We start from the raw sequence: 57,671 nt of genomic DNA on the forward strand, positions 1-57,671 counted from the left end.
ACGCTGTACCACCGCTGGATCCAGTCACGGCTCCAGCAGTGCGCGGCAGCGTCGACACATTCGCAAACCGAGCAAAGGTGAGACATGGAAATTGCAATGATTGGACTGGGGCGCATGGGCGCCAACATGGCCGAGCGGCTGCACCGCGGCGGCCACCGCGTGATCGGCGTGGACCCCGGTGAAGCGGCCCGAGCCAGTGCCGCCGCGCGCGGCTTCGACGTGAGTGCAACGGCGGCCGAAGCGCTGGCGAAGCTGTCGGTGCCGCGCGTGGTCTGGCTGATGGTGCCCGCCGGTGAGGTGGTCGACCAGACCCTGGCGTCGCTGTCGCCGCACCTGTCCGAAGGTGACGTGGTGATCGACGGCGGCAACTCGTATTACAAGGATTCGATGCGCCGCGCCACGCAGCTGCTGGAAGAAGACGTGACCTACCTCGACTGCGGCACCAGCGGCGGGGTGTGGGGCCTGCAGGAAGGCTACAGCCTGATGATCGGTGGCGATGCGGCGGCCGTCGAGCGCGTCGGTGCGATCTTCCGCACCCTGGCCCCGGCCGAGGATCGCGGCTGGGTCCACGCGGGGCCGAGCGGAGCCGGGCATTTCTGCAAGATGGTCCACAACGGCATCGAGTACGGAATGATGCAGGCCTATGCCGAAGGCTTCGCGCTGATGCAGCGCAAGACCGAATTCAACCTTGACCTGGGCCAGGTCGCGGCGGCCTGGCAGCACGGCAGCGTGGTGCGGTCCTGGCTGCTGGACCTGAGTGCCGACGCCTTGTCCCGCAACCCGCAGCTGGACGGTATCGCGCCGTTCGTGCCCGATTCCGGCGAAGGCCGCTGGACGGTGGCTGAAGCGATCGACCTGGACGTCTCCGCCCCGGTGATCACCCTGTCGCTGCTGGAGCGGCTGCGCTCACGCGAAAAGAATTCCTTCAGCGACCGCATGCTCTCCGCACTGCGCAACCAGTTCGGCGGCCACGCGATGGTCAAGGAATAACCTTACCGAAGATCCACGCGCCGGCCGCTGCCGGCGCTTTCGCGGCCTGCTTCCAGCAGCCGCATCAGTTGCAATGCTTCTTCAGTACTGACTGGCGCTTCGCCCTCGCCGAGCATCGCATCGCGGAACGCGGCGTAGAACCGGCGATAGTCGCCGACGGCATTGTCCACGGTCTGCCGATGTACCTTTCCTTCGGCATCCACCTGCACCAGCAGCCCATGCTGCGGATCCAGGCCCCAGCCCGGCGCGCCGGGGGCGATGCCCTGGCGCAGCTGGTCTTCCTGCACATCCAGGCCTTCCTTGAGGTAGCTGCCGGTGCTGCCGTGCACGGCAAACCGTGGCGCCGACGCGGCCACCAGTGAACCGGCGTGCACGATCGCGCGCATCGCGGGGTAATGCAGCACCGCATGGAAATAATCATCACTGCGCGCGCCGTCGCGCTGCGCGGTGATGTCGGCACTGATCGCTTCGGGCCAGCCGAACAGCTGCAGCATCTGGTCCAGCAGGTGCGGGCCCAAATCCATCCACAATCCGCTGCCGGGTGCATCGCTCTCGCGCCAGCGATCGCGCACCTGCGGGCGGAAGCGGTCAAAGTGCGAATGGCATTCGGCAACGCGGCCCAGCGTACCGGACGCCAGCACACTGCGCAGGCTGAGGAAGTCGGCATCGCAGCGGCGGTTCTGGAACACGCACACCACGCGCTCCGCGTCGCGCGCGGCATCCACCACCGCCACCGCTTCGGCCGCGCTCAACGCAAACGGTTTGTCGACCAGCACGTGCTTGCCTGCACGCAATGCCGCCAGCGCGAGGGGGGCGTGCTGTTCATTGGGCGTCGCGATCACCACCGCGTCCACCGCCGGGTCGGCCAGAAGAGGCGCCACATCCGCGTGGATGTGCACATCGGTGAAGCTGCGCAGCAGCCGCTCGCGCTGCGAACTGACGATGCTGTGCAGCGCCAGGCCCGGCGTGTGCTGGATCAGCGGCGCATGGAAAACGCTTCCAGCCAGCCCGTATCCGATCAATCCCACTTGTGCGATCGTCGCCATGTGCGTACCTGCCGTGTTGCCTTGGATAAGAATAATTGCAAATGATGCAGTGCGGGAAACCTGAACTGTTGGGATTGAACCTGACCGGTTCACGGCAACGTGATCTTGCAGCGACGTGCTGTCCACGCATCGCAGCCGACACTGGGCCCACTAACCAGGGAGACACCGCACATGACCAACACTACCCGTAATCTGCTTGCTGCTTCGCTCGCTTTCGGCATGCTGCTGGGCACCTCGGCGGCAATGGCCAAGGATCCGCCGAAGACCACCGACAAGACTGCCATGACGCACGCGGATACGCATGAGTCGTCCGAGCCGGCCTCCGATACCTGGATCACCACCAAGGTGAAGAGCGAGCTGCTCACCACCAAGAACGTGTCCGGCACCGAAGTAAAGGTCGAGACGGTCAACGGCGTGGTTTCGCTGTCGGGTACCGTGGATTCCAAGGCCGAGCACGACAAGGCCATTGCCAAGGCCAAGGCCGTCAAGGGCGTCACCAAGGTGGATGCCAGCGCGCTGACGGTTGCATCGGCCGCTGCCAAGCGCTGATCCGCTGCTGTCATGAACACGGGGCGCGCCTTCGGGCGCGCCTTTTTTTTGCGCGGGTTCCCTGTCCGGTCCTCCCGCGTATTCACGTTGGTGTGGAGTATATTCAGGACGTCGCCCCATTCGGCGCACCTCCTGGAGACGGGGGCGCACCGTGCGGGGAAGGGGAACATGCAGGCTGACGAGGGGCTATGGCACTGGTTTTCAGTGATGAACTCTGGGACCGCTGGCGGTTGCCGGCCCTCGGGCTGGCGGCTGTCGCCATCATCGTGGTGCCATGGCTGACGCTGCGCAAACTTTCCGGGGAGAACCTCGATGCGATGCGCTGGGTGACCCACACCCAGGACGTCGGCGTGGCGGTGTACCAGTTGCAGGCCGATGTGCGCGACGTGGAGTCCGCTGCATTGACCATGTCCCGGGGCATCGATGCCCCGGGCCTGCGCGAGCGACTGGGGCAGGCCCGCTTCATCCCGCAGCATTTGGCGCGACTGACCGAACTGACCCGCGACAACCCCGAGCAGCTGGTGCGCATCGGCCGCATCCAGTCGTTGCTGGAGCGGCGCATGGAAGTGGCCCGCGACCTGGCCAGCGCGGGGCCGGAAGACGACCAGCGCCAGCTGGTCCAGGATCTCACCACGCGCTACCCGATCCGCGGCCTCATCGAGGAACTGCAGAACCGCGAGGAGGCGCTGCTGCGCGAACGCTCGGCCCAGTTCGCCCAGCAGCAGCGGCAGGGCGAACTGGTGTCATGGACCGCACTGGTGGTGCAGCTGCTGCTGCTCGGGCTGGTGCTGTGGCTGCTGCACCGGCAGATGCTGCACCGCGCCCGTGCAGAGCGTGCCAGCCGGCGCGCTTCGGCGCGCGCCGCCTCCGTGCTGCATACCGTGCGCGAGCCGATCGTGCTGCTTGACCGCGAACTCAGGGTCCAGCTGCACAACCCGGCGTTCGCCGAGTTGTATGGCCTGGACGACGACGGGACCACCGACGGCCGTGCGCTCGACAGCGTCGGCGGGGGCGCCTGGAGCGACCCGGCCGTGCGCCAGCGGTTGATGGACGTGCTGCTGCGCGGCCGCGAACTGTGGGATTTCGAACACGAACAGCGCACCGACGACGACCAGGTGCGCACCATGCTGATCAACGCCCGCCGCATGCCGTTGCCGGACCGCGATGACGAAGTGGTGCTGATGACGATCACCGATGTCACCGTGCAGCGCGCAGTGCAGCAGCGCGTGGAAGAACTGAACCGCCAGTTGGAGGGCAAGGTGGAGCAGGTGTCGGAGGTCAACCGCGAACTGGAGGCCTTCAGCTACTCGGTATCGCACGACCTGCGCGCGCCGCTGCGTCACGTGGCCGGCTTCTCGGACAAGCTGGCGCGCCACCTGGGCGAAAGCGTAGACGAGAGATCGCGGCATTACCTTGACGTCATCGCCGGCTCGGCGCGGCGGATGGCGACACTGATCGACGACCTTCTAGTGTATTCGCGGCTCGGCCGGGCGGCGATGCGCCTGCAGGCGGTGGACATGCAGTCGCTGGTGGCCGATACCCGCGCACTACTCGATGCCAATGTGCTGAGCGATAGCGAAGCCACCGGCGTGGCGCGGCGCATCGAATGGAAGATCGCCCCGCTGCCGATCCTCGTGTCCGACGACAACATGATGCGGCAGCTCTGGTTGAACCTGCTGGGCAACGCGGTGAAGTATTCGGCCAACGCGCACCCGGCGCGGATCGAGGTGGATTACGCGCGGCAGCCCGACGGCAGCCATCTGTTCAGCGTGCGCGACAACGGTGCCGGCTTCGATATGGCCTATGCCAGCAAGCTGTTCGGCGTATTCCAGCGCCTGCACAAGGCCAGCGACTACCCCGGCACCGGCATCGGACTGGCCAGCGTGCGCCGCGTACTCACCCGCCATGGTGGCCGGATCTGGGCCGAAGCCGCGCTGGACCAGGGCGCCACCTTCCATTTCCTGCTGCCTTCCTCTCTCGACGCACTCAACAAGGGCCCTGCCGCATGACCGCTCTCCGCACCATCCTGCTTGCCGAGGACAGCCCCGCCGACGCCGAAATGGCCATCGATGCGCTGAAGGAAGCGCGCCTGGCCAACCCTATCGTGCACGTCGAAGATGGCGTGGAAGCGATGGACTACCTGCTGCGCCGCGGCGCCTTCGCCAACCGCGAAGAAGGGCTGCCGGCGGTGCTGCTGCTGGATATCAAGATGCCGCGCATGGATGGGCTGGAAGTGCTGCGGTGCATCCGCGACACCGAGGAGCTCAAGCGCCTGCCGGTGGTGATCCTGTCTTCCTCGCGCGAGGAGAGCGACCTGGCCCGCAGCTGGGACATGGGCGTGAATGCCTACGTGGTCAAGCCGGTGGACGTGGACCAGTTCTTCGGCGCCGTGCAGACACTTGGCAAGTTCTGGGCGCTGATCAACCAGGCCCCGGAGGTCGAGTAACCCATGCCGCTGACCGGGCCACCGCTGGGACACCTGCGCATCCTGCTGGTCGAGGACTCGCCGGAAGATGCCGAACTGATGTGCGGGCAGATGCTCGACGCGGGGCTGGAGGCCAGCTTCGAACGGGTGGAGACCGCCGCCGAACTGCGCGATGCGCTGCTGCGCTTCGCGCCGGACATCGTGCTGTCGGACCTGGCCATGCCCGGGTTTTCCGGCAACCAGGCGCTGGAGATCGTGCGCGGCTGGCATCCGGACGTGCCCTTCATCTTCGTGTCGGGCACGATTGGCGAAGAGAACGCCGTGGCCGCCCTGCACCAGGGCGCCAATGACTACATCATCAAGCACCAGCCGGCGCGGCTGCCGTCGGCGGTGGCGCGGGCCGTGCGCGAGGCGCGCGGCACCATCGACCGCCAGCGGGTGGAAGCCGAGCTGATGCGCGCGCAGCGACTGGAAAGCCTGTCGCTGCTGGCCGCCGGGCTCAGCCACGACCTGCGCAACATCCTGCAGCCGCTGCTGATCATGCCGGAGCTGCTCAAGGCGCGTACCGACGACCCGCAGCTGCACCACCTGGCCGATGTGATCGCCGAATGCGGCCGGCGCGGGCACGAGATGGCCGAGTCGATGTTGTCCTTCGTGCGCGGCTCGCGCACACCAAGCGAACGCATCCAGATCGCCCACCTGTTCGAAGCAATGGAGCTGCTGTTGCGCAGCACCCTCCCGGCGCGGGTCAGCCTGCACCTGGAGGTGGACGACCCGGCCCTGGCGGTGGATGCCAACTACACCGAGCTGCAGCAGGTGCTGTTGAACCTGGCGCTCAACGCGATCCAGGCCATGCCCAATGGCGGGCGCTTGTCCCTGCGCGCGGCGGCGGCCCCGGATGCGCATGGCCAGGACTGGCTGCACATCTCGGTGACCGACGAGGGCGTGGGCATGAGCGACGAGGTGCTGGCGCACCTGTTCAACCCGTTCTTCACCACCAAGGTCAACGGCACGGGGCTGGGCCTGATCTCCTGCAAGCGCATCATCGAAGGCGCCCAGGGCAGCATCCGGGTGGAAAGCACGCCGGGCGTGGGCAGCCGGTTCGAACTGCGGCTGCCGATGCGCCAGGCGCCTGTCGATGCGGCCCCACAGGCACAGCCGGTAGCGGCGGGTGCGGGGCAGTCGATCCTGGTGGTCGATGGCGAAGCCACCCGGCTGTCGCTGCTGGGCAATGCCTTGTCCAGCCAGGGGTATCACCTGCAGCTGGCCTCCGATGGCGGCGCTGCGCTGCGCTGGATGCAGCAGGAGGCGATGCCGGCGCTGGTGATCGCCGATGCCGGGGCAAAGCTGCTTTCAGCCAGCCACCTGCTCGATGAGATGGCCACTTTGGGCTACCGCGGCCCGGCGCTGGTGCTGGAAGAGGATGGCGTGCCGGTGCCGCTGGAGCGGTTCCCCAAGGGCGTCGAGGTCCACGTGCTGCGCAAGCCCCTGGAAATGCAGCAGGTGTTCCGCTCGGTCGCCGAGGCGCTGGCGTTCACGCGGTAGGTCACGACCGTTGGTCGTGACGCTGGGGAATACCGACCAACGGTCGGTATCTACGCATCTTCCCACGGGAAACTGGGCAGGCTGGCCACGGCATGCTCCAGGCGCCGCGACCAGTTCGCGTGGATCTCGGCATAGAGCGGGCTGTCGCCGGCCAGGCGCATGCGGTGGCTGATGCGCAGGTCGCCAGCGCGCAGCAGTACCAGGTCGACCGGCAGGCCCACGGAAAGGTTGGAACGGATGGTCGAATCCAGCGACACGATTGCCGTGCGCGCGGCATCGTCCAGCCGGGTCTGCGGGCGGATGATGCGGTCCAGGATCGGCTTGCCGTACTTGGATTCGCCGATCTGCAGGAACGGCGTTTCCGGCGAGGCGGCAATCGCGTTGCCCAGCGGGTAGATCATGTACATCCCGGGGTGTTCACCGCCGACCTGGCCGCCCAGGATCAGGGTCGCCTGGGTGTTGACCCCGTCATGGCCGTGTTCGGGATTGCTGCATTTGACCTGGCTGTCCACCAGCACCCGGCCCACGTACTCGGCCACCTCGAACAGGTGCCGGTAGGCGCGCAGGTTTTCCGGCCGCTGTTCCTCCACGTCGCGGTGCAGCCGCGAGATCAGCAGCTGGGTGGTGGCCAGGTTGCCGGCGGCCATGATGACGAAGACCGCTTCGCCCGGAAATTCGAATTCGTGCAGCTTGCGGTGCACGCGTACGTCGTCCAGCGACGCGTTGGTACGGGTATCGGCGGCGAAGACAAGGCCCTCGTCCACCGCAATGCCGACGCAATAGGTCATGTCGGTGTCCTATGATGTGCACCCCGATTCTATGCGGAGCCCCTGTTGGCCCCGTGTGGATTCGCCCCCCGTACGCTGAATACCATGACCACTGTGCTCCTGAGCCTGGGCAGCAACCTGCAACCGCAGCAGCATCTTCACGCTGCGGTGGCCGCGCTGCGCGGGCGTTTCGGCGATATCCGGGTGTCCCCCGCCTACCGCACCGCCGCCGTGGGCTTCGATGGCCCGGCCTTCCTCAACAACGCGGTGGCGATCGAGACCGATGAGCCACTGGCGGACCTCGACCGGTGGCTGCATGCCGTGGAAGACGCCCATGGGCGTGACCGCAGCGGGCCGCGTTTCAGCGACCGTACGCTGGACATCGACGTGGTGTTCTACGGGGACCTGATCGTGGAAGGCCCGGGGCACCTCCGGATTCCGCGGCCGGAGCTGAAGCACGCGTTCGTGCTCAAGCCGCTGGCCGATATCGCGCCGGACTTCATCGACCCGGTCAGCGGCCTGGACCTGGCCACGTTGTGGCGGGGGCATCGGCAACATGACGACGCGTTCGAGATCGTTGAACTGGGGTGACAGCGTCAAATGGCGGGTGTCGCCAAAAGCGGGGCTTCGGAACGTGTACACGCCGGGGTGTTTGCCATAACCATCGGGTGACCGGCTCCGGGCGCTTGGGCCGCGCTGCGCGCGGTTTCCGGCCAACGGCCGGGGCTACGAACCGTTAGGGGCCCATTGGGATCGGGATCAATCGACCAACGGCGCGCATTACGTCAACATCCGCCCGCCGTCCACCCGCAACGTGTGCCCGGTCACGAACGGGGCGTCGTTGACCAGCCAGTAGACGGCCTCGGCGATCTCCTCCACCGTGCCGGTGCGGCCCAGCGGGGTGCGTGCCAGCAGCGCCTGCTGGGCGAAATCGTCCTTGCCCTGTTCGGGCCACAGGATCGCGCCCGGCGCCACGGCGTTGACCCGGACTTTCGGCGCCAGTTCCAGCGCCAGCGAACGGGTGATCATTTCCAGCGCGGCCTTGGCGGCGGCGTAGACCGGGTGGTCACGCATCGGCTGGGTGCCGTGCAGGTCGGTGAGGTTGACGATGCAGCCCTGGTGGCGGCGCAGCTGCGGCGCGGCGGCCTGGGCCAGCAGCAGCGGCGCGCGGGCGTTCACCGCGAACAGGTCGTCCCACTGGTCGGCGGTGATCTGGCCGAGCAGGGTGGGGTAGAAATTGGAAGCGTTGTTGACCAGCGCATCCAGCCGCCCGAACTGGGCCACGGTCTGTTCGATCAGGTCGGGCAGGGCATCGGCGTCGCGCAGGTCGGCCTGCAGGGCCAGCACACTGCCCGGGCGCAGCATGTCCAGGTCGAAGGCCATCTGCTGCAGCTCGGCGGTGGAGGTGTGTGCGTGCAGCACCACCGACCAGCCACAGGAATGGAACTGGCGGGCGATGGCGGCGCCGATCCGGCGCGCGCTGCCGGTGATCAGCACGACGGGTGTGGTGGCGGTCATCGGGGCTCCTTCCTGCTCGGCTATGCTGTGCATTGTCACCGCAATCGCCTGCACCATGCATACCTCCCTGCCCACGCCCGACGCCGACGCCCTGGCCCACAGCGACGAACTGGCCGCTGCCCTGCGCGCGGAAATCCTCGCCAATGGCGGTGCCATGCCATTTGCCCGGTTCATGGAACTGAGCCTGTATGCGCCGGGCTGGGGCTATTACAGCGCCGGTGCCAGCAAGTTCGGTGCGGCGGGGGACTTCACCACTTCTCCGGAACTGGGCCCGCTGTTCACCGCCACCGTGGCCAACGCAGTGGCCCCGGTCATGCAGCAGCTGGGGCCGCAGGCGCGCTTCCTGGAACTGGGCGGCGGCAGCGGTGCGTTCGCCGAGATCCTGCTCAAGCGCATGCTGGAGCTGGATGCGCTGCCGGAGCGCTATGCGATCCTGGAACCCAGCGCGGACCTGCGCGAGCGCCAGCGCGAGCGCCTGGAGAAGGCGCTGGTGCCACCGCTGTTCGCGTTGGTCGAATGGCTGGACGGGCCGTTCGACGACGACTGGGACGGCATGGTGTTCGCCAATGAAGTCATCGATGCGCTGCCGACCCCGCGCTTCCTGGCGCGCGACGGCATGGTCTACGAAGAAACCGTGGAGCTGGATGCCGACGGGCGCTTCATGCGCGGGGCGCAACCGGCCGATGCCATGCTCACCTCGGCCGTGCGCCATCTGGAACGCTACCGTGAGAAGCCCTTCGCCGATGGCTACCGTTCCGAGCTGCTGCCGCACCTGCCGTACTGGATCCAGGCGGTCGCTGGCGGGCTGAAGCGCGGCGCGATGCTGTTCGTTGATTACGGCTACCCGCGCAACGAGTACTACCGCGATGACCGCGATGACGGCACCGTGCGCGCCTTCTACCGTCACCATGTGCACAACGACGTGTTCCTGTGGCCGGGCCTGCAGGACCTGACCGCATCAGTGGATTTCACCGCGCTGGCCGAAGCCGGCACCCATGCCGGCTTCGAGCTGGCCGGCTACTGCACCCAGTCCAGTTTCCTGCTCGGCAACGGCCTGGATGGGTTGCTGGCATTGGCAGAGGAACGTGCCGACGAGATCGGCAAGCTGCGCCTGCGTGACCAGGTCAAGAAACTCACCCTGCCCAGCGAGATGGGCGAGCGCTTCCAGGTGATGGGCTTCCAGCGCGACGTGGACTTCGATCCGGCGTTCCTGCTTGGCGACCTGACCTGGCGGCTCTGAAATGACCGCGACCGGGATGTTGAAGCCGCTGCGCTTCCCGCGCGTGTGGCTGGGGCTGTGGTGGCTGGCGATCGCGGTCACGATCGTGGTCTGCCTGATCCCGCCACCGCCGCTGGCATTGCCGCAGAACAGCGACAAGATCGAGCACTTCCTTGCGTACTTCCTGCTGGCCTCGGCGGCGGTGCAGATCTACCGCACGCGCGCGGCACTGCTGTGGGCCGGCGCCGGGCTGGTGCTGCTGGGCGTGGGCATTGAATTCCTGCAGGGCGCGCTGACCACCGACCGCATGGCCGACCCGATGGATGCGCTGGCCAACATCGTCGGCGTGGTGGTCGGCATGGCAACGGTATTCACGCCGCTGCGCGATCTGCTTTTGCGCATGAAGGGCTAGCCGGGTAGGGTCGGTTCCCGAACGACCGCAGTGAACGTATCAACGCCCGGTAACGCATGACCTGCAACGAAGCAGAAACCGTTGCCGTTGATTGCAATGCGTTACCGGTTTCGGAAACGTTATCGGCGGTCGTTTGGGAACCGACCCTACCTCATTCAGGCAGCACGGGTCCGGCCATGGGCCGGCACCGCTACTTCATCAACGCGGCACCAGCTCCAGCGTGTCGAGCACCCACATCGTGGGGCGGGTGTCGCCGGTGAAGCGCACGCACAGGTCCTGGCGGCCCTTCAGTGAACGCGGCAGCGCCGCTTCCAGCGTGATGAATCCATCCGCGCCCGGGGTGGCCGGCAGCGGCACGCTGGCCAGCGGCTTGCCATCGCACTGCGCATTGAGGACGTCCATCTCGCCGTGTGCGCTGCGTGCCTTCACGAAGCGGCGCTGCGGTTCGTCGTGGGCCAGCTGGAAGTAGTACGGAATCTGTCCGGCACGCACCCGCAGCTTGGCGATGCCGTCCATGTCCGCGCCTTCCCACAGCCAGCACGGGTTGAAGATGTTCACGTTGAAGATCGCGCGTTCGCCGTCGGCCGGGCCGTCGTCTTCCAGCCGCAGCAGCAGCTTGCCTTCGCCCGGGCACATTGCCAGGTGTTCGTCGGTGCGGCTCAGCAGCGACTGCGCGGTGACGTCGAAGCGGCTGGCCGCCTTGGCCAGCGCCTGGCCGTTGAAGAACGTGGCGGCCTGGACCCCCACCGGCAGCGGCTGGGTCAGCGGCGCGGTGTAGCGCGGCGACGCCGCGGTGACCGGGCTACCGTCCACGCTGTAGCGGATCTCGTAGTTGAGCGGGTTGCGCAGTGCCAACGTCGCGGTGCCCGCCTTGCGGTCGTCGCTCACATCCGCTTCCACTTCGAACGGGGTCTGTGCATACGCGATGCCCATCGCCTGCCAGCGCTGCAGCTGCGACGGCAGGCGCGCCAGGAAGTCGGCGAAGTCGCGGCGCTCACGCGGCGACCAGCCGGTTTCGGCGACTGCGGCCAGGCGCGGGAACACGTTGTGGTGCAGGCGCGCGACACTGCGGGTGTGCTCGGTGAACATGTTGGCCTGCAGGCCCAGGATGTGCTGTTGCTTGTCGCGGGCCAGGCTGTCGGGCACCGGCTCGAACCCGTACACGCGGCCCAGCGGGGTGGTCAGCGGGCGGCCCGGCGGCTCGTTTTCCGAGTTGGTCTGCAGGTAATCCATGTACATGTCGGTTACCGGCGACATCACCACGTCGTGGCCTTCGCTGGCGGCCTTGAGGCCACCTTCGGTACCGCGCCAGGACATCACCGTGGCTTCCGGCGGCAGCCCGCCTTCGAGGATCTCGTCCCAGCCGATCAGGCGGCGATCGTGCTGTTCGAGGAACTTCTCCAGCCGCTTGATCAGGTGCGCCTGCATCTCGTTTTCGGTGCCGGCGCCCACTTCGCGCATGCGTTCCTGCACGCGCGCGGAGGCTTCCCACTGGTCCTTGACCGCCTCGTCGCCGCCGACATGGACGTACTTGGCGGGGAACAGCTGGATGACTTCCTCCAGCACGTTCTCCAGGAACTCGAAGGTGCTTTCTTCGGTGTTGAACAGGTTCGGGAACACGCCCCATTCGCTGAGTGGCTGCAACGGCGTATCGATCGTGCCCAGCTCGGGGTACGCAGCGATGGCGGCGGTGGCGTGGCCGGGCACGTCGATCTCCGGGATCACCTGGATATGCCGCGCGGCGGCGTAGGCGATCACTTCACGGATCTGGTCCTGGGTATAGAAGCCGCAATACGGGCGCGGCGCACCGGTGGCCGGGTCGCGCCCGCCATCGCCGGCCGGAATACGGCAGCTGCCCACGCCGGTGAGCTTCGGGTAGCGCTTGATTTCCATGCGCCAGCCCTGGTCATCGGTGAGATGCCAATGGAAAGTGTTGAGCTTCTGTTCGGCCATCGCGTCGAGCACGCGCTTGATCTCGTCCAGGCTCTGGAAGTGGCGCGCCGAATCGAGCATCAGCCCGCGCCAGCTGAAACGCGGCGCATCGTCGATCTTCAGTGCCGGCACGACACCGTCGCTGCCGCCCGTGAGCAGCTGCGACAGGGTGGCCGCGCCATAGAAAAGGCCGGCTTCGGTGGCGGCCTGCACGGTCACGCCGCGCGCATCGCTGCGCAGCTGGTAACCCTCGGCGCCGGTCTTCAGGGTGGCGTCGAGCACGAAGCGGATGCCGTCGTTGCCGCGTGCGGTGGCCACGACCAGTGGGGGACCACCGCTGTGCTGCAGCTGGGTCGCGAACAGGCTGGCCACGCGCTGGGCGGCCGCGCCCTGCGCGCGCAGCGCGGTCGTGGAGGTGACGGTGTAGCCCGCGCCTTCGAGGCGTTGCAGCTGGGCGGGGGCGGGAATCAGTGGCAACGAGCCGGGCAGGGCGCGCGGGCCATCGGGGGCCTGGGCATCGGTGGCATGTGCCAGCGGGGCCAGCGAGAGCGCCAGGGCCAGCGGCAGCAGCGACAGCGAGGTACGACGGGTGCGGGTGTGCATCGGGTCATTCCTTTGGTGCGGTTTAAAAAAAACGGGCCCGGTTCCGGGCCCGTTTTCAGTGGGCCGGAACGGCCCACCGGGTAGCGCCGGCCGTTGGCCGGCACACCAATGCCACATTAGTACTTGAAGCGGAAGTTCAGGTAGTACTGGCGACCGTTGGAGTAGAACGAGGTCGGAATGGACGCGCTCTGGTAGTATTTGTAGGTCGGGTTGTTGAGGTTCAGGCCATCCAGGGTGATGCTCATCCACTTGGTGGGTGCGTAGCTCAGCGAGGCCGACAGCGTGCCGAAATCATCCTGGTAGTACGGGTTGGCACCGGACAGGCTGATCAGGAACGAGGAACGGCGGGTGTAGCTGACGCGTGCACCGAAGGTTTCATTCTCGAAGAAGGCGCCCACGTTGTAGGTGTTCTTCGAGGTGCCCAGCAGGTTGTGGCTGCCGTCGGCCCAGGTGTGCGCCGAGCTGCCGTTGGCGTAGGTGTAGTTGGCGTTGATGCCGAAGTTCTCGCCGATCGGCTGTTCGTAGGCCACTTCCACGCCGGTGACCTTGCCGTCGGCATTGATCGGGGTGGAAACCGCGTAGGTTTCAAGCTGGTTGGTCAGTTCGCTGAAGAGCTGGCGGTTGACGACGTCGAAGGCGACGTAGTCCTTCAGGTCGATGTGGTACGCACCAACCGACAGCAGGCCGCGCGGCATGAAGTACCACTCCAGGTTGGCGTCCAGGTTGCTGCCGATGGTCGGCTTCAGTTCCGGGTTGCCGCCACCGCCGGTCTTGTTCAGGTCCGAACCCCATGCAGAGGCACCCAGCGCGGAGTAGTCCGGCAGGGTCTGGGTCTGCGACGCGGCCACGCGCAGCACCAGGTTGTCGTCCAGGTCGAACTTGATGTTGGCGCTCGGCAGCACGCGGCTGTGCTTGTTCTGGAACGCCTGGCGCTGCCACATGCCGAACAGGCTGCTCACGTCGGCACGGGCGGCATCGCTGACCGCCAGGTAGGTGTCGATGTCCTGCTTGATGTCCACGTAACGCAGGCCGACGTTACCGCTCCACCAGTCACCGGTGAAGTTGGCCTGCACGTAGCCGGCGAAGTTCTTTTCCTTCACCTTCCACTCGGCGCCGTAGTTGTGGCGGCCGGTCGGGCCATCGTTGTTGGACAGCCAGGTGGAGTTGTTGAGGATGGCGGTCTTCAGCGCGTCGGGGGTGTAGTACCAGATGTCGCGCGGGAAGGTGCCACCGATGCCGCTGGCGAAGTTGCTCGGGTACTGGCCGGTGGCGCTGCCCTGCAGGGCCGACCAGATGTCGCCCGGGCTGGCGCCTTCCGGCGACAGCGCTTCACGCTCGTGGTCGGCGAAGCGCAGGCCGAAGTCGATCGAGCTCAGTGCACCGCCATCGCCGAAGTACTGGTTGAAGTCCAGCGACGCCCAGTCTTCCTTGTCTTCCGCCTTGACCTGCTGGTTGCCCCAGGTGCCGAAGCTGCTGACGCCGCCCGGGCTGGTATCGCCGCCCACGTTCCAATCCACCGGCGAACCTGCGCCATGGGTGGCCCAGCTGGCGCCGCCGCCCTGGCCCAGGGTCACTTCGGCAATGAACTGGCGCGGCGTCTCGCCGGTGCCCTTGGTGGTACCGGCCTGGAACTTGGCGCCCAGGTTGTCGTTGATCTGCCAGTCGGCATCGAAGGTGACGTAGCTGGTCTTGGCCGTCGCCTCACGGTAGATCATGTCGTACACGGCGTAGTTGGTGCCCGGCACGCCCGCGTAGGTGGCATTGGTGAGTACGCCGTCCTTGATGGTGTAGCCCGGGTTCGGCGCCTGCGACGCGGCGAAGTTGCCGCCCCACATCATGTAGTTGCGGTTGTAGTTGTTCGCTTCAAGTTCGGAGGTGAAGCCGCTCAGGCCGAGGGTCAGGTCGTCGATCGGCTTCCACTGCAGGGTGACCAGGCCGCCCTTGCGCTCACGGGTCTGCTCGAACAGGGTCGAACCCAGCAGGCCCGGCACGTTCACGCCGACCAGGTCCGGGTTGGTCGCCGCCACCGGGTCGGTAGCCTTGATCTTGAAGAAGCCGCCCGGGATTTCCTGCGCTTCGCGGCGCAGCTCGCGCTTCTGGTAGAAGCCCTGCACCATCACGCCGAAGGTGCTGTCGGCGTTCTTGTAGTTGAACAGGCCCGAGAACTGCGGGTCGTTGGAATCGGCCTGGTCCGAACGCACCACGCCCAGCGAGGCTTCGGCACTGAGCTGCTTGGAGAACTGCAGCGGCTTGCGGGTGATGATGTTGACCGTACCAGTGGTGCCGCCGTCCTGCAGCTTGGCCTGCGAGGACTTGTTCACTTCCACCGAGCTGACCAGTTCCGACGGCAGCAGCGAGTAGCTCACGCTGCGGCCGACGTTGTTGCCCTGGCTGAGCACGAACCAGTCGGCCGAGCCGACGCTGTGGCCGTCGATCAGGGTCTGGGTGAGGCTGGGGCTGGTGCCGCGCAGGCTGACGCGGTCGGCTTCGTCGAAGCCGCCTTCGTCGGCGCTGGCCGAGCTGATGTTCACGCCGGGCAGGCGCTGCAGGGTGTCGGCCACGTTGTGCGCCGGCAGCTTGCCGACGTCTTCGGCGGTGACCACTTCCAGGCGCGCATTGGCATCACGCTTGGTGTCGAGGGATTTCTCCATCGAACCGCGGATACCGGTGACGACCACGGTGTCCAGGTCGGTGGCGGTGGGCTGTGCTTCCTGCGCCTGGGCGCCGAAGGCGATACAGCTGAAAATGGCTGCCGAAAGCAGGCTCTTGCGGTGGTTCATGATGTCTCTCCTCATCAATCGTTGGTGCGCCAGCGACGGCGTGCGGTTTGCGATGCGTGCGATCAAGCGTCCGTGCGGCCGAGGTACCAGCTGGCGGCGCCGATGACGCCCAGCTGCCCGTGCTCGACCACCTTCACGGGTATGCGTTCCAGCGCCTCGCGCATCGGACCCTTGTTGAGGTACCGGGACACGAAGGTGCTGTTCAACAGGTATTCGCGGATCTGCGGCAGGATGCCGCCAGCCAGGTACACGCCACCGTGGGCGCCGTACTGCAGCGCCATGTCACCGATGGTGCTGCCGAGCAGGCCGCAGAACACGTCCAGGCTCTGGCGGGCCAGTGCGTCCTGGTTGCCCACGGCCGCGGCGGTGATCGCATCGGGCGTGGCCAGCACGGCCGGCTGGCCTTCGATCGCGCACAGGGCGCGGTAGAGGTTCATCAGGCCCGGGCCGGACAGCGCATGTTCGACCGAGACGTGGGCGAGGTCGCGCTGCATCTGCCGCACGATCGCCATTTCCAGCTCGGTGCTCACCGCCAGCGTCGGCTGGCCGGCTTCGGTGGCCAGCACCACCGCGCCATGCGCGGTCGGGATCCACAGCGCCGCACCCAGCCCGGTGCCCGGGCCAACCACCAGGGTCGGGCCGCGCGGGGCGGTGGCCGGGCCGGTCAGCTGCAGTACGCCGCTGGCATCGACCTGTGCGGCGGCGTAGGCCACGGCTTCGAAGTCATTGACGATGTACACCGTTTCCAGGCCGAGGTCGGCCTCGATCTGGCGCGCCGACAGCGGCCACGGCACGTTGGCGGTGATCACCGTGCCGTCTTCGCGGGCATACCCGGCGGTGGCCACCACGCAGTGCGCGGGGCGCTCGCCGTCGGCGATGAAGGCCTGCAGGATCGCGCTCAGGCCGGCGTAGTCGGCGTTGCGGAACTTGCGGTATTCGAGGAGCTGGACCGGATGGGCCGGGTCCGGGCTGGCCTGTACACGGGCCACGCGGACATGCGTGCCGCCCACGTCGGCCGCCAGGAACGGCGGCATCGAGAGGGGGGCGTTGGCCGATACGGCGTGGGCGGCTGCGGTCACACGGGCTCCCTTGGGATACGTACGGCCAGGTCTGGACCCCGGCGATTGAGCGGAGTCTGTAATCGTTCTGACAACGATGTCAACGACAACCTCACACTTTCGATGCTGCGGCGCAGCGACCTGCGTCACAAGAAAACGTTTTCAGTCCACTCCCGTCAAGATTTCGTAAAGCCGTTGCAATCAGGGGCTGTGTGAAGGCGCAGCGGGGCGTTGCGGGGTTTCTGTGCAGCTGCAGCATGTGGTTTTCCCCGATCTGCGCGGAAACCAATTGTTGACAAAGCCGGGTGGCCCATCGAATAAATGTGACAACGTTGTTCCCAGCCACTCTTCCGACGCCGCCCGCGTGCCGTCGATGCAGGAGCCCTCCAGATGTCTGCCGTGCCTGCTGCTACCGCGCGTTCGAGCGTGGCCACTTCGATCCTCATCATCGGGGTGCTGTTCTTCCTGATCGGCTTCTTCACCTGGCTCAATGGCCCGCTGATCACCTTCGTCAAACTGGCCTTTGAACTGGACGAGGTCGGCGCCTTCCTGGTGCTGATGGTGTTCTACCTGTCCTACTTCTTCCTGGCGCTGCCGGCCTCGTGGATCCTCAAGCGCACCGGCATGAAGAAGGGCCTGAGCCTGAGCCTGCTGGTGATGGCCGCCGGTGCGGTGGTGTTCGCGCACTTCGCGCAGCAGCGCTGGTATCCCGGTGCGCTCAGCGGCCTGTTCATCATCGGCAGCGGCCTGGCCCTGCTGCAGACGGCGGTGAACCCGTACATCAGCATCCTGGGCCCGATCGAAACCGCCGCGCGCCGCATCGCGCTGATGGGCATCTGCAACAAGATCGCCGGCATGATCGCCCCGTTCCTGATCGGCACCCTGGTGCTGCACGGCATCGGCGACCTCTCCGAGCAGGTGGCCAGCGCCGACCCGGTGACCCGCAACGCGCTGCTGGATACCTTCGCGGCCAAGATCCAGATGCCGTACATGGCCATGGCCGGCCTGCTGGTGGTGCTCGCGGTGGGCGTGCTGTTCTCGCCGCTGCCGGAAATCAAGACCGCCGAAGCCAACGCCACCCCGGCGCGCGCGCCCGGCCTGGCCGAACGCAGCAGCATCTTCCAGTTCCCGCACCTGTGGCTGGGCGTGCTGTGCCTGTTCGTGTACGTGGGCGTGGAAGTGATGGCCGGTGATGCCATCGGCACCTATGGGCACGGGTTCGGCCTGCCGCTGGACCAGACCAAGCTGTTCACCTCCATCACCCTGTTCGCCATGCTGGTGGGCTACCTGGCCGGCCTGGCGCTGATTCCGCACCTGGTCTCGCAGCAGCGTTACCTGAGCATCTCGGCCAGCCTGGGCGTGCTGTTCTGCATCGGTGCGCTGTTCACCCATGGCTATGTGTCGGTCGGCTTCGTGGCCGCGCTGGGCTTTGCCAACGCCATGATGTGGCCGGCGATCTTCCCGCTGGCGATCCGGGGCCTGGGCCGCTTCACCGAAACCGGCTCGGCGCTGCTGGTGATGGCCATCGCCGGTGGCGCGATCATCCCGCAGGCGTTCGCCGTGCTGAAGCAGCATTTCGACTTCCAGTGGGTGTTCGCGGGCCTGATGGTGCCGTGCTACCTGTACATCCTGTTCTACTCCCTGCGCGGCCACCGGGTCGGGCTGCCCCGCGACGGGCAGTGATCGGCGATCATGGACGCCCAACCGGTGAGCCAGGAAAAGAGCATGCGTAGAGCGACCATCAAGGATGTCGCCGAACGGGCCAAGGTGTCGTTGAAGACCGTTTCGCGGGTCATCAACAACGAACCGTCGGTCATGCAGGCCACGCGCGCGCGCGTGCTGCGCGCCATCGCCGAACTCGATTACGAGCCCGATCCCGCCGCACGCAACCTGCGCACCGGCACCACGCTGGTGATCGGGCTGGTCTACGACAACCCCAACCCGTACCACATCATCGGTGTGCAGAACGGCGTGCTGGCTGCGTGCCGCGAGACCGGCTTCGGGCTGCAGATCCACCCGTGCGATTCCAGTTCGCCGATGCTGGCCGAAGAGCTCGCCGACTGGGTGCAGCGTTCGCGCCTGGCCGGGCTGGTGCTGACCGCGCCGATGTCCGAACGCCGCGACCTGGTCGCCGCGCTGACCGCGCGGGGCATCAAGCTGGTCCGCATCATCGCCGCCACCGCCGATCCGCAGGATGGCGCGTGCGTGTTCGTGGACGACCGCGAGGCCGCCTACGAAATCACCGAACACCTCATCCAGCTCGGCCACCAGCGCATTGGGTTCCTCTGGGGTGGCTCCTCGCACCGTTCCAGCGGCGAACGCCATGCCGGTTACGAAGCCGCGCTGCGCGACTACGGCATGACCGTGGACAAGCACCTGGTGGTGCAGGGCGACTACACCTTCGACGACGGTTTCCGTGGCGCGCGCCGCCTGCTGGCGCTGCGCGAGCCGCCCACCGCGATCTTCGGTTCCAACGATGAAATCGCCGCCGGCGTGCTCGCCGCAGCCAAGTCGGCCGGCATGAACGTGCCCTACGACCTGTCCATCGCCGGCTTCGAGGACAGCCCGTTCTCCCGCCAGTCGTGGCCGCCGCTGACCACCGCCAAGCAGGCCACCGAAGACATCGCGCGGCATGCCGCGCGCCTGCTGATCGCGCAGCTGCGCAGCGATGCGTATGACGATGCGCCGCTGCAGCTGCAGAACCAGGGCTTCGTACCGCAGCTGGTCGTGCGCGGTTCGACCGCGCCGATGCGGCCGGTCGGCACGCGGCCCCCCACCCCTGAAACCACCTGAGTCCCGCATGTCCCTGCCAGCCCCGCACGACACCCTGATGTTCCGCGAAGCCGCCGAAGCGGCCGACGTGATCGCCGCGCAGTTCGCGCGCAACGAAGCGACGGTGCAGACGCTGGCCGCGACCCTGCGCGCGGCGCCGCCGCCGTTCGTGGTGACCTGCGCGCGCGGCAGTTCCGACCACGCCGCCACGTACGCCAAGTACCTGCTGGAAACCAAGCTGGGCCTGGTGACGGCCTCGGCCTCGCCGTCGGTGGGCTCGGTGTACGAATCCCCGCTGCAGCTGCGCGGCGCGCTGTACATCGTCATTTCGCAGTCGGGCAAGAGCCCGGACCTGCTGCGCAACGCCGAGGCCGCGCGCGCGGCCGGTGCGCGCGTGGTGGCACTGGTCAATGTGGAAGATTCGCCGCTGGCGCAGCTGGCCGAAACCGTGATTCCACTGGGCGCGGGCGCCGAACGCAGCGTGGCAGCCACCAAGAGCTACCTCGCCTCGCTGTCGGCGATCCTGCAGCTGGTGGCGTACTGGAGCCAGGATGCCGGGCTGATCGCCTCGCTGCGCACGTTGCCCGACGCACTGCGCCAGGCCTGGAACAGCGACTGGTCCGCCCTGACCGACGGCCTGGTGCCGGCGCACAACCTGTTCGTGGTCGGCCGCGGCCTGGGCTTGGGCGCGGCGCAGGAGGCGGCGCTGAAATTCAAGGAAACCTGCGGCCTGCACGCCGAAGCGTACAGCTCGGCCGAGGTCAAGCACGGGCCGATGGCGCTGGTGGGCCCGGGCTTCCCGGTGCTGGCCTTCGCCCAGCCCGATGAAACCGGCGCAGGCACCCGCGCGGTCGCCGCCGAGTTCGCCGCGCGCGATGCGCAGGTGTGGCTGGCCGCCCCGGACGGCGACCTGCCGCTGCCGCAGGCACCGCACCCGGCCTGCGCGCCGCTGCTCACCGTGCAGGCGTTCTACAAGGCCATCAACGCACTGGCGCTGCGCCGCGGGCACAACCCGGACCTGCCGCCGCACCTGAACAAGGTCACGGAGACCGTCTGATGAAGACCGTCCTGCGCAATGCCCGCATTCTTACCGCTGATGGCTTCCGGGATGATCTCGCGCTGGTGATCGAAGCCGGGCGCATCACCGCGCTGGTGTCCGACGCCGCCCCGCAGCTGGGCAGTGCGGCCGAACAGGTGGATCTGGGCGGTGGTTGGCTGCTGCCCGGGTTCATTGATGCGCAGGTCAACGGTGGCGGTGGCGTGCTGTTCAACAACACGCCCGACGTGGAGAGCCTGCGCACGCTGGCCGCCGCACATCGTCGTTTCGGCACCACTGCGCTGCTGCCGACGCTGATCAGTGACGACGTGCAGGTGATGCGCACGGCGATCGACGCGACCCGCCAGGCGATTGCCGATGGCGTGCCCGGGGTGATCGGCATCCACCTGGAAGGCCCGTACATCGCGCCGGCCCGCAAGGGCACCCATGATGCGAACAAGTTCCGCGTGCCCGATGCCGATGAGATCGCGATGGCAGCCTCGCTCGACAACGGCGTGACCCTGCTGACCCTGGCCCCGGAACGGGTGCCGCTGGACAGCATCCGCGCGCTGGTCGAACGCGGGGTGATCGTCGCCGCCGGGCACACCGCTGCTACGTATGAGGAAGCACGGGCCGGGCTGGAGGCGGGCATCCGCGGCTTCACCCACCTGTACAACGCGATGTCGCCACTGACCGGGCGCGAGCCCGGCGCGGTAGGCGCGGCGCTGGAAGATCGCGGCAGCTGGGTGGGCATCATCGCCGACGGCGTGCACGTACACCCGGCCAGCCTGCGCGTGGCGCTGGCAACCAAGCCACAGGGCAAGGTCATGCTGGTCACCGATGCGATGCCGCCGGTGGGTGCCGACAGCCCCAGCTACGAACTCTATGGCGAAGTGATCACCGCCGTGGATGGCGTGGTGCGCAATGCCGCCGGTTCGCTGGCTGGTTCGGCGCTGGACATGGCCACCGCCGTGCGCAATGCAGTGAACCTGCTGGGCCTGTCGCTGGAGGAGGCCGCGCGGATGGCATCGCGCTACCCGGCGCAGTTCCTCAACGTGGATGATCGCCTCGGCGAGATCGCCGAGGGCTACCAGGCCGACCTGGTGCTGCTCGACGACGCGCTGCAGGTGCGTGCGACCTGGATCGCCGGCGAGCGCGAGGACGCATGAGCACGCCTTCCTCTTCGCGCATGGGCTCGATCGATGCCCTGCGCGGGCTGACCGTGGCTGCGATGCTGCTGGTCAACAACCCCGGCGACTGGAGCCATGTGTACGCACCGCTGCTGCATGCGGACTGGCACGGCTTTACCCCCACGGACCTGATTTTCCCGCTGTTCCTGTTCATTGCCGGGGTGTCGCTGGCCTACAGCCTCGCACCGCGCGCGGCTGATCCCACGTTGCGGCCGGCGCTGGCCCGCACGCTGCTGCAGCGTGCGCTGCGCATCCTGCTTGCCGGTGCGCTGCTGCACGTGCTGGCATGGTGGCTGTTCGAGCTGCCGGCGTACCGGCTGTGGGGCGTGCTGCAGCGCATTGCCGTGTGCGTGGCGGTGGTCGGCCTGCTGGCGGTCCACACCCGCGCGCGCACGCAGTGGGCCGTGCTGGCCGGCCTGCTGCTGGGCTACGCGGCGTTGCTGCTGGGCGCCGATACGCTGGCGCCGTGGCTGAACCCGGTCAGCCGGGTGGACACCGCACTGTTTGCCCCGTTCCTCTACAAATACGACGCCGTGACCCGGCTGGGCCACGACCCGGAAGGCCTGCTCAGCACGGCCGGCGCTCTCGCCACCACGCTGCTGGGCCTGATCGCCGGCCGCTGGCTGCGAGCGGGCAACGTGGGGGCGCTGGCCGGCCTGGGGCTGGTGCTGCTCGGCGGCGGCCTGCTGCTGGCGCCGGTGCTGCCCTTCAACAAGAACCTGTGGACGCCCAGCTACGTGCTGTGGACCGGCGGCCTGTCGATCGTCGCGCTGCTGCTGGCGCACCTGCTGGTCGACCGCTGGCACTGGCCGGCACTGGGCCGCCGTTTCGGGGTCAACGCGATTGCGGCCTACCTGGGTTCGTCGGTGATGGCGCTGGTGCTGATCGCCAGCGGCGCATGGGCCGCGTATTACACGGCGCTGGCCCGCGCGCTGCCGGGCATGCCCGCATTGGCGTCGCTGCTGTGCGCCGTGGGGTTCGTGCTGTTCTGGTGGGTCGTCGCGTGGGTGCTGGACCGCCGCAGGGTGTACCTGAAAATATGAATGCGCGGGCCGTTTCGGTGAATATCCAGAAACCGCCCAAATTTTACCTCCGCCTCACATCCGTACAGTAAAAGTACCTTCGCCGACCTGCGTAAGGTTACGGGGGACGCATCGGCAAACCGTAATTCCCTTCTTTGGAAAAGGAACGGTCAATGCGTCCCATGAATGCGACTCCGCCACGTTCCCGTCTGGCGGCAGGCATCGCGCGCAGCCTGCGCGTGGCCTGCGGCGGCCTCCTCCTCGCCACCACCACCGCGCCGGCCTGGGCCGGGTGCGACAGCACCTCACCCACGACCGGACAGACCGTTACCTGCACGGCAGCGGCACCGAGTCCGCAGACCACGCCCATCGCCAGCGTGCCGGGCTCGAGCAATGTCACCGTCAACGTGCAGGCCGGCGCCCAGCTCGGCATCGCCAGTGGTGCCGCGATCGCGCTGGACGGCGGCAGCGGGCACCGCATCGACAACAGTGGCAGCATCACCAGCGCCAGTGGCGTGGGCATCCTCACCAACGCGGCGACCACGGTGGTGAACCGCGGCGTCATCAGCGGCAGCACCGCCGGTATCATCTTCGGCGCCGGCGCCGACCGCCTGGACATGCTGGGCGGCAGCATCAGCAGCAGCGTCCTGCAGGGCGCCGGCAACGATGCCATAACCCTCAGTGGCGGCACCGTCGGCAGCATCGACCAGGGCGCCGACGCGGACAGCCTGGAGGTCTCGGGCGGCACCGTGTCCGGCACCGTGCAGCAGGGCTCGGGCATCGATACCTTCCTGATGACCGGCGGCAGCATCGGCGCGCTGCTGCAGGGCGATGGACTGGACCGTTTCCGCATGACCGACGGGCGCATCGTCGGCGCGTTCGATGATGGCGATTACGGCGAAATGACCGGCGGCCGCATCGGCCGGGTCAACATGAAGCTGGAAGACAACACCTTCCTGATGTCCGGTGGCACCATCGACGGCAACCTGGTTACCGGCTTCGGCAACGACACGATCGTGCTCTCCGATGGCTACATCGGCGGCAACATCAGCGTCAGCGGCGGCAACGATTCGGTCACCATCACCGGCGGCACCGTGCGCGGCGAGATCCGCCTCAGCTTCGGCGACGACCGCTTCGACTGGCGCGGTGGTGGGGTGGTGCACGGCCTGGTCGATTTCGGGGAAGGCAACGACACCGCCACGCTGGCCGACCTCAACGTCTCCTACCTTGGCGCGCTGCCGGGCTTCGACGGCGGCCTGGGTACTGACACGCTCAGCATGGACAACGTCAAGACCGATGGCGTGGCCCGCTTCACCGGTTGGGAATCGATGGCGCTGGCCAATGACAGCCAGCTGACCTTCGACGGCGACCTGCGCCTGGGCGATACCGGAAGCGGTACCGGCGCGCTCGACGTGGACGCGACCAGCACGCTGTTCGGCGGGGGCGTCAACGCCAGCATTGTCGCCTTCAACGCAGCACTGCCGGTCAACGTCACCAATGCGGGCCGCATCGACCTGACCAACGGCGGTGGCGGCGCCGGCGATGCGTTCACCATCGCCGGCAATTACACCGGCAATGGCGGTGCGCTGTACCTGGACACCGTGCTGGGTGCCGACGATGCCGCATCGGACCGGCTGGTGATCTCCAATGGCGTGGCCAGCGGGACCACGGGGGTGGGCATCCTCAACGCGGGCGGTGCCGGTGCCGAAACCGTGGCCGACCGCATTCTCGTGGTGCAGGCGATCAACGGTGCCAGCACCAGCCCGGGCGCGTTCGCGCTGTATGCACCGGTTGCCGCCGGTGCGTACGAGTATTTCCTGTTCAAGGGTGGCGTCAGCGCAGGGAGCAGCGAGAACTGGTATCTGCGTTCGACCGTAGTTAACGGTGTGGTCGCCGCGCCGGCCCCACCGCCCATCGGTCTGGGCTCGGTGACACCTGAGCCACCGCCGCCGGAGGCGTTGGGGACGCCGCCGCCTGCGCTGCCGCCGCCCCCCTCACCGGACGTTCCCGAAAACCCCGACCCGGTGGCGGCCGAGCCCGCGCCGCCGCCGGAGCCGGCCCCGCCACCGCCGGCCGCGCCGCCGCAGGAAGACGTGCCGCCGCCGGTGCCGACCGAAGTGGCCGCCGTTCCCGGGCCATTGGCAGAGCCGCCCACGCCTGACGCACGCCCGTCGGAAGAGGCCATCGTGCCGTTGTACCGGCTGGAAACCGGCCTCTACTCGGTGGTGCCGCCCCTGCTGCGCGAGACCAGCCTGGCCAGCCTGGGTACCTTCCACGAGCGCCAGGGTGAGCAGCGCATCCTCGCCGGCCAGGGCGGCGTGCGGGCCGCATGGGCGCGCCTGGTCGGGCAGAGCCACGAGCAGTACTGGGAGGGCGATGCCCAGCCCGGATTCGATGGCGACATCCAGGGCGTGCAGGCGGGTCTGGACCTCTATGCGAACGCAGGCGATGCGCACCGCGACCAGTTCGGCGTGTTCGTCGGCCGTACCCGCGCGCAGGGCAACGTCAACGGCTTTGCGATCGGCTGGGAAAATGTCGCGGTGGGGCGCACCCGCTTGGACGACAAGCACGTGGGCCTGTACTGGACACGTGCCGGCAGCGCCGGCGGCTACCTCGACGTGGTGGTGATGCAGAGCCGCTACGACGGCGAGGCGACCTCCGCACGCGGCATCGGCATCGACGTGGACGGCGATGGCACCACCGCATCGGTGGAAGTGGGCAAGCCGCTGCTGCGCTTCGGCCAGTCGGCCTGGTGGCTGGAGCCGCAACTGCAGGTGATCTGGCAGCGCACCTCGGTGGACGATGCCGCCGACCGCATCGCGCAGCTTCGCTTCAACGCCGACAACGCCTGGACCGGGCGCGCCGGCGTACGCCTGGCTGCCGACTACGAGATCGCCGGCAACGGCTGGCAACCGTACTTCAAGCTCAACTACTGGCAGACGCTCGATGGGGAAGACCGCATCGACTTCGATACCAACCGCATCATCAACCAGCAGGATTCACGCGCGCTGGAGGTCGGGTTCGGCGTGGTGGCGCGCTTCAACGCCAACGTCAGCGCGTTCGCGGTCGCCGACTACACCCGCGACCTGGAAAGCAGCCGGCAGAAGGAGCGCAAGGTGATCGAGGGCAACATCGGGCTGCGTTTCGACTTCTAGCCGGTAGGGTCGCATCCGGATCGACCGCCGTGGAATCCCCAGCGCCCGGTTACGGCATGACCCTTGGTGAAGCCGGATTTTTTGCTTCACCGCCGGTCATGCGTTATCGAGCGTGGAATCGCTGAGGACGGTTGTTCGGGAACCAACCCTACCTCGACCTGCGTCCGGTGCGACGGCGCGTTCACCGGGCTGCAGCAATCGCCCTGATGCGGGCCTGCGCGAGTGCTTCACCCACCGCCGGGCCCTTCAGGTGGGCAAGGTCGAGATCGCGGGCCTGTACTGACAACGCCGCTTGGTGCAGCCGCTTGAGTGTTTCACCCTGCGGGTACGGCCGATCCTCGAAGCCGAGGCGGCCACGCGCATCCGCCTCGCAGCACACCGCGATCCTGGCGATCCGTTCCGGCCGCCGGAACCCATCGCAACGGCCCAGCAGCTCCAGCACCGTGCCATCGCGCAATTCGTCGATGCGGTGCACGTTGAGATGGTCGCGGCACACCACCTCGGCCAGCTGAAGATGATCCAGCGGCACTTTCAGACGATCACACAGCGCACGCAGCGGTTCCAGCCCGCGCTGCTCATGCATCACATGGCGCGGCCATTCCGCTTGCGGAGTCAGTGCCTTGCCCAGATCGTGGGTAAGCGCGGCGAATCCCGCCAGGTCATCACCCGGCGCCAGCTGCGCGGCGATATCGCTGACCATTTCCTGGTGCACGCCCGTATCCACCTCCGGGTGGTACTCGGCACGCTGCGGCACTCCGTACAGCGCTTCCAGTTCGGGCAACACCGCCCCCAGCGCATTGGCATCGTGCAGCGTGCGCAGGAAGGCCGACGGTTGCGCCGAACCGAGCACGCGGCGCAGTTCCTGCCAGACCCGTTCGGGCACCAGCGCATCCAGCTCGCCGCTGTCGGCGATCTGCCGCATCAGCTGCATCGTTTCCGGCGCCACCGTAAAGCCCAGCGGTGCAAAGCGCGCCATGAAACGCGCCGCGCGCAGCACCCGCAGTGGATCTTCCACGAAGGCGGGGCCCACATGCCGCAGCACGCGCTGTTCAATGTCGCGCACACCGCGGTACGGGTCCACCAGCTCGCCGCTGGCCTCATCGCAGGCAATGGCGTTGATGGTGAAGTCCCGCCGCAGCAGGTCTTCTTCCAGCGTCACCGAGGGATCGGCATCGACGACGAAGCCCCGGTAGCCGCGCCCGGACTTGCGCTCGGTCCGCGCCAGCGCGTATTCCTCGCCCGTATCCGGGTGCAGGAATACCGGGAAATCCTTGCCCACGGCCTTGTAGCCCAGCGCTTCCATTTCCGGCTGGGTAGCGCCGACCACCACCCAGTCGCGGTCGCCGGCAGGACGCTGCAGCAGGCGGTCGCGCACGGCGCCGCCAACGAGATAGATCTTCATGGGCCCATGATGCCACGGCCGGCAACACCGGCCGTTGGCAGGCGCTCAGTCGCCGCCCTTCTCCGCATCCGTCGGGCAGGTGAATGCCTTCCGCTTCGCCTGCAGCCGCCCGTTCATGCGGTCGGTGACCGGCAGCGCGTCCCCGTTGAGACGCCAGTCGTAGATCACGCTGAACGCGAGAATGCGTGCAACGTACTCGCGGGTTTCCTTGTAGCTGATGGTCTCGATCCAGATATCCGGATCGAAGCCCGGCCGCTGCGACTGCCAGCGCGCGGTCGGGGTCGGTCCGGCGTTGTACGCGGCGATGGTCACATAGGGCAGGCCTTCGTACTTGTTCATCAGCTGGCGCAGGTAGGCAGTGCCGATGGCGATGTTGGTGTCGGCGTCATACAGGCTGGCCGCACCGCCATAGTTGGTCAGGCCGATGGTCTTGGCCACGCTCGCGCCGGTGGCCGGCAGCACCTGCATCAGCCCCATCGCATTGGCCGGCGAGCGGGCCTTCGGGTTGAAGATGCTCTCGGCGCGGATCTCGGCGGCCACCCAGGCCGGGTCGATCGCATTGCGCGCCGACTCACGGCGGATCGCATCATCGTGGTGCAGCGGGAAGCGCAGGCTGTACAGGCGCTGCTCTTCCGGGGTCTTGCCCAGCGAGAACACCGCGCGGTCGAACCAGCCGTTGTCGCGCGCCACTTCCACCGCAATACGGCGCTGCGTGGTGTCGAAGCGGGTGAGGGCATCGTTCCACTCGGCCACCGCCCAGCCCGAACGCTCGATCCTGAACAGTTCCATCGCGCGCACGATCGCCGGGTCGCGTGCCACCGTGGCCTGTGCCTGCGCACTGTCCTTGGGTTCCACCGGGCACAGCGTGTAGGTGCTCTGGCCCAGCTGGTCGGCGGCCAGGAAACCATGGAAGGTGGCCGCGCGCGCCGCTTCGCGGTACAGCGGCAATGCCTCGTTGCGCTTGCCCGTCTTGTCCAGCATGCGCGCCTCGAAATAGCGCCAGCGCGAGTCGCTGCGCTGCTTCGGCTCCATCTTGCGGATCGCCGCCAGCGTGGCCGGCCAGTCGCCGCGCGACATCGCCTCGCGTGCCCGCCACTCGTGCAGGCGCTCGTCATAGGCCGAATCCGACACGGCATTGAGCCGGCGTGCGGAATCGGGCCCATAGGACGCCACCGTCCATAGCGCGATCTGGTACTTCACATCCGCCTGCTGGGCGGCGCTCAGCTGCAGCGCGTTGGCGTACTGCGGCAGCTGCTGCTCGGTCGCGTCCGGGTCGGCCTTGGCCAGCTTGGCCAGGCCATCGGTGGCGATGCGCCGGCTGCGTTCGTTGCGCGGCCAGTTCAGCGCACTGGCATTGGGCTTGTCCACGAACGCGGCATAGGTGTTGGCCAGCGCCAGGTCGGCGGCCGGCAGCCCGCGGGCGGCACTGCGCATCACCGCCGGCTCCTGCGCGTCGGCCGCGGCATCGATGCGCTCCCAGCGCAGCTCCGCGCTCATCCCGCCCTTGGCATCCAGCACCGCAAAAACGGGATCGCAGGCATCGGGCAGGGACTTGCCGGTGCTGCGCCAGATCGCCTGCGCCTCACTGACCCACTGCGCATCGGCCTTGCCGGTAGCTTGGCGCGCATTGAGCTGGGCGCAGCGCAGGCCGACATTCTCGGTGGGCGCCCAGTTCGCCAGCAGGGTGGGCCAGTCCTGGCGCCGGGCTACCGCCGGCAACCACACGCTGCGGAAGCTGCTGGCCACGGCCTGGCCGTTGTAGCGCTTGAGAAAGTCCTGGGCCTGGGCAGTGGTGACCGTATCGATGTTGCGGCGCAGGTTGGCGTACTCCAGCCAGCCATACAGCGGGTGCTTTGCCAGCCCCGCCGCCTGGCCGGGATCGAACTGGCCGCGTTCGGCATTCTCGATGGCCGCCTTCATCTGCGCGCGCTGGGCGTCCAGGCTCTGGGCACCGGCATCGGCGCCCACGCCCGTGCAGGCGAGCAGGGTGGCGGAACTGAGGATCAGGAGGGGGAGTCGGTTCATGCCGAAAGGATAGCGGGCAGGGGTGAAAGCCGGTGACGGCAAGCCAACTCAATGATGAACAGCACCCGTCGCCCCCCTGAACAGGCGCCACGCACCGGCGTAATGTCAAAGCCACCAGCCCGATGGCAGCAGGAGACTCAAACCAGATGGTAGCGCCGGCCGTTGGCCGGCCCGCAGGAAAAACCAACAACAAGGACTCACACCATGGCATTCAGTGCAGCAGGCAACTCCGGACCACTGGCCGACATCAACGTCACCCCGTTGGTGGATGTAATGCTGGTGCTGTTGATCATCTTCATCGTGACCGCCCCGATGGTGTCCATGCCCATCCCGGTCAACCTGCCGCAACCCACCACCGTGGTACCGCCCACCGCACCGCCACCGCCGATCGAACTGCGGGTGGACGCCAGCAACCAGGTCAGCTGGAACGGCCAGATGGTTGCGGTCAGCTCGCTGCAGCAGCGCATGCAGGACGCCGCACAGGCCAACACCGGCAACGTTCCCGAACTGCGCATCGCCACCGACCCGAACGCCGAGTACGACGTGATGGCCAAGGTGTTGGCTGCGGCCAACAACGCGCACATGGAAAAGATCGCGTTCGTGAACCCGTAGCAGAACGAGCGGCCCGCCGAACGGTGGGCCGCTTCCGCGTCACCAACAGCTACGCTGGTAGGTACCGTCCGTTGGTCGGTACTCTCTCTGACTGCACCGAAAGCAACACCGCCTGCATCACCAGCCACTGTCGCTGCGCCTATCGTCTTGTAGGAAATCCCCGCGTAAGCCTGTAAGACAAGCCGAAAATCGCGGCAAAAGAAGCGCCAGTCACACCATTGAGTGAGAGCGGTCACACTTTCCCGCCTTGCCTACAACGCATCCATCGCGCATAAACCTCCCTGTCACTCACCGCCCGCACAGTCGGTCCACGCGGTGACGCCCGAATGATGTTTCCAGTCAAACGCGCAGTCTGCCTCCAGGAAGGAGTGCAGGGATGTCCAGCTCAACCCCGCACCGCACGCGCCAACGCGTGCTCGTCAGGGTAGCGGAGCGCACGGAGGTCCCCATTGGGATGTCCAGAAGAAAAGCGGTGGCTATATAAACGTGTATCCAGGAGGTAGGACGCGATGAGCAATGATGGCTTGGTTGAATTGAAGGCGGATGCCGTCACTTACTACTCCGTGCGCGATGAGTATGCATTTTTTGACTGGCTTGGGAAGATGGTATGCGTTAAAAATCACTATGGAAAAGGCACGGAGCTCTACATTGTTGTAGATCGGGCGGCCATATCACAGGGCGAACTCTTGGATCTGATTGCATTCTTCTACAGGTACAATATTTCAATGGGACAGTTGCGCGAGTTTGACGTGCCTGAGTTCTCTGGCTGGTTTCGTCGAAAGGACGCATACTGGAATAGTCGGGTTTTCGGCGGAGCCGATGCACCCTGAGGAGGTGAAAGTGCGGTTCTCGCCTTGGTTGCCCGTCGTTCGGCGGGCTTGTTTCGAACGTCGTTGTCTTCAAGTTCGCCGTTGATGAAGCGAAGGTCGAAAAGATGATCGTGGTGGTTATCCTTGCGTTGCTGTTGGTCGGATTTTGGCTGCGACGGAAGTTATTGAAACTGCGACAGAAAGGGCCGGTCGAACATGGAGACTGATCGCTACGTTATACCTAGAGGAAGCAAGTGATTCCCGGTGAGCTTCTACAGTTTGAGCCGGCGCGATGAGGCGGACGGTTCACCTCATGCTGGTAACCCTGTTGACGCTTTCCGGGTGTGGGCGGACGACGCAGGCCCAAGTCATCTATGACGCGCTTCGGACGGAAAATACCGCTCTGCTGGATGAGAAGTTGGCGCAGGGAGTAGACGTAAACGGTGCTGTGCTCGACGGTTGGACGCCACTCCCATTCAGTGTGGCAAATGGGAAGATTGCGTCAGCGGAATGGCTGATATGCAATGGCGCCGATGTAGACTCGATGGACGGTGGGGGCAACAGTGCTCTCTTTTGGGCAGTGAAATTGAAGAATGAAAGGGCAGTCAGGCTCTTGACCAAGAACGGGGCCGACCCGTGCCTCGCAGGTCCACGGGGCGAGACGGCTGTTTCCATGGCGATGGCGTATGGCCAAACTAAGCTCGCAGAGGAGTTAGGGCGCTGTGGGATGTAGTGCCTGCCGAATGTGCGGTGCTTCAGCGGCATGATCGAGGTCAAACAGGCCGACACGCTATTGGAGGCCTGCGCCTACAACCAGCGAGGAGATCGTGGAAATCGCTTGAATGGGTGCCTTTAATAGAGTCTATGTCCTGGGAAGGCGCGCGGATGAAGGTTTTCTATGTCAATCAAGTATGAGGTTCTGCTTGGTTTGCTACCACGGCCATCCAGCTCCCATGTCGTCTTCGACGATGGTCGTGTAGTGATTCAAGCGCGAGATGGCGATGATCGCGTGATCTTGGAGATAGCGTTTTCCTCGGTGAATTTCATCTGTGTTTCTGATGAAGGTGCTCGGTTGAGGCTTTTTGCTGATATGGGAGAGGCACGTGGTGCTTTGGTTCGGTGTCATGAGGGAACAATGATGAATTACTACATTGAGGAATCACTGGGTACGGCCTCCGGCCCTGGGTTGCTGCACTACATTCTCATGATAGGTGAAGAGGTGATTGACGTGATCTCTCCTGGTGAGCCGGAAGTGTTTCTGAGTTGTTAGTCGAGTTGGCGCACAGGTGGTTTTAGCCTTGGTTTTTGTCAACATATCGCTTCGTGTATAGGTACGACGTATGGCAGGAAGTTTGCGTAGAAGAGTTCGGTCGATCATCACTTTTGCATCGGTCGTTACGCTGCTGATTGCATGCGATGATGGAACTAGGGGGGAGCTTGATTCCAAGAAAATATATGGAGACATGAGTGGCCTGTACTATGGCGCGATGTGCGAATCTGGAAGTCAGGAGCTGAGCAATCTTCGATCCAGGGCGGTCCGGATTGCAGTCGATGGGGATGGCTGCGCAGTTCTCTACTTGGACGGTGTTGATCCTAAGGGAGCGCTGCTGGTATATCCCGGAGGGGACGGCGTCAGGCTTGAGTGCAGTGGACTCGAAGTAAAGCTGAAGAAAAGTGGTGCTCACACCCGTGTCCTAAGTCGGGTTCGAGAGAAGTGCGGTGCGAAGTGAGTGGAGATAGCGTCGGATCCATGTCCTGTATGGAAATCAGGCTTACTGCAGCCAGATTCGGACCGAATATTTCATATGGTTGGGGCGGTGCCTCGAGAGGATCAGCGAGTACGACGACTTCATACGCAGCCTGGTGGAGAGCGGTGGCGAAGTTGAGTTCTATGTAAGTGCGTTCTTGAGCGGATTGTGTGGGTTTCAGTTCCATAGCGCATTGCTCGGTCGGATCGCTGCGGCCGGGATAGGCCGATCGGTTGAGCTGTATCCGAAGGACGATTGAGGAAGCAACGCATAGGGGGCACTGCGATGAAGTCGCTTGGCTGCTTGCTCGTTCTTGTTGTGCTGGGGTTCCTACTTCTGCCCGCACCCGCACCGGCGGCGGTTTCCGTTGGGGGGCGCGTTGCCGACCACGAGCGAACCCTGCCTCAGCTCAGCGCGGTGACAGTGGCGCAGGACACTGTGCTGCAGACCCGCCTTGGCGCGCAGCTGGCCCGCCACCTGGCTGGGGCCACCACCGGTTACCAACGGCTCGACGAGCTGTCGATGACCCTGCACGAGCGCCGGCTGAAGCTGTACGACAGGTTGGGCATAGGGCCGTTGCGGGTTGAGCTTGTCTGGCCAGACCGTTCCTGGACGGTCTACACCATGGACGGCAACAGCAACCGCCGGGCCGGCTATGTCACGGGTCAAAGCCGCGACCCCTACGGCAATCAGCTGCCGGACCAGAGTGCTGCCCAGCGCGCCGGTGCGGTGTCGCTGGTCGGGTCGTACCAGTTCCAGAATGTCCGCAACCGCCAGGCGTGGGTGCGGGCCGCACGGGCGCAGGGCATCCCCGTGCACGTCGACACCCCTTCTGCCACCCGCCTGCGGTGCCGATGGTCGGGCACCGCTTTGAGCTGCCATACGGAATAGGGCGCTTCCGTCCGGAATTCGGCTGCTGCGCAGCCGCTCGTCGGCTTAGATGCGCCGCTCGGTGCCGCATCCGTAACGTCTGCGTGAAATCCACACTTTCATCACGCCTTCATCTTTACAGGTTGTTTACAAAGGAGACGCTGCCGCGCTTCAAGGGGGAGGCGAGGCGGCCCCAGCAAGCCATTCCTTTGGAGAGAGAGCGAATGAACAACCTGCATTACCGCCCCTTGGCGGCTGCCGTAGCGCTGTGCCTGCTGTCCGTCCCCGCCCTTGCCACCGCGCAGGATGCTCCCCGCACCACCACCGAACTGGACCGGGTGGAAGTCACCGGTACCCGCATCAAGCGGGCCGAGGTCGAAGGCCAGGTGCCGATCCAGACCCTCACCCGCAGCGAGATCGAACGCACCGGCCTGAATTCCATCGGCGAGGTGCTGCAGCAGCTGACCGGTTCCGGTTCGGCGCTCAACGCCAAGTTCAACTCGTCGGGCAACTTCGGTTTCCCGCCCGACGGCAGCGGCGTGGGTGCCGGTTCGGCCCAGGTCGACCTTCGCCACCTGGGCGCCAAGCGTGTGCTGGTGCTGGTCGATGGCATCCGTTGGGTCAACGAATCCTCCGCGTCCGGCGTGGGCGCGGCCACCGACCTCAACACCATTCCGCTGGCGATCGTCGAGCGCATTGAAGTGCTCGAAGACGGCGCCTCGTCGCTGTACGGTTCGGACGCGATTGCCGGCGTGGTCAACATCATCACCCGCCGCGAGTTCGATGGCGGCCAGGTCACCGTGAACTACGGTGAGTACAGCAAGGGCGATGGCACCCAGAAGGGCGTGGACCTGGCCTGGGGCACCAGTGGCGACCGCTACAGCCTGTTCCTGGGCGCCAGCTGGACCAAGCAGGACGCGGTATATGCCAACACCCGCGAACAGTCGCGCTACCCGGTTCCCGGCACCGGACTGTCGTTCGGCAGCTCGGCGACCCCGACCGGCCGCTTCATGTTCACCGACCCGAACACCGGCATTGCCTACAACATCACGCCCAACACCGGCGCCACCGATCCCACCTTCAACGGCGTGGGCGGTTGCGACCGGACCGACGATTACCACTGCTTCACTACGGCGGACCGCTTCAACTTCGCCGAATACAACCTGCTGCTGACCCCGTCCGAGCGCAAGGGCATCTTCGGCCAGTTCCGCTTCGACATCACCGACAACGTGCAGTGGTACATCAAGGCGCTGGCCAACCGCCGCGAATCGACCAACCAGGCCGGCCCCGAGCCGCTGTTCTTCGGCCCTGATGGCGCCACCGGCAACCCGTTGGCCGACAACATCGTCATTTCCGCGCTCAACCCGTACAACCCGTTCGGGTTCGACCTGGATTCGTCCAGCAACCTGAGCATGATCGGCCGCCGCCCGGTGGAAGGCGGGCCGCGCATCTTCGAGCAGGAAGTGAACACCACCTACTTCGCCACCGGGCTGGTGGGCCTGTTCCAGGCCGTCGATCGCAGCTGGTCGTGGGACGTCAACGGCATGTACAGCAAGAACAAGGCCGAGCAGACCAACTACGGCAGCTACAACATCTACAACGCCAACATCGCGTTGGGTGATCCGGCCATCTGCGCGGCCACCCCGGGCTGCGTGCCGCTGAACATCTTCGGCGGCCCAGGCACCATCACCCGGCCGATGCTGGACTGGATCCAGCCGGTGGTGCACGACCGCAGCCAGAACGAGCTCACCCTGTTCACCGCCAACCTGAGCAGCGACCTGCTCACGCTGCCGGCAGGCCCGCTGTCGTTTGCCACCGGGTACGAGTACCGCAAGTACGAAGGCGAATACCAGCCCGATCCCATCACGGTGCGCGGCCACTACAACGGCGTGCCGTCGCTGCCGACCTCAGGTTCCTATGATGTTAACGAGGTGTACCTCGAACTGGCGGTGCCGATCTTCGCCAAGAGCGCGCTGGGTGAAAAGCTGGACCTGAGCCTGGCCGGGCGCTATTCGGATTACTCCACCTTCGGTGGCGAGTTCACGCCCAAGTACGGCCTACGCTGGCAGGTGACCGACGACTTCGTGCTGCGCACCAGCTATGCCGAAGGCTTCCGCGCCCCGTCCATCGGCGAGTTGTACGGCTCGGCCGCGCGCGCGGATCTGCAGCTGTTCGATCCGTGCTCGGTGGGCCTGGGCGGCACGCCGCCGCGCGGCAGTGCGGCCAACTGCGCGGCGCTGGGCGTGCCGACTGGCTTCCAGCAGGCGAATTCGCAGATCTCGGTCACCACCGGCGGCAATGACCAGCTGGATCCGGAAACCTCGCGCAGCTTCAGTGCCGGCTTCGTGTGGAGCCCGTGGTTCGGCAACAACGCCTCGTGGTCCGAGCGCTTCGACGTGGAAGTGACCTTCTACCGCCACAACATCGAAGGCGCGATCCAGGCCATCGATGCGCAGACCCAGCTTGACCTGTGCGTGGACACGCTGGACGCGCTGTACTGCGATGGCATCACCCGTGCATCGACCGGTGCGGTGAGCGGCTTCAACAACCGCCTGACCAACCTGGGCTCGATCAAGACCGACGGCTGGGACGTTGACCTGTTCTGGACGCTGCCGCAGAGCGAGATCGGCCAGTTCAAGCTGGGTTGGCAGAACACGTTCGTGGGCCGCTATGAGGCGCTGGGGGCGGCAGGCCAACGCCAGCCGCAGGAACCGGGCGTGGAGGTGGTCAACAGCTCCATTCCGGAATGGACCAGCAACGCAACCATTGGCTGGACCCTGGCCAACTGGAACGCGTCGTGGACGGTGCGGCACATTTCCGAGCTGACCGAGCAGTGCGGCGACGCGTCCAGCTTCCCGGTGTGTAGTGACCAGGCCGGCGGGACCAACAAACTTGCAGCCACCACGTACCACGACTTCCAGGTGGGCTACAAATTCGACTGGATGAAGGGCCTGCAGCTCAGCGCCGGGTTGAACAACGCGTTCGACAAGGATCCGCCGATCTGCCTGTCATGCTCGCTCAACGGCTATGACGCGTCGACGTACGACATCCCGCGTGGGCGCTACTGGTACCTGCGCGCGGACCTGCGGTTCTGATTGAAACGCAGATTGAAACACAGAAAGCCGGGCTTGGCCCGGCTTTCTGCTTGTTACCGGCCACCCCGACCAACGGTCGGGTGCAACCTCAGAACGACCAGGTGAAGGTGATCGAGCCGTTGCGGCCGTCGCCGTAGGCACCGTAGCCGTTGATCTGCGAGAAGTATTCCTTGTCCAGCAGATTGTTGAGGTTGGCCTGCACGCTGAACTGCGGGGCCAGGCGGTAGCGCACGAAGGCACTGACCAGCGCGTAGCTCTCCTGCTCGATGCGGCCGTAGGCCGGCACCGGGTAGTAGATGCCGTTCTGCCAGTTCACGCCGCCACCGACGGTCAGGTCGCTCAGCGCCTGCGGGGTGTAGCTGGTGAACAGCTTGATGGTGGTCTGCGGCAGGTTGGTGTTGATGTCCGCGCCGTTGATGTCCTTGGCCACGTAACGCGAGGCACCGAAGGTGGCGTTCCAGCCCGCCGCCAGCTCACCGTTCAATTCCAGCTCGAAGCCACGGCTTACCGTGCCGCGCGCGGCGATGTAGGCGAACTCGTTCGGGCTGCCCTGCACCGGAATGGTGGTGGCTTGGCCCACGTTGTCCTGCTCGATGCGGAACACCGCGAGCGAGGCATTCAGGCGGTTGTCGAACCAGGCGGCCTTGACGCCCACTTCGTAGCTCTTGCCGTCCACCGGATCCAGGTAGCTGCCGTTCTGCTGCTTGAGCGTCTGCGGCTGGAAGATCTCGGTGTAGGCGGCGTAGGTCGACCAGGTGTCGTTGAGGTCGTAGACCAGGCCGGCATAGGGCGTGGTGACCTTGTGCGAGCGGTCGGCGCCTTCGCCTTCGCTCTTCCAGTCGGTGTAACGCGCACCGAGGATCAGCTTCAGCGGATCGGCCAGCGACAGGCGGGTGGCGGCATAGCCGGCCTTCTGGGTGATGGTGCCTTCGCTCTGCAGCGGCAGGGTGTCCAGCCAGTTGGGTTCCGGGAAATCGGCAACGCCGCCCAGGTAGTTGTCCAGCGGCGCCCAGCCACCCTGATAGTCACCATAGTTGGCGTAGCGGCGCTTGTTGTAGCTCAGGCCGGCCATGACCTGGTGCTCGCGGCCGAACAGCTGGAACGGGCCTTCGACGTAGCCGTCCACCGCATCGACCTTGCGCTCGGTGTTGTAGAAGCCGGCCGACGGGGTGACGCCGGCGCCGGTAACCGGGTCCAGCAGCGAAGCACCGGTGGTCCAGTCGTTGTAGGCCGGGTAGAACAGCTTGTCGTCGGCCTTGGTCTCGTCATGGGTGGCGCCCACGCGAACCTTCCAGTCGTTGGCGAAGCCGTGTTCCAGGGTCGCGAACAGGCGCTTGCTGGTGGTGTCCCAGTAGGTCCAGCGCGGATTGGCGCTGAACGATTCGTCGAACGGGGTCGGCGAACCGTCGGAGAACAACATCGGGAAGCCGCCCCAGGTCACGCCGTTGGCGCGCTTCTGCTGGTAGTCGTAGCCCACGCTCAGCTGGGTGTCTGGGGTCAGGTCGGCGTCGATCACCGCATAGCCCAGCGTCTTGTGCTGGTCGTAGCCGTCCATCTGCGATTCGGTATCGAGGTAGCTGCCGATCACGCGCGCGCGCACCGAACCACTGGCATTCAGCGGGGTGGTCACATCCACGGTGCTGCGGGTGCGGCCCCAGCTGCCGACGTTGACCGACACGCTGCCGGTCAGTTCGGCGCTGTCGGCGTGCTTGCGGATCAGGTTGACCGAGGCCGACGGGTTGCCCGCGCCGGTCAGCAGGCCGGTGGCGCCACGCACCACTTCCACGCGGTCGTACAGGGCCAGGTCCAGGCCGGAATCGCCGTAGCTCCAGTTCTGCACCATCTGGGTGGGCAGGTTGTCGTACTGGTAGCTGTCGATATAGAACCCGCGCGAGTAGAACTCGGTGCGCTCGGTGTCGGACTGGGTGCTGCTCACGCCGGTGGTGTTGGCCAGCACGTCGATGATGTCATCGAGGTTCTGGTCCTCGATGCGCTGGTGGCTGATGATGCTGATCGACTGCGGGATCTCGCGCGGGGCGAGGTCGAAGCGGGTGCCGGCCGAGGTCTTGCGGACCGAATAGCCCTCGGCACGCTCGCCCTTGACCACGATTTTGTCCAGCGTGGTGGCGTCGGCGCCGATGTCCTGCGCGAAGGCGGGAGCCGCAGCCAGGGTGGCCAGGGCGATCAACAGCGCCTGCGGCAGGCGGCCTTGCGGCAAGGTGCGGGACGGCAGAGCGGAACTACGGGTCATCAGCGTTTCCTGGGCGGCGGCGCGCACCAGGCGGCCATCCTCGGATGCCGGGCGCTGCAGTCAAAGTGGGGGCAGTACGCGGCTGGCGGGTGCCGTGAAAACAGGCACGGGCGTTGGCAACTGATCGCCGCTGCGCCTCCATGGCGCGAACGGGATCTCATTATGGTAATGCGAATCAGTCCTATCCGCAATGTCTACCGGTCGCAAGTGGGGGGTGGGTCCCGATCAAGGGTCCGGACCTACCAGCGCTTAACATCGGCGGGCCTACCGTTGGTCTCACCCGGGCCGGAGCCCGATCCCAGGAAACGGTGATGATCGCCAAGAACACCCTGTGCCTCTGGTATGACGGGACCGCCGAAGAAGCGTCGGCGTTTTACGCAGCCACCTTCCCAGACAGTTCGGTGCAGGCCGTGCACCGCGCGCCCTCCGACTTTCCCGGCGGCAAGAAGGGCGATGTGCTGACGGTGGAGTTCACCGTGGTCGGCATTCCCTGCATCGGCTTGAACGGCGGGCCGGCGTTCAAGCACAGCGAGGCGTTCTCTTTCCAGATCGCCACCGACGACCAGGCCGAGACCGACCGCCTCTGGAATGCCATCGTCGGCAACGGTGGCCAGGAGAGCGATTGCGGCTGGTGCAAGGACAAGTGGGGGCTTTCCTGGCAGATCACCCCGCGCGTGCTGACCGAGGCGTTCAACAGCACCGACCCGGCCGTGGCCAAACGTGCCTTCGAGGCGATGATGACCATGAAGAAGATCGACGTGGCCAGGATCGAGGCGGCAGTGCGCGGGTAACGACACGGCAGGTATCTCGCAACGGGTGCCCCGGCGTATCCTCGCGCGATGACTACGTCGCGCCTCTCCACGCTGTTCCCCGTCCTGGCCGTGCTCGGCTCGGTCACTTCGCTTGCCGTGGGTACCTCGTTCGCCAAGGATCTGTTCCCGGTGATCGGTGCGCAGGGCACCAGCGCGCTGCGCGTGGGCTTCTCCGCGCTGGTGCTGCTGGCGGTGTTCCGGCCGTGGCGCTGGACCACGACGCGGGCCGATGCCGGCGCGATCTTCCGTTACGGCATCACCCTGGGGGTGATGAACCTGCTGTTCTACATGGCGCTGCGCACGATTCCGTTCGGCATCGCGGTGGCCATCGAGTTCTGCGGTCCGTTGGCGGTGGCGATGTGGTCCTCGCGCCGCCCGATCGATTTCGTCTGGGTGGGGTGTGCGGCCGCCGGCCTGCTGCTGTTGCTGCCGCTGGGCCACGGCGAGCCGCTTGACCTGGCTGGTGTGTTGTACGCGCTGGGCGCGGCGGTGTGCTGGGCGCTGTACATCATCTTCGGCAAGCGCGCCGGCCACCTGCCGGCCGGGCATACGGTCTCGCTGGGCATGTGTGCGGCGGCGCTGGTGGTGGTGCCGGTGGGCGTGGCGCATGCGGGCATGGCGCTGCTGGACCCGAAGATCCTGCTGTTCGGGCTGGGCGTGGCGGTGGTGTCAAGCGCGATTCCGATGTCACTGGAAATGGCGGCGTTGAAGCGCTTGCCGAAGGAAACCTTCGGCATCCTGATCAGCATGGAACCGGCGGTGGCTGCACTGCTAGCGATGGGCCTGCTGGCCGAGCACCTCACGCCGCTGCAGTGGGCGGCGATCGGCTGCACGGTGCTGGCGTCGGTGGGGAGCACGTTGACGGCAAACCGGCGGCCGCCGGCGCTGCCCGACCCGGCGGGGTGAATCAATGGGTGGCCGATCGGGCACGCATTTTGTGCATCAACCGCGCACCGGCGCGTCGCCGGCCACGTAGTACGTGGCCGTGCTGCGCGGCAACGGTTCGCGGCCCCGGATGCGGTCGGCGATCTTCTCGGCAATCATGATCGAGGTCGCATTGAGGTTGCCGGTGATGATGCGCGGCATGATCGAGGCGTCCACCACGCGCAGGCCCTGCATGCCATGCACGCGGCCCTGGCCGTCCACCACGCTCATCGCATCGGTGCCCATCGCGCATGAACACGACGGGTGGTAGGCGGTTTCGGCACGGGCACGCACGAAGGCATCCAGCTCGGCGTCGGTGCGGCAGTCCGCGCTGGGGCTGATCTCGCGGCCGCGGTACTCGTCGAGCGCGGGCTGGGCGATGATCTCGCGGGTGATCCGGATCGCATCGCGGAACTCCTGCCAGTCCTGGTCGGTGGACTGGTAGTTGAACAGGATGGACGGATGCTGGTGGGGGTCCAGCGAACGCGCATGCACGCGGCCACGGCTGGGCGTGCGCATCGACCCGACATGCGCCTGGAAGCCATGTTCCTTCACCGCGTTGGTGCCGTTGTAATTGATCGCCACTGGCAGGAAGTGGTACTGGATGTTGGGCCAGGCGAAGTCGTCACGGGTGCGGATGAAGCCGCCGGCCTCGAACTGGTTGCTGGCGCCGATCCCGGTGCCGGCGAACAGCCATTCGGCGCCGATCGCCGGCTGGTTCCACCACTGCAGCGCCGGGTACAGCGACACCGGCTTGGTGCAGGCGTACTGCATGTACACCTCAAGATGGTCCTGCAGGTTTTCCCCCACCCCGGGCAGGTCGTGCACCAGCGGCACGCCGAGCGCGGCCAGCAGTGCCGGCGCACCGACCCCGGAGCGCTGCAGGATCTGCGGCGAGGCGATCGCGCCGGCGCACAGCAGCACCTCGCGCCGGGCCTCGACATCGATCGGTTCGGCGCTGCCGCCGGCCAGGTAGCGCACGCCCACCGCGCGCTTGCCGTCGAACAGGATGCGGTCGGTGGTGGCGTGGGTGACGATCTCCAGCCCTGGCCGGCCCCTGGCCATGTCCAGGTAGCCGCGCGCAGTACTGGAGCGGCGCCCGCGCGGGGTCACGGTGCGGTCCATCGGGCCGAAGCCTTCCTGCTGGTAGCCGTTGAGGTCGTCGGTGCGCGGGTAGCCGGCCTGTACGCCGGCCTCCACCATGGCGTGGAACAGCACGTTGTTATCGTTCTTCGGGGTGGCCACGCTGACCGGGCCATCGCCGCCGTGGTAATCGTTGGGCCCGATGTCCCGGGTTTCGGCCTTGCGGAAGTAGGGCAGCACGTCCAGGTAGCTCCAGTCCTCCAGGCCATCGAAGGTAGCCCACTGGTCGAAATCCAGCGCGTTGCCGCGGATGTAGCACATGCCGTTGATCAGCGAGGAGCCGCCCAGGCCCTTGCCGCGCCCGCATTCCATGCGCCGGTTGTCCATGTGCGGTTCCGGCTCTGTTTCATAGGCCCAGTTGTAGCGCCGGCCCTGCAGCGGGTAAGCCAGCGCGGCCGGCATCTGCGTGCGGAAATCCAGGCGGTAGTCCGGGCCGCCGGCTTCCAGCAGCAGCACGCTCACGCCGGCGTCTTCGGTGAGGCGCGCGGCCAGCGTGTTACCGGCCGAACCGGCGCCGATGATGATGTAGTCGTACTCGCGTTTCATCGCGGGGGTCTCCTGGTCAGGCCGGTCAGAACACCGACGCGTAGCGGTCCAGTTCGATCTGGACGGATTTGGTGCGGGTGTAGGCACGCAGCGTGGCCAGGCCGTTCTCGCGGCCCACGCCGGACTGCTTGTAGCCGCCCACCGGCATCGTGGCCGGCGATTCGCCCCAGCAGTTGACCCAGCAGATGCCCGCTTCCAGGCGGTGGATCAACCGGTGTGCGCGGCTCAGGTCCGGTGTCACCACGCCGGCCGCAAGGCCGTAGTCGGTGGCATTGGCGCGACGGATCGCCTCGTCTTCATCTTCATAGGTCAACAGGCTGAGCACCGGCCCGAAGATCTCTTCGCGCACGATGGCCATGTCGTCGCGGCAATCGCTGAAGATGGTCGGGGCTACATAGCAGCCCTTGCCCAGCGCGCCGTCGGTAAGGCGCTCGCCACCGCATACCAGGCGCGCGCCTTCTGTCTTGCCGCTCTCGATGTGCGCCAGCACCCGGCGCATGTGCGCGGCGCTGACCAGTGGGCCGAAGTTGGTGTCTTCGGCCAGCGGATCGCCGATGCGGATACGGGCCACGCGTTCGCGCAGCGCCTGCTCGATATCCGCCTGCAGCGCGTGCGGTACGAACACGCGGGTGCCGTTGGTGCAGACCTGCCCGGAGCTGTAGAAGTTGGCCATCATCGCCACATCGGCGGCCAGGTCGATATCCGCATCGGCGCAGATGATCAGCGGCGACTTGCCGCCCAGCTCCATGGTCACCTCCTTGAGCGTGGAGCTGGATGCGCTGGCCATTACCTTGCGCCCGGTGGCGGTGCCGCCGGTGAAGGAGATCTTCTCGATGCCGGGGGTGTTCGGTCAGTGCGGTGCCGACCCCGGCGCCATCACCGGGCAGTACGTTGAACACGCCATCGGGCAGGCCGGCTTCGGTGAAGATTTCGGCCAGCTTCAGCGCGGTCAGCGGGGTCACTTCGCTGGGCTTGAAGATCATCGCATTGCCCGCCGCGAGCGCAGGGGCCGCCTTCCACAGCGCGATCTGGATCGGGTAGTTCCAGGCGCCGATCGCGCCGACCACGCCCAGCGGTTCCTGCCGTGTGTAGAAGAAGCTGCCTTCGCGCAACGGCACCTGGCTGCCTTCCAGCCCGTGCATTACCCCGGCGTAGTACTCCAGCACGTCCGCGCCGGTGACGATGTCCACGCTGCGGGTTTCGCTCAGCGGTTTGCCGGTGTTGAGGCTTTCCAGTTCGGCCAGGTCGTCGTTGCGTTCGCGCAGCAATGCCACCGCGCGCAGCAGGATGCGCGAGCGCTCCACGGTGGTGAGCGCGGCCCAGGCCTTCTGGCCGGCATGGGCGCTTTCCACCGCGGCATCCAGGTCGTCGCTGTTGGCGCTGTGCACATTGGCAAGCACCTCGCCGTTGGCCGGGTTGACCACTTCGAAGGTGCGGTTGCCCTGCGAGGCCACATGGCGGCCGCCGATGTACAGCAGCTGGTCGGGGAAGGTGGGCATGTCGATGACTCCTGTTTGCGTCGGGAGACCAGCGGGTTCAACGGGTCAGATGCAGGAACTGCAGGTGGCGCTCGTACTGGTCGATGATGTCGTTGATGATCTGCTGGCGGCTGTAGCCGACCAGCTCGTAATCCTGTCCGCCTTCGTAGAGGTGCACTTCGGCGCGGTAGTAGCGCTGGTTGCGGAAGCGCTGCGCGGCGAACGAGGGGGTGAGGTAGCCCTTCATCACCACCTGGTAGGTGAACACCTGCTGCTCGCCATGGTCCACGGTGAGCTGCATGTCGCCTGGCTCGAAGCGGGTTTCCACGTCCAGCCCCTTGTCGCGCAGCTGCGCGGCCACGGCCTCGAGTGCCGGGCGCACTTCTTCATCCATGAAGCGGTACACCTCGTCGCGTGCCGGGAAGTGCACGGCCTGGGTGATGCGCTGGCGCCAGCCACGCTGGTGCCGTGATTGCCCCACCACGGGAATGGGCGAGTATTGCGAGGCTTTCTTCCGCTGGGATTCCTCGCCCAGTGCGCGGGTCAGCCCCCACAGCATCAGCAGCAGCACCACCGAGAACGGCAACGAGGCGAGCACCACCGCCGATTTGAGCGCATCCATGCTGCCGGCCAGCAGCAGCCCGGCGGTAACCAGTGCGGTCATCACCCCCCAGAACACGCGCAGCCAACGCGGGCCGTCTTCCTCGGGCATGCCGCCGTGCGAGGACAGGGTGGACAGCACCACGGTGCCCGAATCGGCCGAGGTGACGAAGAAGATGAAGCTCACGATCACCGTCACGGTGATCACCGCGCGGCTCCACGGGTAGTTGTCCAGCAGCGCGTACAGCACGGTCGGCGGGTTATCCACGGCCATCTGCGCCAGGTGCTCCTGGCCGTGGTGCAGCACCTGGTCCAGCGCGCTGTTGCCGAAGATCGACAGCCACGCCAGGGTGAACCCGAGCGGGATCAGCAGCACGCCGAACACGAATTCACGGATGGTCCGCCCGCGCGAAATGCGGGCGATGAACAGCCCCACGAACGGCGCCCAGCCGATCCACCAGGCCCAGTAGAACACCGTCCAGTTGCCCAGCCAGTCGGCGCGGCCGCCGTAGGCATACACGTCGAAACTCTTGCCCACCACATTGCCCAGGTAATCGCCCAGGTTCTGCATGAAGGTGCTGAGCAGGTACTGGGTGGGGCCGGCGAACAGCATGAACAGCAGCAGCGCGATGGCCAGCAGCATGTTGATGTCCGACATCCAGCGCACGCCCTTCTCCACGCCGGACACCGCCACGAGGATCGCCGCGCCCATCATCAGCGCGATCAGCGCCACCTGCACCCACGGCGCGTGCGGGATCGGCAGCAGCACGTTCAGGCCGGCATTGAGGTGCAGCACGCCAAAGCCCATGTCCGCGCCGATGCCGAACACGGTGGCCACGATGCCCAGCGCATCCACGGTGTAACCGATGGGGCCGTTGATGCGCTTGCCGATCAGCGGGTACAGCGCCGACCGCAGCGCCAGTGGCAGGTTGTGGCGGTACGCGAAGTAGGCCAGCGCCATCGCCGCCAGCGCGAACACGCCCCAGCCGTGCAGGCCCCAGTGCAGGAACAGCAGCTGCATGGCCTGGCGCGCGCCGGCTTCGCCACCACCCACGCCACCTTGCGGCGGCTGCAGGTAATGGGTGAGCGGTTCGGACACGCAGAAGAAGAACAGCGTGATGCTGATCCCGGCCGCGAACAGCATGCCGGCCCAGGAGAGATAGCTGAACTCCGGCTCGTCATGGTCCGCGCCCAGTTTCACCTGGCCGTAGCCGGACAGTGCCACCCCGACCACGAAGACCAGGTACACGGTCATTGCCAGCAGGTAGTACCAGCCCACGTTGCGCGACGCCCAGGTCTGCGCTTCCAGCAGCAGCACGCCGGACGAAATGGGAAACGCGGTGACCAGAATGGCGAATGCCGCCACGATCGTGGCGGCAAGCAGGAAGACGGGTCGAAGCGTGCGCACCTCGCTGGGAGGCGTCTCCACGATGTTCATGGATGAAGGGGCTCACGGTGCCGTTGCCGGCAGACCCCACGCATTAGCGCATACGCGCTGTGGACATCCCGTTTACGCGGTCAGCGCAGGGCGTCGCTCGGCACGTCGATCTCCATGGCCAGTGCCAGGTGATCGGAAAACGCCGCCGGTACCGCTTCGGCACTGCGTTGCTGCAGGCCGCTGCTGAGCAGGATGTGGTCGATGGCCCGGTCCGGCCGCCAGCTCGGGAAAGTGGGTACCGCGCAGCCGGGCGGTTGCAGGTTGGTCTTCTGGTACAGCACCTGCATTTCCGGGCGTTCGGCCAGGCAGTTGAAGTCGCCCATCAGCACCGCGTTGGAATGCTCGGACAACAGATCGGCGATGAAGGCCAGCTGCGACATGCGCGAGTTGGTGCCCAGCGACAGGTGCGCCACCGCGACCGCCAGGCCCTCGTTGCCATCGCCGAACTTGGCCAGCAGCACGCCGCGCCCGCCGATCCGGCCGGGCAGGGCATGGTCCTGGACTTCCACTGGTTCCAGCCGGCTCAGCAGGCCGTTGGCACTGGAGGCCACCCCGCCCATGCGGCGGTTGGGTTGGTGGCTCCAGTAATTGAAGCCGGCGCGCTCGGCCAGGTAGTGGGTCTGGTTGGTGAAGCCCGAGCGCAGGCTGCCGGGGTCGGCCTCCTGCAAACCGACGATGTCGTGACCGCGGGCCAGCTGGGCGATGGCGTCCAGGCTGGTCCGCTTGCGCCCCGCCGGCAGCGCATGCGACCAGCTGCGGGTCACGTAGTCGCTGTAGCGGCGGGTGCTGGAGCCGGCCTGGATGTTGGCCGTCAGCAGGCGCAGGGTCCGCGTGTTGGGGGAAGTCACGACGGTCGCTTGCTCTTGGATGCTCAGTTGCCCTTGGCGGCGCGTTCGCGGGCGATCAGGTGATCGGCGATGCGCAGCATGTCCGGGAAGCTCTTGCCCTTGACCAGGTACTTGCCGTTGACGATCACCGACGGCGTGCCGGTGATCTGGCTGCGCTGGGCGAACTGCTTGGCGGCACTGGTCTTGGCGCTCACCGCGAAGCTCGACATGGCGGCTTCGAACTGCTTGGCATCGGCACCGTGCTTGGCATAGAACGCGGCGATGTCCTGCACCGAATCACGGCCGCGCTCGCCCTTCAGGGCCTGGTCGACGTGGATGGCCTTGTACAGCGCTTCGTGGGTCTTGTCTTCCAGGTTCAGCGCCTGTGCGGCGTAGAAGGCCTTGGCGTAGTCATCCCAAGTGCCGCCGAACATGGCCGGCACGTAGACGAAGTTCACATCGCTCGGCAGGCCGGCTTTCCACGGCCCGATCAGTGGCTGGAACGCAGCGCAGGCCGGGCAGACGAAGCCGAAGACTTCGGCCACTTCGATCTTGCCGGTGGCCGGCTGGAACGGCTTGCCGTTGGCGATGACCACGTAGTCGGTGCCTTCCACGGGCGCCGGACCGGTCGGCTGCGAGGAAGCCGGTGCCGGGGCCGGGGTGGTGGCTTCGGCAGCGGCGGTCTCGGCGGCGGCGGTTTCGCCGCTGGCGGCCGGTGCGGCCTCGGTCGGGGCCGGGGCGGTTTCAGCCGCCGGGGTGCTGGTCGGCGCAGCCGGTTCGGTCGGCGTGGCGGTGTTGGCGGTGCCGTCCTGCGCCTTGCAGGCGGCCAGGATCGGCAGCAGGGCCATGAGCATGAGGGCGAAACGGGTCTTCATCGAAGCGTCTCCAGCAGAGCATGTTGGGGCCGGCGCGTCGGGCGCCGGCCAGAGGGGAATGATGACACGCGGCCGCCGGGGCGCCGCGTGCAGGGTGCGTGACGGTTCAGCGAGCCTTCGCGGCGCGTTCGCGTTCGCGGGCGATCAGGGCATCGGCGTTGCGCAGCATGCTTTCGAAGGACGTGCCCTTGACCAGGTACTTGCCGTTGACGATCAGCGACGGGGTGCCCTGCACCTTGACCCGCTGCGCGAAGGATTTGGCGACGGCCAGCTTTGCCTCCACTTCATCGCTCTTCAGCGCGGTGGTGAATTGCTGTTCGGTCACGCCGTAGTCCTTGTAGAAGCCGGCCAGCTCCGTGGGCGACACGTTGGAGAGGGGCAGCGAGCCCTTTTCATGCAGTGCATCGAACATCGCCACATGACTGCGCTTGGCCACGCCCAGCTGGTCGGCGGCGTAGTAGGCGCGGGCATAGGAATCCCAGTAGCCACCGAACACGGCCGGCACCGGCGTGAAGCGCACATCCTTGGGCAGCTTCTTCTGCCAGGCCTGCAGCAGCGGCTCGAAGTGGGCGCAGTGCGGGCAGGTGTAGCCGAACACTTCCGCTACTTCGATCTTGCCGGCCAGCGGCGCCAGCGGGCCGGGTGCCTGGATCACTTCGTAATCCTTGCCTTCCACCAGTGCGGCGGGGGCGGGCGCGGCCAGTACGGACAGGGGGCTCAGGGCCAGCAGCAACAGCATCAGGCGGGGCATCAACGTCATCTACATCCATCTCCATCGGAAAAAACAACGCCGGCCCAGTGCCGGCGTGGCAGTGAACATAACCCGCCGCCTGGGCGGGGCGCATCTGTCATCGGTCCCGGACAGCCGTCATTGGCGTGCACCGCCCACGGCCGAACGCGGCGCGGCGGTGGCCACGTCATCGGCGCGGTTGTGCAGGCCCTGCAGGTAGCTGCCCAGTGCCTGGATTTCCTGTTCGGTCAGCGACTTGGCGATGGTGGCCATGATCTGGAAGTGCGCCTTGTCGGTCTGTTGGGTCACGCCGGCCTGGTACTCCTGCAGCCGCCGCGCCACATACGAGGCGTGCTGGCCGCCCACGTGCGGGTAGGCCGGGCCCGGGTTGCCGGCCCCGGTGGGGCCGTGGCAGGCCATGCACGCCGGAATGCCACGCTGGGCATCGCCGCCGCGGTAGAGCTGCTGGCCGATTTCGTAGAACTTCTTGTCCTTGTACGGACCTTCGGCCACCAGGCTGTCATCGGCAAGCCCGGCGCTGGCCTTCTGCGTTGCGAAATACGCACCGATGTCGCGCATGTCCTGGGGGCTGAGGTCCTGCACGAACGGCACCATCGCCGCCGATGCCCCGGACGTGCGCTGGCCGTTGGCGATCAGGGCCATCTGCTGGGAAGCGTAGCGCTCGCTCTGGCCGGCGATGCTGGGGTACATCTCCACCGTCGAGTTGCCATCGGCCGAGTGGCACGCCGCGCAGGCGGCAGCCTTGGTCTGGCCCGCCTTGGCATCGCCCCACGTGGTCTTGCTGAAATCGACTTCGAGCGACGCCGTCCTCACCGGCGTGTTGTCCGGCAGCGGGGTCACTGCGGTCTGGGCATAGGCAACAGCGGCGAGCAACGATACAGCGACAGCGGAAACGGCAAGAACGCGAGCATGGCGCATGCGGAAGCTCCGTGTGGACCGGCCTGGCGTGTGCAGGCTGCACACGCGGGGATCGCCCGATTATCCATGCCGTTTCACGCCGGGGTCAACGCGGCAGTGCGGCAAAACCCGTGACCGGCAGCACGCGGCGGGCCCGGACATGCGATCCTATGCCCATGTCATTGCTCCTCGAACGCGCCCATTACCTGCTCTCGGCCCACAATACCCGGCAATTGCCGGACGACGTGGGGGCCGAAGTGGCCTTTGCCGGCCGCTCCAACGCCGGCAAATCCAGTGCCCTCAACGCCCTGACCCGCCAGAACAGCCTGGCCCGGGTGTCCAAGACCCCCGGCCGCACCCAGCAGCTGGTGTTCTTCGAAGTCACCCCCGAGGCCAAGCTGGTCGACCTGCCCGGTTACGGCTACGCCAAGGTGCCGCTGGACCTGCAGGCGCACTGGCAGGCCTTCATCGACCAGTACTTCCGCACCCGCGAGGCCCTGCGCGGGCTGGTGGTGGTGATGGACATCCGCCACCCGCTGAAGGACTACGACCGGCAGATGCTGGCCTACGCGGTCCGGCGCGGGTTGCCGGCGCACGCGCTGCTGACCAAGGCCGACAAGCTCGGCCGTGGCCAGCAGGGCATTGCCCTGCAGAAGGTGCGCAAGGAACTGCAGTCCGCCTTTGGCGACACCGTCAGCGTGCAGACCTTCTCCGGCCCGGCCCGCCAGGGCGTGGACGAGGCGCGCGGGATCATCGGCGGCTGGCTGGGCCTGAACAAACCGGCGCCCGACGCGCCCTGATTGCTGTCACCCGACCAACGGTCGGGTGCTACCGGCAGGTACCGACCGTTGCTCGGTGCATGCGTCAGCGCGCAGGCAAGGGTGCGAATTCGCCCGGTACCCAGGCGAAGGCTTCGCCTTCCCGACGGACATGCCCCAGGCCCGGGAACGGCAGGTGGGCACCGGCGACCCACCACCCCCCATCGGCGGCCTGCGCCATCATCGCGCGACGGCTGGCAATGGCGGCCGTGCGGTCGCTGTCGGCTTCGTAGGCGGCCTGCGGCTGGGCGAACTGCACGGCGTGGAAGTGCACGATGTCGCCCCACACCAGGACCGCCTGCCGCTCACCGCCGTCGATCTTCCAGGACACATGGCCCGGGGTATGCCCGTGGCTGTCCAGCGCGGTGACGCCGTTCGGCAGCGCCTGCCCGGGACGGAAGCGGTGCAGCTTGCCGCTGGCCACGTAGGGCGCCACGGCCTCGCGGGCCAACGCGAAGGCAAAACGCACGCCCTGCGGCGCGCCGGCCTCGCTGGCCGGGTCCAGCCAATAGGCAGCATCGGCTTCAGACAGCCACACGGTGGCGTTGGGATACGCGACCTGGTCCTGCGCATCGAGCAGGCCGCACAGGTGGTCGGGGTGGGCATGGGTGAGCAGGACGTCATCCACCTCGGCCGGGTCGTAGCCGGCCTTGCGCAGGTTGCCCAGCACCTGGCCCAGCCCCGGGCCGAAGCAGCCGGCGGTGCCGGTGTCGACCAGGGTGAGGTGGTTGCCGCGCTGGATCAGGTAAGCGTTGACCGCGGTCTGCAGGCCCTTGCCGTCTTCGGGCACGTAGCGGTGGTTGAGCAGGCGGGTGACCGCGCCCGGTGCGATGCCAACCAGTTCCGAACGGCCCAGGGCCACGGTGCCGTCGAACAGGGCGGTGACTTCCAGCTCGCCGACCTGCTGGTGGTACACGCCGGGCACCTGCTCCAGCGGGTGGTGGGTGGTAGTGGCGAACGCAGGTGCGGCAACCGTGGCCAGCAGCAGGGCGGTGGCAAGGACACGCACACGGGGGAAGGACATGATCGTTTCCGTACAAGGCGGCAGCGCCGCGGTGCCTGCATGGTGCGCGGGGCGGGCGCGGCGTTCCGCTCAGAATGCGCGGCGAAACGCTCGCGGTGCGCTCAGCTGTTGCCGATCGCTGTCGGTTCCAGCCCATAGCGCGCGGCGAAGCGCTTGCTGAAACTGCCCGGCGAGCGGTAACCGACCCGCGCGGCCACGGTCTTGAGCGGCAGTTGAGTGGTGTAGAGCAGGTTCATGGCGTGGGCCAGGCGCGCATCGGCGATCAGCTCGCGCACGCTGGACTGTTCGCTGGCCAGGCGCCGCCGCAGGGTGGCGCCGCTGAGACCGAGCTGGTCTTCGAAATCGCGCGATTGCCAGTCGCGTTCGGGCTGGGCCGCAATCAGGTCGCGGATGCGCTCGCCCAGGCTGGGCTCGGGCGGCACCAGCAGGCTGCCGTGGCCGCGCCGGCAGAACGCCAGCACCAGCGAGGCCAGCGCCAGGCGGGCTTCGGTGTACTGGGCGTGCTCCAGTGCCTGGCGCCATTGGCGCAGGGTGTCGGCATGGTCGTGCAGCGACAGTCTGGCCAGTGCATCGCCGGCCTCGGGCAGGGGCTCGTTCCACAGCACGCGTGCGGCCGACAGCGCTTCGGCGCACAGCGGCACGATCGCGCTGAGGTACAGCCCGCTTTGCGGATCGGGCGTGTTGACCACGTCGATCCGGCAGCGTCGGGTGATCAGGAACAGATCGCCGGGCACCAGCTGCAGGGTCTGGTGCGCGGTGCGCACCTGCTTGCGCCCCTGCAGCAGGATGGCGAACTGCGGTTGCGGAATGTCCACCGACTGGGCGCCGTGTTCACGGCGGGCGGTGATGCAGGCATACCCGCCCGCGCGCTGGCAGTCGGCAAGGCTGGCCATCTCGGCCAGCAGCGGATCGGGGGTAACGGGCATGTCCATGAGGATGCAGTATCGGCCAAGCGGCCGCGCCATGCTGCTGCCACGCGCCGGGCCAACGCACGCAAGCCAATGGCGGCGGGCATGGCAGGCGGTCAAGTCCCATCCAATAGGATGCAGAAAACCGTCACGGTGGCATGACGGCCGGAACCGCCACCCTATACTGCGCCCTTGCGATGCGGGGCGATCAGCCCCACATCCCCGTCCAGTCCAGAATCCCTGCGAGCCTCCCCTTGTCGAGCCCCAGCCACGTCGCCGAGACGCCGATCACCGACCGTAATGAACTGGTCGCCACGTTGGCCTCCGGCGAAAAGCCCAAGGCGCAGTGGCGCATCGGCACCGAACACGAGAAGTTCGGCTTCCGGCTGGATGACCTGCGCCCGCCCACCTTCGATGGCGAGCGCGGCATCGAAGCGCTGCTCACCGGGCTGACCCGCTTCGGCTGGGCGCCGGTGCAGGAGAACGGTCGCACCATCGCGCTGCTGCGTGACAACGCGTCGGTGACGCTGGAGCCGGCCGGGCAGCTGGAACTGTCCGGCGCGGCGCTGGAAAGCATCCACCAGACCTGCGTGGAAACCGGCACGCACCTCAACGAGGTGGCGCAGGTGGCGGCGGAGCTGGAGCTGGGCTTCCTGGGCATGGGCTTCCAGCCGAAGTGGACGCGCGAAGAGATGCCGTGGATGCCGAAGGGCCGCTACCGCATCATGCGCGACTACATGCCGAAGGTGGGTTCGCTTGGGCTGGACATGATGACGCGCACCTGCACGGTGCAGGTGAACCTGGATTACGCCACCGAAGCGGACATGGTGAAGAAGTTCCGGGTGTCGCTGGCGCTGCAGCCGATCGCCACGGCGCTGTTCGCCGATTCGCCGTTCACCGAGGGCAAGCCGAACGGTTACCTGAGCTACCGCTCGCACATCTGGACGGATACGGACGCGGACCGTACGGGCATGCTCGACTTCGTGTTCGAGGATGGCTTCGGTTACGAGCGTTACGTGGATTACCTGCTCGATGTGCCGATGTATTTCTCCTACCGCGATGGCGTGTACCACGACGCCAGCGGGCAGAGCTTCCGCGATTTCATGGTGGGCAAGCTGCCGGTGCTGCCGGGCCAGCTGCCGACGCTGCGTGACTGGTCGGACCACATGACCACGGCGTTCCCGGAAGTGCGCTTGAAGAAGTACCTGGAAATGCGCGGAGCCGATGGTGGCCCGTGGGCACGGCTGTGTGCGCTGCCGGCGTTCTGGGTAGGGTTGCTGTACGACGATGCGGCGCTGGATGCGGCGTGGGACCTGGTGCGTGACTTCAGCCTGGTGGAGCGCCATGCGCTGCGCGATGGGGTGCCGAAGCATGCGCTGAACCTGCCGTTCCGCGGCGGCACGGTGCGCGACCTGGCGGCCGAGGCGTTGAAGATCGCTGTTGCTGGCCTGAAGCGGCGCGCGGCGCGCAATGCGGACGGGCAGGATGAAAGCCACTTCCTGGATGTGCTGCAGGAGATCGTGGCGTCGGGCATCACGCCGGCCGAGCGCAAGCTGGCGCTGTACCACGGAGAGTGGAACCAGAGCGTGGACCCGGTATTCAAGCAGTTCGCGTACTGAACCCCGAAAAAAAACCCCGGCCAGGCCGGGGTTTTTTCTTCTACATCATGCCGCCAACGTTGCCATGTCGATCACGAACCGGTAACGCACATCGTTTTTCGCCATGCGCGCCCAGGCTTCATTGACGGTCTTGATGTCGATCACTTCCACGTCGCTGACGATGTTGTGTTCGGCACAGAAATCCATCATTTCCTGGGTTTCGGCCATGCCGCCGATCGCCGAGCCGGTCACGTGCTTGCGGCCGAAGATCACGCTGGAACCCATCAGCGGCGGGTCCAGCTCGGTGATCACGCCCACCAGGCACATGGTGGCGTCGCGCTTGAGCAGCTGCATGTACGGGTTGGTGTCGTGGCTGACCGGGATGGTGTTGAGCAGGAAGTCGAAGCTGTTGGCGTGGGCCTTCATCTGCGCCGGGTCGCGCGAGACCAGCACTTCGTCGGCGCCCAAGCGCTTGGCATCGGCACCCTTTTCCGGGGTAGTGGTGATCATCACCACGGTGGCGCCCATCGCCTTGGCGAACTTCACGCCCATGTGGCCGAGGCCACCCAGGCCGATCACGCCGACCTTCTGGCCGGGGCCGACCTTCCAGTGGCGCAGGGGGGAGTAGGTGGTGATGCCGGCGCACAGCAGCGGGGCGGCCGCCTTCAGGTCGAGCGTGTCGGCGACCTTCACCACGAAGCGCTGTTCAACCACGATGTGGTCGGAGTAGCCGCCGAAGGTGAGCTGGTCGCTGCCGCGCTCCTTGCTGTTGTAGGTGTAGGTCGGGCCCTTTTCGCAGTACTGCTCCAGGTCGTGGTCGCAGGCGTCGCAATGGCGGCAGGAGTCGACCATGCAGCCGACGCCGGCGAAGTCGCCGACCTTGAAGCGGGTGACGTTGGCGCCGACTTCGGTGACCCGGCCGATGATTTCGTGGCCCGGCACCATCGGGAACTGGGCGCCGCCCCAGTCGTCGCGGGCCTGGTGCAGGTCGGAGTGGCAGATGCCGCTGTAGAGGATCTGGATGCGGACATCGTCGGCACCGACCGGGCGGCGCTCGAAGGAGAACGGCACCAGCGGCGCGGTCTGGTCATGCACGGCATAGCCATGGGCAAGGGACATGGAGATATCCTGGGATTTATGGAAAGGCGCTTTACAATACGCCCGCTTTCCATGGGTATACAGTCAGTATATCGGCATGATTCATCAAGGCAGACTGCACAATCGTGGCTACTGACAACCTGACCCACCTAGCCGCGTTCGCCGCAGTAGCCCGCCACCGCAGCTTCCGCCGTGCCGGGGCGGAACTGGCCCTGTCGACCTCGGCGGTGAGCTACGCCATCCGCGCGCTGGAAGAGCGGCTGGGGGTGGGGTTGTTCCACCGCACTACCCGCAGCGTGGCGCTGACCGAGGCCGGGCAGCGGCTGCTTGATCGCCTGCAGCCGGCGCTGGGCCAGGTGCATGACGCGCTGGAGGAGATGAACCACTTCCGTGCGGCGCCGGCCGGCCTGCTGCGCATCAATGCCACCCGCGCGGCGGTGCATACCGAGCTGGGCCCGCGCCTGGCGCATTACCTGCGCGCGCACCCCGATGTACGGCTGGAGGTGGCGCAGGACGATGGGCTGGTGGATATCGTGGCCGAGGGCTACGACGCGGGGGTGCGGCTGCATGAGTTCGTACCCGAAGACATGGTGGCGGTGCCGCTGGGGCCGCCGCTGCGCGGGCTGATCGTGGCATCGCCGGCCTACCTGCAGGGCCGGGCGGCGCCACACCACCCGCGCGAGCTCGTGGAGCATGAGTGCGTTCGCTTCCGCTTTGCCAGCGGCCATCTGTACAAGTGGCAGTTCGAGCGCGACGGACAGACGCTCGACATCGATGTGCCGGGCCGGCTCACGCTCGGGGATCAGCACACGGTGCTGCAGGCGGTGCTGGACGGCCTGGGCCTGGCCTACGTGCTGGAGGACGCGGCGCGCCCGTACCTGGACGATGGCCGGCTGGTGGCGGTGCTGGAAGACTGGAGCGAACCGTTCGCCGGCTGGGTGCTGTACTACCCACGCCAACGGCAGATGTCCTCGGCGTTGCGGGCGTTCGTGGATATGCTGCGCGAGCGCGATTGAGGGATGCGCTCGGGGCGTGCTAGCGTCGCCGGCATTGCATGGGGACACGGATGTCGATGAACCGCACGATCGTACTCTTGATCATTCTGGGCCTTGCCGGCGGCCTGCTGCACGCCAGAAAGACCTTCTTCCCGTCGCGCGCGGAACGGGCGCGCGAAGCGGCGGCGATGCCGGTATCGGTATCGGTCCCGCCCGCGCAGACCGTGCGCGGTCCGGCGGTGGACGTCTACGGTCGCGATGGCTGTGGCTACACCCGGCGCATGCTGGCCGACCTGCAGGCGGCCAACGTGCCAGTGCGCTACTACGATATCGACCTGCCCGCCGTGGAAGCGCAGTTCCATTCGCGTTTCAAGCATGAAGGCATCATGCGCGATGGCGGTTACGAGCTGCCGGTGGTGGCAGTGGCCGACCAGTCGTTGGCCCGGCCGGAACCGGCATCGGTGATCTACCGGTTCCGCTCGCGTTGAGCGCAATCATCGAAGCAGACGCCGACAAGGACAGCTTCAGCGGCGACGTCGACTTCAAGGACGCAGGCCTTCGGCTCGGATTCGTGTACCGGTTCTGAGGCTATGAGGCGAGTAGTTTGCGGATCTGTGCCTCGGTTGCCGCGTAATCGCCTTCGCCGAAATGCCGGTAGACGATGCGGCCTTCCTGGTCGATCAGGTACAGCGCCGGCCAGTACTGGTTTCCGTACGCGCGCCAGGTCTGGTAGGCGTTGTCCTGCGCTACCGGCCAGGTGACACCGAGCCGCTTCGCTGCCGCCTCCACGTTGCGCGGCAGCTTTTCATAGCCGAACTCGGGGGTGTGCACGCCGATCACGGTCAACCCCTGGCTGGCGTAGGTGTCATGCCACCGCTTCACGTGCGGCATCACGTTGAGGCAGTTGATGCAGGAGTAGGTCCAGAACTCCACCAGCACCACCTTGCCGCGCAGCTGCTGCAGCGATTGCGGCGGACCGTTGAGCCAGTGCTCGATGCCGGTGAACTCCGGCGCCTGCGGCGCCGGCATGTTGGGGCTGGGCGGGACCGGGTCGGCCGCTGCGCCCGGCGTACAGGCGCTGGCGGAGATGCACGCGGCCAGCAGGGTGATGATCGGGCGAAGCATGGGCATGGTCCTTCTCCTAGGGGGGGCGGATCAGAGTGCAGCGGCGTCGATTACCGCCTGGACGAACGCCTGCGGTGCTTCCTGCGGCGGGTTGTGGCCCACGCCGCCCTGCAGCAGGCGATGCTCATAAGGCCCGGTGAACTTGGCGGCATAGGCCTCGGCCTTGGGGTGCGGCGCGCCGTTGGCATCGCCCTCCAGGGTGATGGTCGGTACGCCGATGCTCGGCGCCTGCGCCAGCCGCTGCTCCAGCGCGGCGTACTTCGGCTCGCCGTCGGCCAGGCCCAGGCGCCAGCGGTAGTTGTGCACGACGATGGCCACGTGGTCGGGGTTGTCAAGCGCGGCGGCGCTGCGCGCGAACGTGGCATCGTCGAAGCGCCACTGCGGCGAGGCCAGCTGCCAGATCTGGCGGGCGAAGTCGTGCGTGTAGCGTGCGTAACCGGCCTCGCCGCGATCGGTGGCGAAGTAGAACTGGTACCACCACTGCAGTTCGGCCTGCGGCGGCAACGGCGTCTTCCCGGCTTCCTGGCTGCCGATGAGATAGCCGCTGACCGAGACCAGCGACTTGACCCGTTCCGGCCACAGCGCGGCAACGATGTCGGCCGAGCGTGCACCCCAGTCGAAGCCGGCCAGGTTGGCGCGCGGGATGTGCAGGGCATCAAGCAGGTTCAGCACATCGGAAGCAAGCGCCGCCGGTTCACCATTGCGCGGCGTCTGCGCCGACAGGAAGCGGGTGCTGCCATAGCCACGCAGGTGCGGCACGATCACCCGGTAACCCTTGGCCGCCAGCTGCGGCGCGACCTCGGCATAGGCATTGATGTCATAGGGCCAGCCGTGCAGCAGCACGACCACCTCGCCGTCGGCCGGGCCCAGCTCGGCGTAGGCCACGTCCAGGTCGCCAGCGACGACATGCTTGTTCGCCTCCAGCGCGGGCGGCGCGTGTGCGACCGCCACCGTCGGCGCAGGGACGGGCAGGGCAGGTGATG

The 57,671-nt window shown here is 66.7% G+C and carries 46 protein-coding genes and 1 pseudogene (2 of these 47 running past the window's edge); 26 read left to right on the forward strand and 21 right to left on the reverse strand.

Annotation, left to right across the window (positions count from 1 at the left end; genetic code table 11):
• Both QE395_RS02980 and gnd read left to right on the forward strand, forming a co-directional pair.
• On the forward strand, positions 1 to 81 hold the final stretch of the coding sequence (locus tag QE395_RS02980; protein WP_306987514.1) for a hypothetical protein. The gene continues 1,206 nt to the left of window position 1, outside the view; 81 of the gene's 1,287 nt are visible here — the last part of the coding sequence; its start codon lies off the left edge, out of view; its stop codon occupies positions 79 to 81.
• Positions 82 to 84: 3 nt separating this feature from the next.
• Positions 85 to 990, forward strand: a complete 906-nt coding sequence (gnd, locus tag QE395_RS02985; protein ID WP_210131078.1) for a phosphogluconate dehydrogenase (NAD(+)-dependent, decarboxylating) — start codon at positions 85 to 87, stop codon at positions 988 to 990.
• A gap of 2 nt (positions 991 to 992) precedes the next feature.
• Here gnd and QE395_RS02990 read toward each other — a convergent pair whose 3' ends face one another.
• Positions 993 to 2,036, reverse strand: a complete 1,044-nt coding sequence (locus QE395_RS02990) for an oxidoreductase (protein WP_306987515.1) — start codon at positions 2,034 to 2,036, stop codon at positions 993 to 995.
• 171 nt (positions 2,037 to 2,207) lie between these two features.
• Between QE395_RS02990 and QE395_RS02995 the strand changes: the two genes are divergently transcribed.
• From QE395_RS02995 to QE395_RS03010, 4 genes are all read left to right on the forward strand, one after another.
• A complete protein-coding gene (locus QE395_RS02995; RefSeq protein WP_068854035.1) occupies positions 2,208 to 2,585 on the forward strand; it encodes a BON domain-containing protein in 378 nt (125 codons plus the stop codon).
• Positions 2,586 to 2,773: 188 nt separating this feature from the next.
• Positions 2,774 to 4,594, forward strand: coding sequence for an ATP-binding protein (locus QE395_RS03000; RefSeq protein WP_306987516.1), 1,821 nt, complete (start codon positions 2,774 to 2,776; stop codon positions 4,592 to 4,594).
• Positions 4,591 to 5,031, forward strand: coding sequence for a response regulator (locus QE395_RS03005; RefSeq protein WP_093533528.1), 441 nt, complete (start codon positions 4,591 to 4,593; stop codon positions 5,029 to 5,031). The genes QE395_RS03000 and QE395_RS03005 overlap by 4 nt, the downstream gene beginning before the upstream one ends.
• A gap of 3 nt (positions 5,032 to 5,034) precedes the next feature.
• Positions 5,035 to 6,555, forward strand: a complete 1,521-nt coding sequence (locus QE395_RS03010) for an ATP-binding protein (RefSeq protein WP_306987517.1) — start codon at positions 5,035 to 5,037, stop codon at positions 6,553 to 6,555.
• Positions 6,556 to 6,605: 50 nt separating this feature from the next.
• Here the strand turns inward: QE395_RS03010 and QE395_RS03015 are convergent, their stop codons facing one another.
• On the reverse strand, positions 6,606 to 7,343 hold the full coding sequence (locus tag QE395_RS03015) for a 20S proteasome subunit A/B (RefSeq protein ID WP_306987519.1): 738 nt from the start codon (positions 7,341 to 7,343) through the stop codon (positions 6,606 to 6,608).
• An 84-nt stretch (positions 7,344 to 7,427) separates the two neighbouring features.
• On the opposite strand from QE395_RS03015, the gene folK reads away from it, so the two are divergent.
• A complete protein-coding gene (folK, locus tag QE395_RS03020; protein WP_306987521.1) occupies positions 7,428 to 7,913 on the forward strand; it encodes a 2-amino-4-hydroxy-6-hydroxymethyldihydropteridine diphosphokinase in 486 nt (161 codons plus the stop codon).
• 189 nt (positions 7,914 to 8,102) lie between these two features.
• On the opposite strand, the gene QE395_RS03025 is transcribed toward folK, so the two are convergent.
• Positions 8,103 to 8,840, reverse strand: coding sequence for a pteridine reductase (locus tag QE395_RS03025; RefSeq protein WP_306987522.1), 738 nt, complete (start codon positions 8,838 to 8,840; stop codon positions 8,103 to 8,105).
• A gap of 55 nt (positions 8,841 to 8,895) precedes the next feature.
• On the opposite strand from QE395_RS03025, the gene QE395_RS03030 reads away from it, so the two are divergent.
• Positions 8,896 to 10,080: an SAM-dependent methyltransferase gene (locus QE395_RS03030; protein ID WP_068854809.1), complete on the forward strand. Its 1,185-nt coding sequence runs from the start codon at positions 8,896 to 8,898 to the stop codon at positions 10,078 to 10,080.
• A gap of 1 nt (position 10,081) precedes the next feature.
• Positions 10,082 to 10,471: a VanZ family protein gene (locus QE395_RS03035; protein WP_306987523.1), complete on the forward strand. Its 390-nt coding sequence runs from the start codon at positions 10,082 to 10,084 to the stop codon at positions 10,469 to 10,471.
• A gap of 198 nt (positions 10,472 to 10,669) precedes the next feature.
• On the opposite strand, the gene QE395_RS03040 is transcribed toward QE395_RS03035, so the two are convergent.
• From QE395_RS03040 to QE395_RS03050, 3 genes are all read right to left on the reverse strand, one after another.
• Positions 10,670 to 13,006 (reverse strand): family 20 glycosylhydrolase, encoded by a 2,337-nt coding sequence (locus tag QE395_RS03040; RefSeq protein WP_306987524.1) that lies wholly within the window; start codon positions 13,004 to 13,006, stop codon positions 10,670 to 10,672.
• A 116-nt stretch (positions 13,007 to 13,122) separates the two neighbouring features.
• The gene (locus QE395_RS03045; RefSeq protein WP_095362958.1) at positions 13,123 to 15,786 is read right to left on the reverse strand and encodes a TonB-dependent receptor; all 2,664 of its coding nucleotides are present in this window, start codon (positions 15,784 to 15,786) and stop codon (positions 13,123 to 13,125) included.
• 62 nt (positions 15,787 to 15,848) lie between these two features.
• Positions 15,849 to 16,820 carry a glucokinase family protein gene (locus QE395_RS03050; protein ID WP_068854807.1) on the reverse strand — a complete coding sequence of 324 codons (972 nt, stop codon included), beginning with the start codon at positions 16,818 to 16,820 and terminating at the stop codon, positions 15,849 to 15,851.
• 414 nt (positions 16,821 to 17,234) lie between these two features.
• On the opposite strand from QE395_RS03050, the gene QE395_RS03055 reads away from it, so the two are divergent.
• From QE395_RS03055 to QE395_RS03080, 6 genes are all read left to right on the forward strand, one after another.
• On the forward strand, positions 17,235 to 18,527 hold the full coding sequence (locus QE395_RS03055) for a sugar MFS transporter (RefSeq protein WP_068854025.1): 1,293 nt from the start codon (positions 17,235 to 17,237) through the stop codon (positions 18,525 to 18,527).
• 42 nt (positions 18,528 to 18,569) lie between these two features.
• Positions 18,570 to 19,637 carry a LacI family DNA-binding transcriptional regulator gene (locus QE395_RS03060; RefSeq protein WP_068854805.1) on the forward strand — a complete coding sequence of 356 codons (1,068 nt, stop codon included), beginning with the start codon at positions 18,570 to 18,572 and terminating at the stop codon, positions 19,635 to 19,637.
• Between the two features lie 7 nt (positions 19,638 to 19,644).
• The gene (locus QE395_RS03065) at positions 19,645 to 20,673 is read left to right on the forward strand and encodes an SIS domain-containing protein (RefSeq protein ID WP_068854024.1); all 1,029 of its coding nucleotides are present in this window, start codon (positions 19,645 to 19,647) and stop codon (positions 20,671 to 20,673) included.
• Complete coding sequence (gene nagA, locus QE395_RS03070; protein WP_093533536.1) at positions 20,673 to 21,821, forward strand: N-acetylglucosamine-6-phosphate deacetylase; 1,149 nt, start codon at positions 20,673 to 20,675, stop codon at positions 21,819 to 21,821. Before QE395_RS03065 ends, nagA begins: the two co-directional genes overlap by 1 nt.
• Positions 21,818 to 22,885 (forward strand): heparan-alpha-glucosaminide N-acetyltransferase domain-containing protein, encoded by a 1,068-nt coding sequence (locus QE395_RS03075; RefSeq protein ID WP_210131068.1) that lies wholly within the window; start codon positions 21,818 to 21,820, stop codon positions 22,883 to 22,885. The genes nagA and QE395_RS03075 overlap by 4 nt, the downstream gene beginning before the upstream one ends.
• Positions 22,886 to 23,037: 152 nt before the next feature.
• Positions 23,038 to 26,019 carry an autotransporter domain-containing protein gene (locus tag QE395_RS03080; RefSeq protein ID WP_306987528.1) on the forward strand — a complete coding sequence of 994 codons (2,982 nt, stop codon included), beginning with the start codon at positions 23,038 to 23,040 and terminating at the stop codon, positions 26,017 to 26,019.
• Between the two features lie 181 nt (positions 26,020 to 26,200).
• On the opposite strand, the gene QE395_RS03085 is transcribed toward QE395_RS03080, so the two are convergent.
• Both QE395_RS03085 and QE395_RS03090 read right to left on the reverse strand, forming a co-directional pair.
• Positions 26,201 to 27,421 (reverse strand): multifunctional CCA addition/repair protein, encoded by a 1,221-nt coding sequence (locus tag QE395_RS03085; RefSeq protein WP_306987529.1) that lies wholly within the window; start codon positions 27,419 to 27,421, stop codon positions 26,201 to 26,203.
• A 45-nt stretch (positions 27,422 to 27,466) separates the two neighbouring features.
• Positions 27,467 to 29,446 carry a transglycosylase SLT domain-containing protein gene (locus QE395_RS03090; protein ID WP_306987531.1) on the reverse strand — a complete coding sequence of 660 codons (1,980 nt, stop codon included), beginning with the start codon at positions 29,444 to 29,446 and terminating at the stop codon, positions 27,467 to 27,469.
• Between the two features lie 204 nt (positions 29,447 to 29,650).
• Here QE395_RS03090 and QE395_RS03095 point away from each other — a divergent pair, with 204 nt between their 5' ends.
• The 5 genes from QE395_RS03095 to QE395_RS03115 all read left to right on the forward strand — a co-directional run bounded on the left by QE395_RS03095 (position 29,651) and on the right by QE395_RS03115 (position 36,580).
• The gene (locus tag QE395_RS03095; protein WP_068854013.1) at positions 29,651 to 30,058 is read left to right on the forward strand and encodes a biopolymer transporter ExbD; all 408 of its coding nucleotides are present in this window, start codon (positions 29,651 to 29,653) and stop codon (positions 30,056 to 30,058) included.
• Positions 30,059 to 30,567: 509 nt separating this feature from the next.
• The gene (locus tag QE395_RS03100) at positions 30,568 to 30,888 is read left to right on the forward strand and encodes a hypothetical protein (RefSeq protein WP_306987532.1); all 321 of its coding nucleotides are present in this window, start codon (positions 30,568 to 30,570) and stop codon (positions 30,886 to 30,888) included.
• 877 nt (positions 30,889 to 31,765) lie between these two features.
• Positions 31,766 to 32,137, forward strand: coding sequence for a hypothetical protein (locus tag QE395_RS03105; RefSeq protein ID WP_306987533.1), 372 nt, complete (start codon positions 31,766 to 31,768; stop codon positions 32,135 to 32,137).
• A 763-nt stretch (positions 32,138 to 32,900) separates the two neighbouring features.
• Positions 32,901 to 33,506, forward strand: a complete 606-nt coding sequence (locus QE395_RS03110) for a hypothetical protein (RefSeq protein WP_306987535.1) — start codon at positions 32,901 to 32,903, stop codon at positions 33,504 to 33,506.
• A gap of 203 nt (positions 33,507 to 33,709) precedes the next feature.
• Positions 33,710 to 36,580 carry a TonB-dependent receptor gene (locus QE395_RS03115; RefSeq protein WP_306987536.1) on the forward strand — a complete coding sequence of 957 codons (2,871 nt, stop codon included), beginning with the start codon at positions 33,710 to 33,712 and terminating at the stop codon, positions 36,578 to 36,580.
• A gap of 88 nt (positions 36,581 to 36,668) precedes the next feature.
• On the opposite strand, the gene fhuE is transcribed toward QE395_RS03115, so the two are convergent.
• The gene (fhuE, locus tag QE395_RS03120) at positions 36,669 to 38,831 is read right to left on the reverse strand and encodes a ferric-rhodotorulic acid/ferric-coprogen receptor FhuE (protein WP_306987537.1); all 2,163 of its coding nucleotides are present in this window, start codon (positions 38,829 to 38,831) and stop codon (positions 36,669 to 36,671) included.
• Between the two features lie 311 nt (positions 38,832 to 39,142).
• Between fhuE and QE395_RS03125 the strand changes: the two genes are divergently transcribed.
• Together QE395_RS03125 and QE395_RS03130 are read left to right on the forward strand one after the other, a co-directional pair.
• On the forward strand, positions 39,143 to 39,622 hold the full coding sequence (locus QE395_RS03125) for a VOC family protein (RefSeq protein WP_068854008.1): 480 nt from the start codon (positions 39,143 to 39,145) through the stop codon (positions 39,620 to 39,622).
• A 48-nt stretch (positions 39,623 to 39,670) separates the two neighbouring features.
• Positions 39,671 to 40,549: an EamA family transporter gene (locus QE395_RS03130; RefSeq protein WP_249833103.1), complete on the forward strand. Its 879-nt coding sequence runs from the start codon at positions 39,671 to 39,673 to the stop codon at positions 40,547 to 40,549.
• A gap of 36 nt (positions 40,550 to 40,585) precedes the next feature.
• Here QE395_RS03130 and betA read toward each other — a convergent pair whose 3' ends face one another.
• The 7 genes and pseudogenes from betA to QE395_RS03165 all read right to left on the reverse strand — a co-directional run bounded on the left by betA (position 40,586) and on the right by QE395_RS03165 (position 49,143).
• The gene (gene betA / locus QE395_RS03135) at positions 40,586 to 42,256 is read right to left on the reverse strand and encodes a choline dehydrogenase (RefSeq protein ID WP_306987538.1); all 1,671 of its coding nucleotides are present in this window, start codon (positions 42,254 to 42,256) and stop codon (positions 40,586 to 40,588) included.
• A gap of 25 nt (positions 42,257 to 42,281) precedes the next feature.
• A pseudogene (gene betB, locus QE395_RS03140) lies at positions 42,282 to 43,755 on the reverse strand (betaine-aldehyde dehydrogenase).
• A gap of 37 nt (positions 43,756 to 43,792) precedes the next feature.
• The gene (gene betT / locus QE395_RS03145; protein ID WP_093533551.1) at positions 43,793 to 45,772 is read right to left on the reverse strand and encodes a choline BCCT transporter BetT; all 1,980 of its coding nucleotides are present in this window, start codon (positions 45,770 to 45,772) and stop codon (positions 43,793 to 43,795) included.
• Positions 45,773 to 45,852: 80 nt separating this feature from the next.
• On the reverse strand, positions 45,853 to 46,590 hold the full coding sequence (locus tag QE395_RS03150) for an endonuclease/exonuclease/phosphatase family protein (RefSeq protein ID WP_176472599.1): 738 nt from the start codon (positions 46,588 to 46,590) through the stop codon (positions 45,853 to 45,855).
• Between the two features lie 53 nt (positions 46,591 to 46,643).
• On the reverse strand, positions 46,644 to 47,474 hold the full coding sequence (locus QE395_RS03155) for a thiol:disulfide interchange protein DsbA/DsbL (protein ID WP_093533552.1): 831 nt from the start codon (positions 47,472 to 47,474) through the stop codon (positions 46,644 to 46,646).
• A gap of 106 nt (positions 47,475 to 47,580) precedes the next feature.
• Positions 47,581 to 48,234: a thiol:disulfide interchange protein DsbA/DsbL gene (locus QE395_RS03160; RefSeq protein WP_306987540.1), complete on the reverse strand. Its 654-nt coding sequence runs from the start codon at positions 48,232 to 48,234 to the stop codon at positions 47,581 to 47,583.
• A 108-nt stretch (positions 48,235 to 48,342) separates the two neighbouring features.
• Entirely contained in the window at positions 48,343 to 49,143 is an 801-nt protein-coding gene (locus QE395_RS03165) for a c-type cytochrome (protein WP_217535852.1), read from the reverse strand.
• Positions 49,144 to 49,298: 155 nt separating this feature from the next.
• Here QE395_RS03165 and yihA point away from each other — a divergent pair, with 155 nt between their 5' ends.
• The gene (gene yihA / locus QE395_RS03170) at positions 49,299 to 49,922 is read left to right on the forward strand and encodes a ribosome biogenesis GTP-binding protein YihA/YsxC (protein ID WP_068853999.1); all 624 of its coding nucleotides are present in this window, start codon (positions 49,299 to 49,301) and stop codon (positions 49,920 to 49,922) included.
• A gap of 64 nt (positions 49,923 to 49,986) precedes the next feature.
• Here yihA and QE395_RS03175 read toward each other — a convergent pair whose 3' ends face one another.
• On the reverse strand, positions 49,987 to 50,964 hold the full coding sequence (locus tag QE395_RS03175) for an MBL fold metallo-hydrolase (RefSeq protein ID WP_306987542.1): 978 nt from the start codon (positions 50,962 to 50,964) through the stop codon (positions 49,987 to 49,989).
• Between the two features lie 101 nt (positions 50,965 to 51,065).
• Positions 51,066 to 51,896, reverse strand: coding sequence for a helix-turn-helix transcriptional regulator (locus QE395_RS03180; RefSeq protein ID WP_210131049.1), 831 nt, complete (start codon positions 51,894 to 51,896; stop codon positions 51,066 to 51,068).
• Positions 51,897 to 52,126: 230 nt separating this feature from the next.
• Between QE395_RS03180 and QE395_RS03185 the strand changes: the two genes are divergently transcribed.
• Entirely contained in the window at positions 52,127 to 53,491 is a 1,365-nt protein-coding gene (locus QE395_RS03185) for a glutamate--cysteine ligase (RefSeq protein WP_068853996.1), read from the forward strand.
• 45 nt (positions 53,492 to 53,536) lie between these two features.
• On the opposite strand, the gene QE395_RS03190 is transcribed toward QE395_RS03185, so the two are convergent.
• Entirely contained in the window at positions 53,537 to 54,589 is a 1,053-nt protein-coding gene (locus QE395_RS03190) for an NAD(P)-dependent alcohol dehydrogenase (protein ID WP_093533557.1), read from the reverse strand.
• 104 nt (positions 54,590 to 54,693) lie between these two features.
• Between QE395_RS03190 and QE395_RS03195 the strand changes: the two genes are divergently transcribed.
• Entirely contained in the window at positions 54,694 to 55,584 is an 891-nt protein-coding gene (locus QE395_RS03195) for a LysR family transcriptional regulator (protein ID WP_306987544.1), read from the forward strand.
• 56 nt (positions 55,585 to 55,640) lie between these two features.
• A complete protein-coding gene (locus QE395_RS03200) occupies positions 55,641 to 56,051 on the forward strand; it encodes a hypothetical protein (RefSeq protein WP_210131047.1) in 411 nt (136 codons plus the stop codon).
• 100 nt (positions 56,052 to 56,151) lie between these two features.
• On the opposite strand, the gene QE395_RS03205 is transcribed toward QE395_RS03200, so the two are convergent.
• Entirely contained in the window at positions 56,152 to 56,694 is a 543-nt protein-coding gene (locus tag QE395_RS03205) for a thioredoxin family protein (RefSeq protein ID WP_306987545.1), read from the reverse strand.
• Between the two features lie 24 nt (positions 56,695 to 56,718).
• Positions 56,719 to 57,671: the 3' portion of an alpha/beta hydrolase gene (locus tag QE395_RS03210; protein ID WP_306987546.1), read on the reverse strand. The gene runs 103 nt beyond the window's last position; only the last 953 of its 1,056 coding nucleotides appear in the window; its start codon lies off the right edge, out of view — the gene reads right to left on this strand; it ends in the stop codon at positions 56,719 to 56,721.

It is taken from the genome of Stenotrophomonas sp. SORGH_AS_0282 (assembly GCF_030818125.1).
Lineage (GTDB): Bacteria > Pseudomonadota > Gammaproteobacteria > Xanthomonadales > Xanthomonadaceae > Stenotrophomonas > Stenotrophomonas rhizophila_A.

Bases quoted from the DNA above. Each gene is read 5' to 3' on its own strand.
- QE395_RS03010 (WP_306987517.1), top strand. From the start codon at position 5,035: ATGCCGCTGACCGGGCCACCGCTGGGACACCTGCGCATCCTGCTGGTC.
- QE395_RS02995 (WP_068854035.1), top strand. From the start codon at position 2,208: ATGACCAACACTACCCGTAATCTGCTTGCTGCTTCGCTCGCTTTCGGC.
- QE395_RS03090 (WP_306987531.1), bottom strand. From the start codon at position 29,446: ATGAACCGACTCCCCCTCCTGATCCTCAGTTCCGCCACCCTGCTCGCC.
- QE395_RS03085 (WP_306987529.1), bottom strand. From the start codon at position 27,421: ATGAAGATCTATCTCGTTGGCGGCGCCGTGCGCGACCGCCTGCTGCAG.
- QE395_RS03015 (WP_306987519.1), bottom strand. From the start codon at position 7,343: ATGACCTATTGCGTCGGCATTGCGGTGGACGAGGGCCTTGTCTTCGCC.
- QE395_RS02990 (WP_306987515.1), bottom strand. From the start codon at position 2,036: ATGGCGACGATCGCACAAGTGGGATTGATCGGATACGGGCTGGCTGGA.
- QE395_RS03125 (WP_068854008.1), top strand. From the start codon at position 39,143: ATGATCGCCAAGAACACCCTGTGCCTCTGGTATGACGGGACCGCCGAA.
- betA (WP_306987538.1), bottom strand. From the start codon at position 42,256: ATGAAACGCGAGTACGACTACATCATCATCGGCGCCGGTTCGGCCGGT.
- QE395_RS03045 (WP_095362958.1), bottom strand. From the start codon at position 15,786: ATGAACCACCGCAAGAGCCTGCTTTCGGCAGCCATTTTCAGCTGTATC.
- yihA (WP_068853999.1), top strand. From the start codon at position 49,299: ATGTCATTGCTCCTCGAACGCGCCCATTACCTGCTCTCGGCCCACAAT.
- QE395_RS03165 (WP_217535852.1), bottom strand. From the start codon at position 49,143: ATGCGCCATGCTCGCGTTCTTGCCGTTTCCGCTGTCGCTGTATCGTTG.
- QE395_RS03115 (WP_306987536.1), top strand. From the start codon at position 33,710: ATGAACAACCTGCATTACCGCCCCTTGGCGGCTGCCGTAGCGCTGTGC.
- QE395_RS03155 (WP_093533552.1), bottom strand. From the start codon at position 47,474: ATGAAGACCCGTTTCGCCCTCATGCTCATGGCCCTGCTGCCGATCCTG.
- QE395_RS03075 (WP_210131068.1), top strand. From the start codon at position 21,818: ATGAGCACGCCTTCCTCTTCGCGCATGGGCTCGATCGATGCCCTGCGC.
- QE395_RS03130 (WP_249833103.1), top strand. From the start codon at position 39,671: ATGACTACGTCGCGCCTCTCCACGCTGTTCCCCGTCCTGGCCGTGCTC.
- folK (WP_306987521.1), top strand. From the start codon at position 7,428: ATGACCACTGTGCTCCTGAGCCTGGGCAGCAACCTGCAACCGCAGCAG.
- QE395_RS03025 (WP_306987522.1), bottom strand. From the start codon at position 8,840: ATGACCGCCACCACACCCGTCGTGCTGATCACCGGCAGCGCGCGCCGG.
- QE395_RS03160 (WP_306987540.1), bottom strand. From the start codon at position 48,234: ATGACGTTGATGCCCCGCCTGATGCTGTTGCTGCTGGCCCTGAGCCCC.
- QE395_RS03035 (WP_306987523.1), top strand. From the start codon at position 10,082: ATGACCGCGACCGGGATGTTGAAGCCGCTGCGCTTCCCGCGCGTGTGG.
- QE395_RS03105 (WP_306987533.1), top strand. From the start codon at position 31,766: ATGTCAATCAAGTATGAGGTTCTGCTTGGTTTGCTACCACGGCCATCC.
- QE395_RS03055 (WP_068854025.1), top strand. From the start codon at position 17,235: ATGTCTGCCGTGCCTGCTGCTACCGCGCGTTCGAGCGTGGCCACTTCG.
- QE395_RS03000 (WP_306987516.1), top strand. From the start codon at position 2,774: ATGGCACTGGTTTTCAGTGATGAACTCTGGGACCGCTGGCGGTTGCCG.
- QE395_RS03060 (WP_068854805.1), top strand. From the start codon at position 18,570: ATGCGTAGAGCGACCATCAAGGATGTCGCCGAACGGGCCAAGGTGTCG.
- QE395_RS03190 (WP_093533557.1), bottom strand. From the start codon at position 54,589: ATGTCCCTTGCCCATGGCTATGCCGTGCATGACCAGACCGCGCCGCTG.
- betT (WP_093533551.1), bottom strand. From the start codon at position 45,772: ATGAACATCGTGGAGACGCCTCCCAGCGAGGTGCGCACGCTTCGACCC.
- QE395_RS03005 (WP_093533528.1), top strand. From the start codon at position 4,591: ATGACCGCTCTCCGCACCATCCTGCTTGCCGAGGACAGCCCCGCCGAC.
- QE395_RS03095 (WP_068854013.1), top strand. From the start codon at position 29,651: ATGGCATTCAGTGCAGCAGGCAACTCCGGACCACTGGCCGACATCAAC.
- QE395_RS03175 (WP_306987542.1), bottom strand. From the start codon at position 50,964: ATGTCCTTCCCCCGTGTGCGTGTCCTTGCCACCGCCCTGCTGCTGGCC.
- QE395_RS03180 (WP_210131049.1), bottom strand. From the start codon at position 51,896: ATGGACATGCCCGTTACCCCCGATCCGCTGCTGGCCGAGATGGCCAGC.
- QE395_RS03050 (WP_068854807.1), bottom strand. From the start codon at position 16,820: ATGCCGCCGTTCCTGGCGGCCGACGTGGGCGGCACGCATGTCCGCGTG.
- QE395_RS03205 (WP_306987545.1), bottom strand. From the start codon at position 56,694: ATGCCCATGCTTCGCCCGATCATCACCCTGCTGGCCGCGTGCATCTCC.
- QE395_RS03040 (WP_306987524.1), bottom strand. From the start codon at position 13,006: ATGCACACCCGCACCCGTCGTACCTCGCTGTCGCTGCTGCCGCTGGCC.
- fhuE (WP_306987537.1), bottom strand. From the start codon at position 38,831: ATGACCCGTAGTTCCGCTCTGCCGTCCCGCACCTTGCCGCAAGGCCGC.
- QE395_RS03080 (WP_306987528.1), top strand. From the start codon at position 23,038: ATGCGTCCCATGAATGCGACTCCGCCACGTTCCCGTCTGGCGGCAGGC.
- nagA (WP_093533536.1), top strand. From the start codon at position 20,673: ATGAAGACCGTCCTGCGCAATGCCCGCATTCTTACCGCTGATGGCTTC.
- QE395_RS03100 (WP_306987532.1), top strand. From the start codon at position 30,568: ATGAGCAATGATGGCTTGGTTGAATTGAAGGCGGATGCCGTCACTTAC.
- QE395_RS03200 (WP_210131047.1), top strand. From the start codon at position 55,641: ATGAACCGCACGATCGTACTCTTGATCATTCTGGGCCTTGCCGGCGGC.
- gnd (WP_210131078.1), top strand. From the start codon at position 85: ATGGAAATTGCAATGATTGGACTGGGGCGCATGGGCGCCAACATGGCC.
- QE395_RS03030 (WP_068854809.1), top strand. From the start codon at position 8,896: ATGCATACCTCCCTGCCCACGCCCGACGCCGACGCCCTGGCCCACAGC.
- QE395_RS03110 (WP_306987535.1), top strand. From the start codon at position 32,901: ATGAAGTCGCTTGGCTGCTTGCTCGTTCTTGTTGTGCTGGGGTTCCTA.
- QE395_RS03065 (WP_068854024.1), top strand. From the start codon at position 19,645: ATGTCCCTGCCAGCCCCGCACGACACCCTGATGTTCCGCGAAGCCGCC.